This is a genomic window from Psychrobacter sp. TAE2020, from assembly GCF_018919485.1.
GTDB lineage: Bacteria > Pseudomonadota > Gammaproteobacteria > Pseudomonadales > Moraxellaceae > Psychrobacter.
Genome location: NZ_JAHLMU010000001.1, coordinates 1,496,893 through 1,554,563, shown reverse-complemented (window position 1 = coordinate 1,554,563; position 57,671 = coordinate 1,496,893). Strand labels below are relative to the sequence as shown.

The following is a 57,671-nucleotide window of genomic DNA, read 5'->3' as shown; positions in this document are numbered from 1 at the left end:
AGTAATAGCGGTTTGCAAATCCAACTGAATCGTTAAAATAATGAGGTTTTAAGGCTTATCATGATAGGAAAATAAAAATAAACACTCAGGAATTTGTCAATTATTGCACTTATTGCAATCTTTAAAATTTAATTTAGACAAGGAAGTCAATTATGGATGCATCGCCACAATCGAGTACCAACACTCCTAAGAGTCGCTATGCCCCAATCATTATCTCGGTCATTATTTTCTTGATTTTAAGTTCAGATATTTTGATTACTAGTATCTATAACTCACTCAAAATCCTTGATTTACGAGCTGCAGTATCACTGAGTACTAAGCTTTAAAGCGACATTCAAATCCTAACTCAAGATACATACCTACTCAACACTATGCGCAGCGGTCAACAGCCTGCTAGTGTTACTCAACCGCAAGCCGTAAAAGTTGCTAAATCAACCCAAGAAATTGATGAAAAAATTACCATTCTAAAGCAGTGCGTTGATGTCAAGATTGGTAGCGATCAAGTCGCTTATGAAACTTTAACGAAGTCTGAACAGATAAAATTCGTCGAAGAAACCTCAAATTTATGGGCGCCTTACTCCAAAGCACTCACCACCATTATTGGGACACCAAGCCTAGCAGGTGAGAATTTTACTAACGTCTTACGTGGCCGTATCTCTGATACAGACCTCAATACCACGCAGCAATTTATTGAGCAGCTTTATAACCCTCGGGTTAAAGAAAAGCTAGTTGATGCTCTAAATCCTCTACATAAAGTCATGTTGCATAATGCCTCGAATGAAAAAGGGGCCAATAGCCGATTTTTGGACTTTAAGTTTCCTCGGGTTTATGAAGATAAAAGCATTGCGCGTATTTTAGTTAACATCAACGATGTTTCAGATGCTGTTTACTTAGAGCAGCGTTTAGAGAAAGAACGTAGCCAAAACGATATGCAAATCGAGATGCTTACTACTATTCTTAATGTTGAACCGACCACTATTAATGAGTTCATTAGCAATACGAAATTGTACATCGAAAAAATGAATAGTATTTTGAAAAATACTGGCAGCTCACAATATTAGCTGGAGAATAAGCTGAAAGCGATTTATCGTGACATGCATAGCTTAAAAGGCGAGTCCTCTGCTCTCAAACTGCACGGCTTTACTAAAATCTCATCGGAAGCCGGAGATAAGTTGCAGGCGTTACAGAACCAAAGCGAGCTAGCAGGCAACGACTTCTTGGCTTTGGCTATCCACTTGGATGAATTATTCATGTTATCTGAGACTATCGAAACCTTAGGCCAATGTATAAATTGAGAATTACCTACTAGCGCTATCAGCAGTAAAAATAGCAGTTTAATTAGTAGCGATAATAGTAGGGCGGGAAATTTAGTAACACTTAATGCCACAAAACCAGCTGACGATACTGCTGAAATCATGCCGCTAGTGGCTGTCCCTAATAATCTAGATGAAGCAGACCTAGAATCAGGTATATATATCGACTTAGACGATGAGCCAAACCGTTATCTCCTCTCTTATTATCAAGACTTTGCTCAAGATATCGCTGTAAGACAGGATAAGCAAGTACAGCTCAATAGTGAAACCTTAGCGAAAACTATTATTCCTGAGCATCTCAGAACTTCAATCAAAGAGATCAGTGTGCAGTTATTACGTAATGCTGTGGTACATGGAATTGAAGCGCCTGCTGCTCGGCAGTTAGAGGGTAAACCTATTGTTGGCATTATCGATATAGAAATTAAAAATGAGGGTCAAGACTTCATTATCATTCCGCAAGATGATGGTCAAGGTATCGACTACGACAGTATTCGTCACAAACTAGTGGCAATGAATCGTTATAGCGTAGAGCAGGCTAGCAATTTGAATCGCACTGACCTGTTAAAACAGCTGTTTTCTTCTGGGTTCTCTACTAAAGATGACGCAGATGAAGATGGTGGTTGCGGTGTTGGCTTGGATATTATCAAAGCTTAAGTCAAAGAACATGCTGGTAAGCTCAATGTAAAAAGTGAGTTGGATAAGATGACGCGCTTTGTCATTACCTTACCAGCAGCTTAATAAAGGATAATAAGTGCTCCATGTATAAATTAATGATTGTTGATGATTCAAATATTATTCGAAATCGTATTCAGCGTGCTTATTATTGAGGACAGTTCATGCTAGTGGCGACTGCTAACAGCGGGGTACAGGCTGTTGAAAAATTCAATATCCACTGTCCTGATGTGGTCACTATGGATTTGACTATGCCGCAAATGGATGAGCTTGAATGTATTGAAAGAATAATTACTCTTGATCCTGAAGTACGTATTTTAGTGGTGTCTGCTTTATCGGATAAATCTACAGGAATTCATGCTTTGTCGTTAGGAGGTAGTGGCTTTTTATGCAAACCGTTTTCAGAAGACGAGCTTATCGAATCGTTGTATGAGTTAGTACAAGAGTAACGTGACGTGACCTATGAAATGGATGCGATTATAAAAGAGAAAAAGTTACAAGTTTTTTTACAGATCATCTCCAACTATTTTGCCCAGCTAAGTGGTGAAGCCCTTAAGGTCGAGAGCCCTTATCTATCAGCTGATAAGCAGCCTAAAGTCTATGACTATACTGGGATAATCAGGGTGTCAGGAGAGCAAAAAGGCGTAGTATATTTTTCAGCTACCCAAAGCTTGTTGTGCTGTATTTTACAGAGTTTAGGGGAGATCGATGCCAGCGAAGAGAACCTAGTAGATATTGCTAGAGAAGTGGCGAATACTATCGCTGGTAATGCTCGTACTGAATTCGGCATTGATTTTATCATTGCCCCACCAGAAATAGTAGTAGGAGCACCTAGTGCTGCCTATTTGCCAAAAGATCGTAATAGCTATATTACCCCGTTTAGCTGGGGTGGTTATCAGGTGGTGATAGGGATTTGTATTGCTTAGTTAGCCCTGCTAGATCAATAAATAAACTACTGGAGCTTGGGTAGCTATATATGGTAAGATACAGCGCAGCTATTTTTATAATCTGTTATATCTGATTATAGCTTAAGTCTAGACATTCGGTCTGTTCGTAAGTAATAGCGTACTCTATAAACCAACCAATGACACACACATCATGACAAAAAATTGCTGGGTGTTTGGCGACTTGATTAATTTGCATTAATAATAATTTTACATAAATCATGTATCGATTATTAGCAAATGCGTGTTGCTAGATAGGCAGTTTTTGTGATGTGGAGGCATAACCCAACCACTAGGATATTGAACATGGCTACAGAAAATAAAAACCCTACCAAAATGCCAATGCGCGACTTATTACAAGCCGGCGCTCATTTTGGTCACCAAACACGTTTTTGGAACCCAAAAATGGGTCCTTATATCTTTGGTGCGCGTAACAAAATTCATATCATTAACTTAGAGCACACCGTAAAAGCCTTCAATGAAGCGCTTAACTACGTTAACGGCTTAGCTGCTAAGAAAAACAAAGTATTGTTCGTAGGTACTAAACGCGCAGCTAGCGGTGTTATCCGTGAGCAAGCAGCCCGCGCTGGCATGCCTTATGTTGACCATCGCTGGTTAGGTGGTATGTTGACTAACTGGAAAACTCTACGTCAGTCAATCAATCGTCTAAAAGAGCTTGAAAAACAAGCAGAAGACGGTACTTTTGCTAAGCTTACCAAACGTGAAGCGCTAGAGCGTACTCGCGATATGGAAAAACTAGAGCGTTCATTAGGCGGCATCAAAGACATGGGCGGTTTACCTGACGCTATCTTTGTCGTTGACGTTGATCATGAAGCGATTGCTATTAAAGAAGCCAAAAATCTTGGTATTCCAGTAATCGGTATCGTTGATACTAACTCTAATCCTGATAATGTTGACTACGTTATCCCAGCTAACGATGATGCTATTCGTGCGGTAACTCTATACGTAACAGCTATTGCTGATGCAATCATCGCTGGTAAAGAGTATGCACAAACTCAAGCCAGTGGTAATGCTGATCAACAAGCTAATGACCAAACTGATGAGCAAGCGCCTACTACAGAAGAAGCTCCTGCTACTGCTAAAACTGAAGAAGCTCCAGTTGCTGCAGCAGAAGAAAAAGCTGAGTAAGAATTATAGCGTAACAGTTTAAGCAAACAACAGGCATGATGTAGTTTTACTCGTCATGCCTTGTTGTTGATACGTGCAATAGAATTTAAGTACCTGTAATACATCACACTACTGAGGTAACTCTTATGACAGAAGTAAAAGTATCTGCCAAAATGGTAAAAGAATTACGTGACCGTACTGGTCTTGGCATGATGGAATGCAAAAAAGCATTAGAAGAGTCGAACGGCGATGTCGAAACTGCCATCGATAATCTACGCAAATCTGGTCAAGCAAAAGCTGCTAAAAAAGCGGGTAACATTGCAGCTGATGGCGCGATCATTATTGCTCAAGGTGATAAAAAAGCATTTTTGGTAGAGATCAATTGCCAAACTGACTTTGTAGCTAAAGATGATAGCTTCACAGCTTTTGCTGAAAAAGTAGCTAACATTGCGTTAGAGAATGACACTACTGATGTAGCTGCTCTTTCTGAGTTGCCTTATGGCGATGGTCAAAGTGTTGAAGAAGCCCGTGTATCTTTAGTACAAAAAATTGGCGAAAACATTCAAATTCGTCGCATTGAAACCTTACAAGGTGACAATATTGCTGCATACCGTCATGGTTTACGCATCGGTGTTGTAGTCTCTCTTGAAGGCGGAAATGCAGATACTGGTAAAAACCTAGCTATGCACATTGCTGCGTTTAATCCAGTTGCAGTCGATGATGAAAATGTAGCTGCTGATGTATTAGCACGCGAAAAAGACATTATTGAAGCCAAAGCTAAAGAATCTGGCAAGCCTGATAACATCGTTGAAAAAATGATTGAAGGTGGCCTACGTAAGTATCTAGACGAAGTAACTTTACTACGTCAGCCATACGTTATGGACAATGACAAAAAAGTCGGCGACGTACTAAAAGCTGAAGGTGTCAAAGTTCTTGGCTTTAAACGTTTGGAAGTTGGCGAAGGCATTGAGAAAAAACAAGAAGATTTTGCAGCTGAAGTTGCGGCTACCCAAGCGCTAGCTAATAAGTAACTATTGATTTAGTTTATAAAACTTATAGTCTGATAATATACAAAAGGCCTGTTATTTAATTAACGGGCCTTTTTTGTACTATGATTTAATGATTTATAGACAGTGCTTATATTTAACTATTAAAAAGCTTAGTTTAAAGCATTAAAAGCTGAGTTAGCATAGCTGGCTTTATTATTAATAGTACCATAACTGATATTTTGTAAACTTGGATTGGAGCTAGGACTATTAAGAGTAGGGTCGTTGAAACTACTGCCATTAAAACTACCGTTATTAAAACTACTGTTATTAGCTGATAAGCTGGCATCGCCTTTATAAAGACTATTATAACGATCCATTACTCTTTTTACATAGTTACGGGTCTCTCTAAAGGGAGGAATACCGTTATATTTATCGACATTACCTTCACCGGCATTATAGCCAGCTACTGCAAACTCGACATTATTGTTAAAGCGGCGCATCAACCAAGCAATATATTTGGCTGAGCCTTCGATATTCTCTGCAGGATTCCAAGCATTACTGACTTTGAATCGACGGGCAGTGGCAGGCATCAATTGCATCAGACCTTGTGCCCCTACTGGAGAGCGTGCATTCGGGTTAAAGGCCGACTCAGTATGCATCATCGCTTTCATCAGTCCAGGATCGACACCATGACGCGCAGCTGAAGCTATAATATAGCCATCATAGGCATTACGACTACCACTATTGCTCGCGGCACTGCTACCATAATTGCTAGCGCCATTATTGTTAGAGTAGCTGCTGGCATCTTTATAATAAGTCACTTTAACTTTTTTAGTGAAGCTATCAAAATTACCGCTAGGGTTGACATTAGTGAGCAGTACTTGCCCGCCTTTGTCTTTAAAAATGTACATATTGCCAGCGTGTGCACTAGCAGTTACAGTAGCTAAAGTGACCGTAGCGGCCAACAGAGATAGTAACGAGCAGCTAAATAAGGGCTTAATTTTTGTCATAAAAAATCACTTCTAATTAAATTATAGCAAGTTGCTCTATGCATAAGACACATAAGCTTAGGGTCTAACTCAGTAAAGTCACTACTGAGTCTTGCTAATAAAAATTATCTAATTGGCTATAAGTCAGCAATAATAATGATATCTGACGACACCATTTGTAATAAACACAAAAGACAATAGTTGTTTACTATAGCACAAATTGACTTTTAGCCCTATGAGATTACTGATAAGAAACGACAGAAAAGCAGATAAATTTTTAAATAAATCATCAAGATAGCTTTACAGTTAGTAACGCTCGGGCCAAAAACACCTTACTTAGCTACTATTAAAAACTACCTATCATTTAAAGGTACGAGAAAACTATAGCGTCAAAGCAGCGATAAAAATAGGCACCCAAACGGCAGTGACCAGTCCATTGACCGCCAAACCAAAAGCGGCATAACGCCCAGCAGTATGGCTAATTTGCCAAGCTTCTACTGTGCCAAAAGCATGAGCGGCAAGCCCCAAAGCTAAGCCTTTGACTCGGTCATCGCTGATACCGCGAAAAAGAAACCGTGATAAAGTCGCTCCTATTAAGCCTGAAACGATGATGATCAAGTTGGCAAGGGCTAGTGGGGCTTTGATTAGGCTAGCAACACTTAAACCAATTGGTGTAGTCACTGAGCGGGTGGCAAAGGCCAATATAGTCTCTTGACTTAAGGAGAATAAATAAGCTAAGCCCATTGGTAGCAGCGCTCCAATAACACTGGCGAGCAATACTATAACCATTAGGCGTTTTACTGGTAAGCCCTTAAAGTTCATTGCGGCTAGTGGTATGGCTAACAGTACAGTCACATAACCCAACAAGTGATCGAATACTGGTTTGGCAACGAAGTAATAATCGTTATAATCCCATTGCACAATAAATAAAAGCACTAATACTAGTACTAAAGCGGTAATCACCATTGGTAGCCATGATAACCGCCGCGCTAGAACTCTTGCTGCCACATGCGCTACTAAGGTTAATAGTATCGCTGCTAGGGTCGCAACCAACATATTATTAGAGCTCATGAGTGTTTCTTACCTAAAGTTGATGACTCACTGCTAGCTGATGGTTGTTTATCGGTATCAACCGTATTTCCTAGCCAGCGGTTGGTTAATAAAGCCAATCCCCATAAAGGTATCAAAGTGCTAATTGCCATAGTTAGCATTATGCCCCACAGCTCATCGCCTAGCCCAAATAATAAAATGCCTGCCCCAGCTGATACGGGCAAAAACGCAAAGCCACTATCGACTAATAACACATTGCTGGCTTTGGTTAGCCACTTTGGTAAGCCTTTGAGCGTTCGCCATATGACTAAAATCAAAAACATAGCTACCATAGCGACGACGTTAGCGGCCTGCTCAATACCGAATGAGCGACAGATAACAACGGCTGATTCTCTAACGGTAACTACCATTATTAGGGTCAATAAAATAGCCATCCATAGGGGCAGCTTGGAGGAGTGAAACATAGACAGTCCTTGCTATAGCAAGAGTTATAAAACATAAATTAAGGGGGCAATAGCGCGCAATTGGCAAGCATTGTTTGACAACAATAATCGACTTGCTTTAGTGGTTCTAGCGCGTTTGATTATATACATAATAAGGTCGTTAATAAACAAGCCGTGCTTGAAATGACGACACACCCTAAGCCAAATAAAAAAATGAGTATATCAGTTTTATTAAACCAATATACTCAACGAGCTGTCAAAAACATCACTTGTTAATAAGTGATATTATTGACTTTCAACATCATCACCGCCTAAATCAGCATCACTATCGGACTCAAATATTTGCTCATAGGTCAGATCTTCGCTAATATCTAGCTTGACTTCATCCTTATCTTCTTGCTGTTCAAAAGGTTCCAGCACTGGCAATAATAAGGTTGCTTGAGCTAATGGCAATACATCTTTTGGTAACAGATTAGCCTGACCTAATAGCTGGGTTAAGCGCTCGCTTGGCAGGCGTATAGTCAAACACTCATGACCACTATCGTCATAGCTTTCCTCTAGAATAACCCCAAGCTCATATAAAGTGTTTTTGAAGTGTCCGGCATTATAAGGCAGGGTCAAATCAAAAGTGGTCAGCGTACCAGTCATTAGTTGCTGTACGGCTAGAGATAACTCTTCAATCCCTAAGTTGTTTCTTGAGGATACATAAACACGATTAGGGTCACCTTCGCTAGCGTAACCGATATGTGCAGGTTCGCCAGTTAGATCAATTTTATTATAGACATTGAGCACGGGTACATCATTCTCGATCTCAGCCAGTACTGCTTTTACTGCTTCGATTTGCTCATGCATATCTTCGCTAGAAGAGTCAATAACGTGTAATAATAAATCTGCCTCTAAGGTCTCTTCTAAAGTGGCATGAAACGACTCCACCAACTCATGGGGTAGATGGCGAACAAAACCAACCGTATCGACTAACACTACACGGCCAACGCCTTGCCAATCTAAGCGGCGTAAGGTCGGGTCTAAAGTGGCGAATAGTTTATCAGCCGCATATATGTTTTCATCGACTAAACGATTAAATAGCGTTGATTTACCAGCGTTGGTGTATCCTACCAAGGAGATAGTAGGGACGTCTGATTTTTGTCGTCTCGCGCGACCTTGAGCTCGTGTTTGTCGTACTTTTTCGAGCTTGACCTTAAGCTGGCCTACTCGGGTTTGTAGTAAACGACGATCGGTTTCAAGCTGAGTTTCACCAGGACCACGTAGACCAATACCGCCTTTTTGACGCTCTAAATGCGTCCAACCACGTACTAAGCGCGTAGACAAGTGATTGAGCTGTGCTAGTTCAACTTGCAACTTACCTTCATAAGTACGAGCACGTTGAGCAAAAATATCGAGAATCAAACCAGTACGATCGAGTACTCGGCACTTTACCAAAGCTTCAAGGTTCCGCTCTTGTGATGGCGATAAGCTGTGATTGAATATTACGATATCGGCGTCATGTTCACTGACTAGTTCAGCGATCTCTTGCGCTTTTCCCGAGCCAACGAAATACTTAGCGTCAGGTCTTTGGCGTGAGCCTGTTACTAGCTCTACACGCTGCGCACCAGCAGAGTCGACCAGTAGCTCAAACTCACCTAAGTCATCAGGATCTTGAATCTGACGAATGTCTAAATGTACTAAAATGGCACGCTCGCCACCTTCATATCTTCCAAAATATTCCAAAGAGTATCACCTATTAGTTATGTAACATTTCATTGAATAGTAAATTGAACGCTGTTATTAAAATAGTCGTTAGCTAATAAATTACGTTCAGATGGTCCCTTATATAAGGTCTTATCTGTTGATATTAAAGGTTATTAGCCTAATTATCGATAACTTTGTGTTACAGGTTTTAATTTAATTATTAATATCCGCTAAGGGTTTGTCAAAAGTATTGGTGTAAACCTTATAATCCGTTAGGTGTTGAGTGAACAAATCATCACTGACTAACAGAATTTTGCTATACTTATTTCGCTTTTTGCAACGCTGTTAACTGATAAAATCTAACTACCTATAATATCTAATTGCATATAAAGTCTAACTATCTATAAGCTTTGAGAATACCTAAACAGCCGTTATTTAATGATGAGGGGCACAGATGAGTCAATCTAAGTCAAGAATTTCACTGAGAAAGCAATTGGGTCGTGGCAAACAGATAGCCGGTATGACCACGACTATTGCTGGTGGCTTACGCACTGCACAGCGTATCGGTGCTTTTAGAGAACCACCACGCGAAAAGCTACCGCGTTATATTCAAACCTTTTGTCGTAAAATGGCAGGCTCTTTTGGGGTAAAGATAATACCCATCGAACCTGTACCTCAGCATCATGGACTATGGGTCTCTAACCATGTTTCTTGGATGGATATTCCAGTGGTGGGTAGTGTCAGTCCAGCGTTCTTTTTATCGAAAGCTGAAATCGGTGAATGGCCAGTATTCGGTAAGCTGGCTCAGGCGGCAGGCACGGTGTTTATCGAGCGTGGCTCCGGTGATACTGGATCAGTAGCAACCCAAATAGCCAGTTTTTTGAATGAGGGGTTTTCGGTTATTTTCTTCCCTGAAGCGACTACTACTGATGGTACTAACATCAAACGTATTCACGGTACTTTATTGCAAGCGGCTATAGATACTGGTGTACCTATTCAGCCTCTAGTATTGTGCTATGTCAATAAGGACGGAGAACTGAGTAAAGATTTACCGTATTATGGCAAGCTGACTATGAAAGATAGTCTGAAAAAGGTACTCGACAGCAGGCATGTAACTGCTTATGTATTACCGCTTGAGCCCTTGGATCCTAATGGCTACAATAAGAGTCAGTTAACCAACTTATTGCAACAACGAATGCGAGATGGTTTAAAAGAGCTGCATGCTCGGGTATTGACTGAGCCAAACAATAACTCTACTTCCGTGCTATAAAAACACAGTTTTATGATTCTAAAGTCTTTATTTATTATCATTTAACCGCTATAAAAAAGGCGCAAATCATAATGGTTTGCGCCTTTTTTAGTTAAAAGCAATTCATCATTATAAGACAATGAGTATTATGGTGAAGGATTTGGCTGACGGGCATGTACAGCTTCAATAGCTTCTAATACTTCTGGGCTTAAAGTGATATTGACACTATCAATATTAGATTTTAGCTGCTCAATACTAGTGGCACCAATGATATTACTAGTCACAAAAGAGCGAGTGTTAACAAACGCCAAAGCCATTTGTGCCATATCTAAACCAGCATCAGCGGCAATCTTAGCATACTGTACGGTTGCTGATACTGCTTGTTCATTGATATAGCGATCAAAGCGATCATACTCAGTTAGACGTGCGCCAGCTGGGCGCTTACCGTCAAGATATTTACCAGACAATACGCCAAAGCCAAGTGGCGAATAAGCCAGTAAGCCTACGTTTTCGCGATGTGATATCTCCGCCATAGCAACTTCATACAGTCGATTGAGTAAGCTATAAGGATTTTGTACAGTAATAGGAGCAATCAAGCCATTTTTATCAGCTTGCGATAGATAGCTCATCAGTCCCCAAGCCGTATCATTAGACAGTCCATAAGCACGAATACGGCCCTTTTTAATCTCATCATTCAAGGCTTGAATAGTCTCTAAAAAAGGCGTCAAATCGTCTAACGACTGTGCTGCCATATCTTCGCTATACCCACGTTGACCGAAAAAGTTAGACTGACGCTCAGGCCAGTGTAGCTGATAGATATCAATATAGTCAGTTTGTAGACGTTGAAGGTTACCATCAATAGCGCTGCTAATGTGTTCAGCATTGAAGCGAGTTTTACCGTCACGCAAAAAGCTCATTGGAGAGATTTTGCTAGCTAGTACTACTTTATTGCGTTGCTTAGTTTTAGCGAACCAAGTGCCCATAAAGCGCTCAGTATCACCTTGCTTGTCTTTATCTGGTGGTGAAGGATACATCTCCGCGGTATCCCAAAAATTCACCCCTTCGCTAAGTGCTACATTCATCTGCTCATGGGCTTGGCTTTCACTATTTTGTTGTCCCCATGTCATAGTACCTAGACAAATTTTGGAAACCTTTTCATCGATTTGTGGAAGTGTTTGATACTGCATAAGATGTCCTTTAACGATTTGTTTTGATAAGTGGTGTTAACTATTTGGATGGTTTTAATGTTTTATAACCTTCCGTACTTTGTTAGCACCTACTATCTTAGCTTGATACCGGTAACGCCAGGTGGGGTTACTTTGAAAATTTTGACTTTGAATAGTACGGCTTGCCCAGCTAACGGATGATTAAAATCGACCTCAATCTCATCATCTTCAATGGCATTAATAGTGCCCGCGAGCGTGTTTTTACCCTTGTCTTCAAACTCAATCATCATACCAATTTCAGGATTATCAGCGATAAGTGCGAACTGAGCGCGGCTAAACTGCTGAATATTATCGGGGTTCCAGTCGCCAAAAGCTTGCTCCGGATCTAAGTGGGCACTACGAGTATCTCCGGCTCGCAAATTCATCAGTACTTGCTCAAACCCTGGTAATAAGCTCTCGTCACCGATAGTCAAAGATACAGGGGTCTCTCGACTAAAGGTTGAGTCAATCATAGTGCCATTCTCTAAGGACACTTCAAAATGTAGCTTAACTAGACTGCCATAAGTGATACGAGTATCTTCATTGGGATTAATAAATTGCGATTCATTGATAGTTTCTTTGGTCATAATCAGGAGGCCATCTATTGGTGATGTGAATGAAGGCAGTGCATTAATAATAGTCATAGAAATGATAAGCTAAATACAAAACCCTGTAAGCGTAAATAGTGTAACGCAAATGGTGTAAGATATCTGATGAATCTAGAAGACGGTAGCATTATCAATGACAAGCGAACAACAAAGCACTTTTCAGCAAGGAAAAGTTAGGAAATGGCAAGAAGACAAAGGCTTTGGTTTTATCGAGACTGAAGCTGGCGAGTCAGTATTTTTTCATGTTAGTGAGTTTAAAGCACCACGCAGACCGGTCAATGGTGATGAGGTAGTGTTTACCATCGGACCAGACAGCCAAGGAAGGATGCAAGCAAAGCAAGTACAAGAGCTAGAGTTTGTACAACAGAAAATCGCTCATAAGAATAAACAAATCCGTAAGCGTAATTCACACAAGAGCCAGCAAGCTGATTTTGAAGAAGGTCAGAAGAAACGCTTGTTTCTTGGCGTGGGCTTTTATGGGATGTTGATATTATTAGCGGCCACTAATAAGCTGAGCTGGCTAGTAGTTACTTGGTATATAGCGCTAGGAGTAATTACTTATATCGTCTATGCCAAGGATAAAGCTGCGGCGCAGAATAATAACTGGCGTACTGCAGAGATGACCTTGCATATTTTAAGTGCACTTGGTGGTTGGGTGGGGGCGATGATTGCGCAGACCTACTTACGTCATAAGTCACAAAAGCCTGATTTTCGTGTCGCTTATTATTTGACGGTAGTGATTAACTTGGCAGGGTTGTTATTTGTATTGGCAGGTGGCGATATCAAAGGGCTGTTGTAGGTAGTTAATAACACACTGTTGATGAAATTTATGCTGTAAGGATATGATAATCTACAGCTAATACACCGCGTTTTTTATCAATACAACCTATAAATTTGATCTGTAAAAACTCTATGATTTTTAATCTATAAATTCTCTTTTTCGGTGCTATTAAGATATAACAGATATAGTCATTAAATATTTCTATTAAGCTAATAAAATACTTTCGGATGTTGATGGAATTATTAATACTAAGAAATACTGGAGATAAAAGTGACTAAAAAATTCACTAGTATTGAAGTGATTAGACGTGAGAACGTTAAACTACTTATGCAAGAAACTAAGATAACAAGAAGTGATTTATCAAAAAATGCACAAATTAACTATGCGTTATTAGGTCATTACATAGGCAAGAATCCTAGCAAGGCTATTGGTGATGAAATTGCGAATAAGATTGAAATCTTTTTTAATAAGTCGAATAACTGGTTAGATCATGAACATAGTCAAAATAAAATATTGAATGAACCAAGTAATCTTTCAACAGATAGTAAAGGGAGGTCTAATAATTTAATAAACATACCTGTTTACAATAGATTTTCTTATCAAGAAGATGAAGATGAATGTATTTTTGAAGAAGTTGATACTATTTGTGGCTTTACTTTTGAGTTCTTTGAGAAAAAAAGTATAGATCCTAAAGATTTTAGGTTGGTCTATGCCATAGATAATAGTATGGAGCCATACATAAATGAAAAAGACAAAGTTGGGATAATTATAAATCAGAGATATATAAAAGATGGCAGCATATATGCCATACTTTTAGAAGGTAAATATATGATGTTAAAACAAATATTTATAGAAACGGGCGGCTTGCTCCGACTACATAGCTTTAATTCAGATTATTCAGATAAGTTAGTAACATTAGATAATAGAGATAGTTTGATTGTAGTTGGAAGGCAAATATATAGAGCTGGATAGCGTGAAGGATATGAGTGTGAAAATGTTTATTTGTGCTGGGCTAAAAGCACCAGCCTACAACAGAAAAAAACCCGCCATAGCAAGTTATGACGGGGTTTGTTTCTGCTAAGCTAAACAAATTCAGATTAGCGACTACGTTTGCTTTCTAAAAATATCATATCGATGATAATCAACAGCACACCGATGCAGATAGCCATATCAGCGACGTTAAAGATAGGATAATGCCAAACGTTGGCATAATGCACATGGATAAAATCGATAACGTGACCATGTAACAATCGATCGATCAAGTTACCTACTGCACCGCCAAGTACTAAGGCTAAACCAAGAGATAGCAGTTTGGCTGGACGTGGGGCTTTGATTAGATAGATAGTCAAAAATATCGACATCACTAAAGCCAACCCTGAAAAAAACCACTTTTGCCAACCGCCAGCATCTGCCAAAAAGCTAAAAGCAGCCCCGTAGTTATAAGCCAAAGTCCAATTAAGGAACGGCTCAATCACTGATAATGGCTCATTAAAAGTTAAGTTAGTTTCAGCTAGCCATTTAGTCCACTGATCGATAGCTAATACTATTAGTGATAGCGCATACCAGACAAACGCACGACTACCATTAGCAATCATTTTTGGAGTTTTACCCAAGCGTCCTTTGGGAACTAATGAGCTGCCAGTGGTAACATGGGCCGGCGTATGATTCATAGCTTTAGCGTCAGTTGATTGCGGCAGGCTACTAGTCTCTACTACCGTCTCATCCATGATTTCAACGCTATCTAGTTGGGTGCTATCTAGCTTGACGGTATTTAAACCATCATTACTGCTATTGTGCTCAGTCGAGTTAGGCATAGTGGCGCACCTCGCCATTACCACTGACGTTAGTTACGCAACGCGCACAAAGTTCAGGATGAGAGGCATTGACACCGATGTCATCACGGATATGCCAGCAGCGCACGCACTTAGTGCCTTTAGCAGCAGTAATCACCACTTTTAAGTCAGCAGCGCTTTCGTTACTATTCTCAGCATTATCTCCAACAGTACCGGCAATATTAGCGTCAGCAGGTGCTTTGCTGATTGGCTGTAAAGTGGCACTACTAGTAATCAACACAAAACGCAGCTCTTCGCCTAATTTAGCTAAGCTGTCATACATACTACTATCAGCGTATAAAGTAGCATCAGCGGATAGGTTGGCATTAATAAGCTTGTTTTCACGTGCGGTTTCAATGTTCTTATTGACCATATCTTTGGCACGCATGATATGTTGCCAGTCCTCAATACTAATAACACTTAGCTCAAATTTAGGGAACTCATACCAGCCTTGGGTAAAGACGTAACGGTCTGCGTCATCCAAGCTTGCATCAGTACCCTGCATGATTTCCCACGCTTCTTGAGCAGTGAACGACAAGATAGGGGTAATCCAACGAATCAAGGCTTGAGCGATATGATAAATAGCAGTCTGTGCCGAGCGACGTGGCTCACCATCCGCTTGGGTAGTGTACTGACGATCTTTAATAATATCTAAATAGAACCCACCTAAGTCTTGCGAGCAAAACGCAGTAATGTGCTGAGTGACTTGATGAAAGTCCATAGCATCATAAGCTTCAATGATTTGCTGCTGTACCGTTTGCGCACGCTCAATAATAAACTTGTCTAGGCTCACCAACTGATTGACATCGATGCTGTTGATAGCAGGATCAAAGTCGTCAGTATTGGCCAATAAGAAACGTAAGGTATTACGGATACGGCGATACATATCGATAGCGCCTTTGAATACAGTTTTGCCCGCATTCATCTCATAGCGGTAGTCGCTAGAGGCAATCCATAAGCGCAACATATCCGCACCGGTCTTATTGATCTCTTCTTGTGGGGTAATGATATTGCCAAGTGACTTACTCATCTTACGGCCGTTTTCATCAACCACGAAGCCATGAGTCAATACTTGCTTGAATGGAGGGCGTTGATACATAGCCTCAGAAGTCAGTAGTGAGGTCTGGAACCAACCACGATGTTGATCTGAACCTTCTAGGTATAGATCAGCAGGATTAGTCAGCTCATCGCGTTGCTCAAGTACTGTAAAGTGGGTCGTTCCTGAGTCAAACCACACATCTAAGGTATCGGTAGCTTTATCATAATCGCTAGCTTCGCTACCCAAGAAGTCCTCACAGCTAGCATCAAACCAAGCTTCGACACCGCCGTCGTGGATCTTTTGGGCAGCAACTTCCATTAGCTCTAAAGTATTAGGATGCAGCTCGCCAGTTTCTTTATGAGTAAAAAAGGCAATCGGCACACCCCAAGTACGCTGGCGAGAGATACACCAATCTGGACGACCGTTCATCATCGACTCAATGCGGTTTTGACCCCAAGCTGGCGTCCAGTTCACTTTTGTAATATCAGCAAGGGCACGCTCACGTAGGCCTTTAACCTCCATACTGATGAACCACTGCGGCGTCGCTCGAAAGATAATCGGTGACTTATGACGCCAGCAATGCGGGTAGCTATGCTCGATTTTGGTATGATTAATTAAATGGCCGTTGTCATGCAAAGCAGCAATGATCTTGGGATTGGCCTTATAGATATGCTCACCGGCAAATACTGCAGCGCTCTCTAAATAGACCCCATTGCCACCGACCGGGTTTTCTACTGGCAGGTTATATTTTAGACCAACAATATAATCGTCAAGACCATGACCAGGAGCGGTATGTACTAGACCAGTACCACTATCGACAGTGACGTGATCGCCTAAAATTATTGGCACTTGACGCGCCTCAATAAGCGGATGCTGGGCACGTAGACCTTCAAGCTCAGTCCCTGATACAGTGACCAATACGCCTTGATTGCTCAGTTTAAGCTCAGCCAATGCGCTTTCAACCAGTTCAGTTGCTAACAGTAGATTGCCTTTTTCAGTGGCTACTACACTATAGTTATGTTCAGGATGTACTGAGATAGCTTGGTTAGCAGGCAAAGTCCAAGGCGTTGTGGTCCAAATAACTGCTGCAATAGTATCAGTGATATCAGCAAAATCGGCTAGCTTGTCAGTATCTAATACATCAAAGCTAACATAGATAGCATCGGAGACTTTGTCCTGATATTCCACTTCGGCTTCAGCCAATGCTGAGGTACAGTCTAAACACCAGTTAACCGGCTTCATGCCCCGAGTTACATGACCATTCTCATGGATCTTAGCCAAGGCACGAACGATATTGGCTTCTTGATGGAAGTTCATTGTTAAGTAGGGGTTATCCCAATCACCAAAGACGCCCAAACGTTTAAAGTCAGCTTTTTGCAGCTCAATTTGAGTACTAGCATACTCGCGGCAAAGACCACGAAACTCAGTAGCGGATACTTTTTGGCCGACTTTACCCACTTTTGCTTCGACCTTTTGCTCGATTGGCAGACCATGACAATCCCAACCCGGCACGTAAGGCGCATCGAATCCTGATAAAGTTTTTGACTTTACAATAATGTCTTTTAATACTTTATTGACGGCATGCCCTAAGTGAATCTGACCGTTGGCGTAAGGAGGACCATCGTGCAGAATATATTTAGGTGCGCCTATACGGGACTGACGAATCTTGCCATAGACATCGTCAGCCTCCCATGCGGTAAGCCAATCTGGCTCACGGTTGGCGAGATTGGCACGCATTGGAAATTCAGTATCAGCAAGGTTTAGAGTGTCTTTATAGTCGGTAGGTTCAGTCATATTGGGGTCTTGCCTTTATTCGTACGGTAAAAGGATTTGTGTCGTTCAAAGCTAGATTTATGTTGTTCAAAGCTAGTGGTTCAAAGCTAATAGTACAAAGCCAAAATTGCAATGAGGTATGTTAAACAATGATTTATGAGATGGCTAGCATAAGTAGTGAAATCAAGGCTACCTATTATAGGATAAATAAGGCATTAAAAACAGCGAGTAAGATATTGAAGGTAAAAGCTAGGATAATAAAAGCTTATTTATAAAACAGCTTTTCCTATTTGGCTATAATTTATGGCTTGTCAAGGACTCGCATTCAGTATTTGTTCTATATTTTGAGTAGTAGACGGTGCTAGCGTTTGACTAAATATACTAATAACTACTACAACAATAGCAGAACTAAAAAAACTTTAAAATTGTTAACAATTATTAAAATCTTTGTAAAAAAGATGCTATATTCGTGATAGTGAGAACTGAATATATTAGCAAAAGCCAGCAAGGATTGCTGTCATCAGTTGATCATATGGAACTATCACTCAATTCAACTGTGAGATTAGGTTATGGAAAACATTTATAGAATAAGCGCTTCAGCACTTATGGTCGCTATGCTGGCAACGGGTTGTTCAACAACTAACCCTACAACTCTCAATAACCAAAGCATGATCTCCAAAAATATGAAAGTAGTGCAAGTTCCTAAAAGCGAGCCTGTAGCACAACCCTATTTTCGCTTTAGTGATGCTAAGAACTTTGAGCTTACTAATAAAGACCGACTTGCCAACCGCAATTTTTATTCTCAACCTTCTATAGGTGCAGATTCTAAATGGTTCGATGCCGTAAAGCATGGTGATATGGCGACGGTTAAATATATGGTAGAGAATGGTCAAAATTTAGAAGCTATAGATACAGGTAGTCTTGATCAAACCGCTTTAGGGTGGGCGGCGTTTATTGGTTATGAAGATATGGTCGATTATTTAGTAGAACAAGGCGCAAACCTATATGCTACTGATAAAGGCGATGCCTACAACGTTTTAAAGTCTGCCACTTTAGGAACCAACGTTCGAATCACTAAAAAAATACATCAACTGTTAGATGCCAAGTCGCCTATAGACTTAGACGACCAATCTGCTGCGGTTGACCGTGAAGGGGAAACCTTGGTCATGATTGCTGCTAGTAATGATCGTAGAGAAAACGTCAAATACTTGATATCTCAAGGAGTGGATCTAAATCTAGTAGCGACCACTGATGACAAAACGCGCTATGCCTATGATCAAAGCGCCTATTCCTATGCCTGCACGCGCAATCTAGTAGATATGCAAAAGCTGCTCGCGGCGAATGGGGCAATAAACCATCGTACTGGTAATGCCAGCTGTCAATAACCGTTTTAATCTTATTATTGATTTAATAAATAGCTATTAAAAAGCCTCTAACATACAAATCCGTTAAGACTTGTGTGCTAGAGGCTTTTTAGTGGCTGAGTAAGCTATAAGTCAAGACGACTATTAGCTGAGCTGCTAGAGAGTCCCGTTAAACATCAGGTAGTAACAGCTCTAAAATCTAGTAAGTTCAATAAATATTAGCTGTGCAAAATGCTAAATAGGCGTAGCAGTTAGTTGCTCTGATAAACTATAAAAAGGTTGGGCTCTTCGCTGGAAATCAAGCCCAGACTCTAAATGATTTAGATGTTGATCGATCAAAAATATAAGCTGTGTTTCATCTCTTGCTTCTATGGCTTTTACAATACCTAAATGCTCATCTTCGGCACAGTTAGAAGAGCCTATTTTATTGTATAAGCCAATGATTAGGGTGGTGCGTAACGTTAACTCGCTCAAGAACTTCTCTAATACTTGGTTGTTAGCGATAGTCGCTAAGTGCATATGGAATTCTCGTGATAAACGCAGTTCTGCTGGCTTATCTCCTAAGGCCCGAGCTTCCGCTTCAGCAGTGATTGTAGCGCGCATATTAGCAATATCTTCAGCACCAGCGTTCTCAATAACACTACAAGCCAGCTTACGTTCGATAGTACGGCGAGCCTCAAACACATCTCCTGCTTCTTTAGGAGAAGGTGTGGAGATAAAAGCACCTCGATTGGGCTGCAATTGCACCACATGCATAGTGGCCAGCGTGGAGAGTGCTCGCCTGACATTGGCCCTATTACAATTAAATAAGTCGCTCAGCATTTGTTCACCAAGTTTGGTTCCTGCTGGTAGACGCTGTTCTGATACTGCAGCTGTGATAGAGCTGATGATTGCCTGTTCTGGTATTTCATCAATTTCTAAAGCTAGTTTTTTAAGTTTTGATTTAGTCATAGCCGCAATTATAGAGCGCTATATTCGTCTTAACAACAAATAATAAAAATATTGATTGTTTTGTTAACAATAATAGTTAACAATGATTGTTAACAAGTTTATTAAGTCTGCAATCAAATAATGATCAAAGGTGAAGCCCTATGAAAATCTTAGTTATGAACCCTAATTCAACCACCTCTATGACCGATAAGATTGTAGAGAGTGCGCGTAAAACAGCCAGTATAGGCACAGAAATCATTGGCGCATCAGGAACAGATTCGCCAGCATCCATCCAAGGCCATTATGACGAAGCTATGTCAGTACCAGGCCTTTTAGCTCGTCTAAGACAAGCTGAGGCAGATGGAGTTGATGGGGTAGTTGTCGCCTGTTTTGATGATCCCGGTATTGGTGCTTGTCGTGAAGTATTTTCAGGTCCGGTTCTAGGTATCTGTGAAGCGGCGGTGAAAGCGGCTAGCATGATTTCGACCTCTTTTAGCGTCGTTACCACCTTACCACGCTCTATTCCAGTAATTGAAGAGCTGATTCATGGCTACGGCTTATCTCATCGTTGCAGACGTGTGCGTTCTGCTGCTATTCCAGTACTGGCACTTGAAGAGCCTGGTTCGGGTGCGCGTGAAAAAGTTCGTGACGAAATATTACGTGCCATAGCTGAAGATAACTGTGAAGCTATAGTATTAGGTTGTGCAGGCATGGCTGATTTGACAGAATGGTTAACTGAAGAAACAGGCGTCCCCGTTATCGATGGCGTTACGGTTGCTACTCGCATGATTGAGGCTTTAGTTGGTTGCGGATTAAAAACCAGCAAAATTGGTGCCTATGCGAAACCTATTTAAAACTAGACAAGCTTAGATAAATCAATAAATTTTCTCAAGGAAGGAGAATATAATGGAAAATGTGAGAACTGCTAGCACATCTGGGGTAGAGACTCTTGACCATAAGGGGGTAGGGCAAGAAAGCCTTGCTCCACAGACTACACGTATTATGGGCCCTTGGTCCTATCTATTTGCTTGGTTAGGTGGTTGTGTATCGATTGGAACATTCACTGTTGGCTCTGGTCTAGTCGGTACATTGAACTTACTACAAGTCGTTGTGGCTATCACTATTGGTTGTACGGTCATTGGTGCAGCGCTAATGATAAACGGTCGGGCTGGTCACAAGTATGGTATTCCATTCATGGTGCAGTGCCGGTCCGCATTCGGCTTCTCAGGTAACCGTATTCCCGCAATAGTGCGCTCAGTGCCAGCTATTGTATGGTTTGGCTTTCAAAGCTGGATTGGTGCTGGTGCGTTAAACTTAGTATCGGATACTTTGTTTGGCTACAACAACCTAATAGTGTTCTTTATTGGTTTTCAGTTTCTACAAATTGGTTTATCGGTTCTTGGTTTTCACGGTATAAAGTGGCTGGAAAATATCGGTTCAGTCTTTATCATTGGCTCGCTCGTTTATATGTTTTTTAGTGTCATTAATAAATATGGTGACGCAATCTCAACCAATCTGATTAACGTCGAAGGTACTTGGGGTACACCTTTTTGGGGTGCAACTATGTTGTTCCTAGGGGTTTACAGTACTATGATGCTTAACGTCTCTGACTATTCGCGCGAATTGCATAAGAACGTTGGCCTATTTCGTCAAGTTGCCATCTATGCCAACTCAATCCTACCAGCAACCCTGTTCATGGGTTTGATTGGTCTAATGGTTACTAGTGCCACTGGAGAAGTTGACCCTATTAGCGTGTTTTCAAGCGCCGTTGATAACAAGCCTTTATTAGTTATCACTATGATTTTTATTGCTTTTGCGCAAGTCACTACTAACATCTTAAATAACGTAGTACCACCGGCTTATGCATTGATGGATATCTTTAATCTTAAGTTTAAAACAGCGGCAGTTGTTGTTGGCCTATTGGCATTCTGCACCTTTCCTTGGGAGTTAGTAAAAGACGAGTCTGCTGCCGGATTAAACTTATTCATTCAAACCTATTCAGCATTCTTAGGTCCATTGTTTGCCATCTTAGTGGTTGATTATTATTTCATCCGTAAGCAGAATCTTGATCTTGATAAACTGTATGATGAAAATGGTCCTTATAAAGGTGTCAATATGGCTGCTGTCATTGCGATGGTCGTTGGGGTTGCAGTTGCCTTGACGTTCTCAAGTGTTTCTTGGTACGCCGGTTTGATTCCAGCAGGTGGTCTCTATTGGTTACTAATGCTTAAACTACCTTCTGCACAGCGTTTTATGCCATAAATCTACACTAGTTAATCGCTGTCTAATGGTCCCTGCGGTGGTAATCCTGCCGCGGGGACTACTGCGTTAGCGGCGACTAAAATGCAGTAGTTATCTAATAGCATCAGTTATTTAATCGCATTCATTATCTAATCACAGTAATTGTCTATAGTTAATCCTAAACAAAAAAGCACAATCATTACGGCTTGCTACTGGTATAAATTTTCCTTACGTGCTGCGGTTAATCTAATATTTTATAGTGCATGTTTTTAGTCAAAGGCTCAGAGTAAAGCACGTTGCAGCCTACTGCTATAATTTTAGTTGCTTAATTTGGCAGCATTGTGTACAACAGTAGTTAATAACTATTATTCATCAACACCTTCTTAATCCCTCTACAATTGCCATCTCTTCAAAAAACTATTAAATTACTAAACCATAAAAATCTATTAGTCGGTCAAAAAATCATTAAATTATTTACCCGTCACAATAACTATTCAAACCGTTATTATCAGCAGATCCACGGTGTCATCTGCAATACTACCGCTCAACAATCCTATAACCCCCCTATCAATCGCCTAGTATGCTATCGGCGTTATAGCGCTTTTATTATCTTCAATTCCAGTTATTAATAGCTGAAGGCTAATGACTAAGACATTATTTATAATTTATCAAGTAACCAAGTTTTGTCCCCTCATAAAAAACATAACCACTAAGTAAGGAGTAGAAAATGAAAGTAGGTATCCCAAGAGAAGTAAAAAATAATGAGAATCGTGTTGGCTTACCCCCTAATGGTGTTAGTGCCTTAGTCGATAACGGTCATGAGGTTTATGTCGAGACTAGCGCTGGTATTGGCTCACGGTTTACTGATGAAGATTATAAAAATGTTGGTGCAACTATTGTCGATAGTGCTGAAAAAGCATGGGCTGTCGAGATGGTTATCAAAGTTAAAGAGCCGCAACCACAAGAATATAAGTATTTAACTCAAGGTTTGACGTTGTTCACTTATTTACATTTAGCCGCTGAGCCTGAGCTAGCCAAAGTATTAGTGGACAATAAAGTGACTGGTATTGCTTATGAAACTGTACAACTGGCAGATAACTCGTTGCCTTTACTGACCCCTATGAGTGAGATTGCGGGGCGTATGAGTCCGCAGATTGGTGCGCAGTTCTTACAGAGTTTTTATGGTGGTAAGGGTATCTTGCTCAGCGGTGTGCCAGGGGTTAGAAGAGGTAAAGTAACTATTATTGGTGGTGGGGTATCAGGTACCGAAGCCGCTAAAATTGCTATAGGCTTACGTGCTGATGTGACTATTCTAGACTTAGATCCCAAGCGCTTAAAGCAGCTGTCTGAGCTATTCGGTAATGATATACAGACACTCATGTCAACTAAGTCAAATATCGCTAAAAGCGTAAAGGAAAGTGATTTAGTCATTGGAGCTGTACTAATTCCGGGTGCAGCTACCCCTAAGCTAGTAGATGAAGAGATGATCAAATCAATGCAGCCGGGTGGAGTAGTAATAGATATTGCTATTGACCAAGGCGGTGTGTTTGCCACCACGGATCGCATCACTACTCATGATGAACCCACTTACGTGAAGCACGGTATCATCCATTATGCGGTTGCCAATATTCCTGGTGCAGTACCACGGACGTCGACTTTAGCCTTATCTAACGTGACTTTACCTTATGTGCTAGCCTTAGCTAAAAAAGGCTATAAACAAGCTTGTATAGATAATCCTGCATTAGCAAAAGGGGTCAACACTGCGCAAGGTTATGTCACTTATCAGGCTATAGCTGAAGCGCTAGACTATGAGTATAAAGAGTTAAACTCATTAATTAGCTAACAGTAGGCGCTAATGCTAAGTTATATATAAGCCATAAATAAAACTTGCTGATCGATATGATTGGTAGGTTTTTTACTTTAACGGGCTAGTGAGACACAATGCAGTACAACGAATACAGTAATAGGCACTTAGTAATACGGATTCAGTAACAGCTATCTATTAATAAGGACTAAGTCTTTGGTCTTTTATTCATAGCTCTATCAAAACATCGATGACAGCCATAAACGTAACTTGAGCGACCACAATGGTTGAATACCCGTTAGCCCTTGTGTCATCTCGCCATCTTTTAAGATCACATACGAGGGAGTGACTTGGCCTTGCCAATCATCGAATATCTGCCCTTGTTGATCATTAATAGTAGTGAAATTATAATTATGCTCATTTAGGTACTCTGTTAGCTGCTGATTGCTACCTGATTGAACAGCGACAGTGACTACTGGATAGTCTCCTGCTGTCGCCAAGCGGTTTACTGACGGTGATGTGGTAGTGCATATCGGACACCAAGTTCCCCAAAAGTATATTAACGTTGGCTTGTCTTGACTCAGAGCTGCTAAATTAACGGTATGTCCTTGATAATCTGTCAGTTGTAATTGTGGATTGGCTGGCATGATGGGCTGTCGCCACCAATTGACGGCGGTATAAATGACTAAGAATACAACGCTGTATAGCACTAAGGTCTTAAGCCATGACCATGCTTTTTGTTTACTAGTCTTTTTGAGCTTCAGTTTAGGATTCATATTATTGGTTTTTATAGGCATAGCGGTTACTTTTTTATACTCAATTTAAACTTGATTTTAGATAAAAATAAACGGCTGAATAGTCAGCCGTATTATTAAAATCTATTATTTAACGGTTAGTAGAGCGTCAACCTTTAAGGCTTTTGGGCACGATCTTGTAGTGGGTCACTTTGCAATACACTACCTGAATTCTCGCGAAGTTCAGTTCCGCTTAATTTGCTAGCGGATATTTTAGATTTTTTCTTCCATTTAAGGCTGAATAAATCATCACGGCGATCCAGCAAGTTATGAACTGAGCCTTCATTACGCACATGAATAAGCTTATCCAAATTGACGTCGGAGAAGAAGACCATTTCAGTATTAGCTGTGGTTTCAGCCATAATGGCATCATGTGGAAAAGCAAAGTCTGAGGGTGAGAAAACCGACGACTGCGCATACTGAATATCGAGACTCTCTACTTGTGGTAAGTTGCCAACTGAGCCGCAAATCATCACATAACATTCGTTCTCAATAGCTCGTGCTTGAGCACAAATACGTACGCGCAGATAGCCATTCTTAGTATCAGTCCAGAACGGCACGAATAAAATGTCCATATCATCCAGCGCCATTAATCGTGCTAGCTCCGGAAATTCAACATCATAACAAACCAAAATACCAATACGACCGGCATCAGTATCGAATACTTGTACTTTGTCACCGCCTTCAATCACCCAAGCACTACGTTCATGCGGAGTGATATGGATTTTGCGTTGTTCTTCTACAGTGCCATCACGACGGCATAGATAGCTGACGTTATATAATATATCTTCTTCATCTAGTAGAGGCATAGAGCCAGTAATCACATTGACGTTATAACTGACCGCTAAATGTGAGATCTGAATTTTGAACCATTCGGTATAACCGGCTAAGAAACGGATGGCAATGTTCTGATCGGTAGACTCACAAAGACCCATAAGCGGCGCGTTAAAGAACTCAGGTAAGCAAGCAAAATCAGAGTTGTAATCAGCCATAACATCTACGAAGAACTCAACTTGTTGCAGCAGCTCTTCAGGCGACTCGACTTCACGCATCTGCCATTGAATACCGCCAATACGTACCTCGGATTTGCGAGTACTGGGCTTGTAGTCTTGGGGCTCATAATAAATATTAGACCACTCAAGCAAAGTAGCAAAGCCTTTTGACTGCGCGTCATCAGGCAAATAACCAGTTAAAATACGCTTGACGATAAAGCCGTTTGATAGCTGAAAGGAGAGCGCTGAGTCATGAATCTCACGACACTCAACGGCATCGATATACTCACCAGGAGTCAAATCCTGATGGTTATAATAATTGGGAATACGCCCACCAGCCAAGATAGCACGTAGGTTTAACTGGCGACATAGCTCTTTACGCGCATCATATAGTCTGCGCCCTAAACGATAGCCGCGATAGTCAGGATCAATCAGTGCGTCAAGGCCATAGATGGCATCACCTAATGGATTATCTTTGATGATTTCTTTGAGTCCAATCAAGTCATCATAAGTATGCGGGTTCGAGAACCTAGCGTAATCCACTCGTACTGACAGCACGATACCTATCAATTGCTCATGGTCGAATAAAGCAATTTGGCCTTCTGGAAAAGCATCAATTAAAGTATTAATAGTAGTCTTCGACCAAGATCCTCCTAAATTGGCATAAACTCGATCCATTAATGCCTTTAGTTGGGGATAGTCTTTTTTCTTTATTTCGGCAATGGTTAGATGAAGGTCATCTAGCTTTTCTATTTTACTCATAATGTTTAACGTTCCTAGATTTTATGGCTCTATAAGTTATTGAATATGTTTAATTTAACCACAATACTAAATAAAATAATTATGTAACAACTGCTATAAATAAATACTAATGTAAGAATATAAACGCTACACTAACGACTGGTGACAAAAAACCAACACAGTTATATCTTATAGCTGGAATCATCCATTCTCAATACTCATATTTCAATGAATATTTTAAATCAGCTGATAATAGTTTGCTGTTAGCGTTATCTTTGGTAATACTTTTAGCTCTAGCGCTGCTGTCCAATATCATAGCAAGCAAGATAATTAATAAAAGCCTAACGTAGTAACACTATGCTACAGTTTTGTGAGCTTAAAGGATAAGTGCATGGTGAGCTGGGCCTTTTTTTATTTCTTATGTGTTTGAACCTGAAAATTTCTAGGGTCATATAATATGATTGCATTCCATGTCGATACCGTTAATTCTTTAATAGAGGTAAATGAGTCAGCATTGATTCAACTGGTATATACCAGCAATCTGACTGTTAAAGGACGCTTTAACACTTCTGTATTCAATGAGGTAGAAGGCCATGCTCGTACTTATAATAAGCAGCAAGGTATAACTGGTATTTTATGCTACGGCAATGGTCAATTCTTACAATGTATTGAAGGTAGAAAAGCTGAGATACTACGACTACAACAACGCATTTTCAGTGATAAACGTCATAAAAACACCAAAGTTCTATTAGTAAAAGCCATTGATAAGCGCAACTTTAGTGACTGGCGTATGCGCCTACTGTTCTTAGAGCGCTGGCTTTGGTCTCCTGCTACCAAACAGCAGGCAACGCAACTATCACCATTTTTACCTTTTTCACCACGTAGCTGGACTCCTGAGCAAACTCAACATTTTTTACAGACTATGCAAGCTTTTGAGAATACACCGCATATAAAAGCTACTGGTATGACTTATAATGCGTTAGGCAATATGTTTCGCCACATGGCTGCTCCGCATCAAGCATTCTTAGTAGTTCAAGGTATTTTAGCGGTGTTATTATTAATCGCCTTACTACTATTGTTTTATTAACAAGGCGTTTTTTGGTAGTAGTAAGTCGACCGGTATCTAGGCTAGAAAATGACGCAAGTATGGTTACTTAGCGTCATTTTTTTATCTAAAAAAAGTAGAGTGCTTGTCAGCCTATAGCATTAAGCATAATAAGTGTTGAAGAGTTTTTAAAGCTTGCGAGAGATTTTATAATAATGAAACTGAAGTTGTAGACAAGGTTTTGTAACAATTGATATAAAAACCTATCATTAAAAGAACATAGACACTACAATAAATATTCACTTCAATAAATATTATAATTGACTGATCCTTATAATAGCTCATTGATTTATAAAAAGCTGTCAGAAGTAAGGTTTTACCTGCTTATACTGCTGTTGATATTAGCAATGTCGATCATCTATAAAATTATACATTAACAGTGATACGCTACAGCTCATAAGTCATATGCTTTGCCTATTTTTCCCAATGAAGGTAGTTTTTATACCTATAGTGCCTTATATGGATATACCCATTCATTACTCATTGTCCATAGTAAGCTATCTTTTAGGAAAAATTATTATGCCATTAGGTTATATTGATATAGAAAGACGGTTAGAACAAGTACCCGATACTGCTTTGATTCAACTGGTCTATGTCAGTAACGCAACATTAAAAACTCGCTTGAATAGCACAATAACTACTCATATAGAAAAACAGGCTAATGGCTATAATAAGCAACATGGCATTACTGGTATTCTCTGTTACAGTAATGGACAATTTTTACAGTGTATTGAAGGCAATAAGTTAGAGATAGTAGCGCTTGTGCATAAGATATTTACTGATAAACGCCATAATGATTTTAAAATACCCTTAGTGCAGCGTATTGATAAGCGCATGTTTAGCGACTGGCGCATGCGCTTATTATTTTTGGAACGTTGGTTATGGTCGCTAGCTACCAAGGAGCAAGCTACAAGCCTATCAAGCTACTTGCCATTTACACCACATAACTGGTCAGCTGAACGTACCGGAAATTTTTTACAGAGTATTGAGGTTTTTGCCACTCAACCCTACGTCAATACTGCTGGTGTTAGTGACAATACTTTTGGCAATATGTGTCGCCATTTCATTGGGCCGCATCAAGCATTTTTGGTTATTCAAAGTGTTTTGTTATTGTTAACAATAAGCGCTTGCATATTCTTCTGGCTATGAGATTTTGCTTATGAGCAACGTCAATGTAGGGTCTTACTCATATCCACGCTAAGCCAAGGTAAGCTTTAGTAACTTCTAACGACCTCTAATAATCTCTATTACATATCGAAGATCTTACCTCTATTCATAATATTATTAGGATCAAAAACTGTTTTGACTGCCTTTAGATAATCGATCTCTAGCGCACTACGACTATATTGCAAATATGGCTTCTTGGTCATACCCACGCCGTGCTCGGCTGATACTGAGCCACCGTATTTTTGCACAGTCTCAAAAACGTATTTATTGACTACCTGACATTCTGCAAAGAATTCATCTTTGCTCATGTTCTGAGGTTTAAGAATGTTCAAATGCAGATTACCATCACCGATATGACCGAACCAACAGACCTCAAAATCGGGGTAGTTACTACTAACGATATGATCAATGTCGTTAATGAAGTCAGGAACATGAGTAATAAGTACTGAGACATCATTCTTGTAAGGAGTAAACACCGATATGGTCTCAGAAATATACTCGCGTAGCTTCCACAGTTCCGTTGCTTGCGCAATACTTTGACTCATGACCCCATCAACGACCCAGCTTTGCTCCATACAATGCTCAAATATCGCCATTGCTTTATCCATAATCGGTTCATAAGGCGCTTCAAACTCAATTAAGGTATAAAACTTAGTGCGTGATTCAAACGGCTCTTGCACTTGCCCATGGGCCATTAGTTTATCAATAGCAACATCGTCAAAGAACTCAAATGCGGTCAGATCGATCTTAGCCTGAAAAGCTGAGAGCACGTTCATGACGTCAGTGAAGTTGTCCATACCTAACACCATCACCGTCAACGCCTGTGGTAAACGCTCAAGCTTAATCTGAGCATGAGTGACTAAGCCTAAAGTTCCTTCACTACCGATAAATAGCTGGCGCAGATCATAACCAGTAGCGTTTTTGACCATACCCCGATTCAGTTGTAAGATATCGCCTTTGCCAGTAACTACCGTTAGACCCATAATCCATTGACGAGTCATGCCGTAGCGAATCACTTTAATACCGCCAGCATTAGTGCCAATATTGCCACCCATTTGGCTAGAGCCTGCCGAAGCAAAATCAACAGGGTAGTACAAGTCTTTGGATTCGGCGAACTGCTGTAATTGCTGAGTGACTACTCCGGCTTCTATCTCTACTAACCTATCGGCAGGATAAAAATGTCCAATATGATTCATCTTATCCATACTGACTACAATCTCACCATTGGCAGCAACCGCACCAGCTGATAGACCCGTGCGACCACCACTAGGGGTTAGCACTACTTTGTGCTGATTAGCTAGTAGCACGATAGCTTGGACTTGCTCAGTACTCTTGGGAAAAACAATAGCCGCTGCCGCAGGTGCAAAATGCTTAGTCCAATCTTTACCCCAATGTTCTAGACTCTCTTCATCGGTTTTGATTTGACTATCATCGAAATAATGGCTGCTGACAAGCGCCTCTAAGATAGCTTGGACAGCGGCAGTGTTGGCAGCTCTAACAGAGTCGAGGGTCTCAAGCATATTGTCCGGAATAGATGATTTGGACGATCTAGACATAGCTTCATTGGTATCCGCTTGGTCTGCGGTATGAGTGCGCTTGTGAGCAGGACGGTGGTGCTGGTTCTGTGCTACAGTCATGGCGGTCTCGAATAGGGTAGGTGGCTATAAAAGGATAAGACTAAAAGCTAAAAACCGGCTGTTGAGTGGCCGAAGTAAGCATTAACTAATAGTAATATTATCATAATACTAGCCTAGAGCTATGCAAGCTTGATAGGGATAGATAATATCATTGAAGAAAATGGTAACTATTTATTTAGTCCTATCCTCTAACATCGTGGCTTGAATTTGTGTAAGATGATTAAACCGTTTTTCGTTGCAGGCATGCAACCTATCTATCCGTCAATTATAGGACAGCTTTCACATGGCGCTATCACTACAAAAAGATAAAATCCGCTTCTTATTATTAGAAGGCGTGCACGAGAATGCCTTAAAAATACTAACAAACGCTGGCTATCAAAACATTGAGTCTCTTAGTCATGCACTCGATCAAGATGAGTTGATAGAGAAGATCAAAGATGCACATTTTGTAGGTATTCGTTCACGTACTCAGCTAACTCGTGAAGTGCTTGAGCATGCTGAAAAACTCATTGGTATTGGTTGCTTCTGTATTGGTACTAACCAAGTTGATTTAGAAGCCGCTCGCCAGATGGGTATTCCAGTCTTCAATGCTCCTTACTCTAATACTCGTTCAGTAGCTGAATTAGTATTGGCTGAAGCTATTATGCTGTATCGTGGTATTCCTGAAAAGAGCACTACGGTTCATCGCGGTGGTTGGGGTAAGTCTGCCAAAAACTCTCATGAAGTACGCGGTAAAACTATCGGTATTGTAGGTTACGGCTCTATCGGCTCGCAGTTATCAGTATTGGCAGAGAGCTTCGGTATGAAGGTTATCTATCAAGATGTAGTGACTAAATTGCCCCTTGGTAATGCGGAACAAGTCGGAAGCTTGGAAGAGCTGTTGGGTAAAGCCGATATCGTCACTCTGCATGTTCCGGATGTGGCAAGCACTCGCTATATGATGAAAGCTAAGCAATTTGCGCAAATGAAAGATGGTAGTTACTTTATCAATGCTGCACGCGGTACTTGTGTTGAAATTGATGATTTAGCTGCGGCACTCGAGTCAGGCAAGATCCTAGGTGCGGCTATTGATGTATTCCCTAAAGAGCCAAAATCTGCTGATGAAGAGTTTGAGTCACCACTGCGTAAGTTCGATAATGTGATTTTGACTCCGCATATCGGTGGCTCAACTCAAGAAGCACAAGCTAATATTGGTTTAGAAGTGGCTGAGAAATTCGTTCGCTATTCCGACCAAGGCGATACCGTAACGGCGGTCAACTTCCCAGAAGTATCAATCCCGTACAAAGAAGGCACACACCGTCTGCTACATATTCATAAAAACGTACCAGGCGTACTGTCACAGATTAACCGCTTGTTCGCTGAAGCGCATATTAACATCTTAGCGCAAAGCTTGATGACTGATGGTGATGTGGGTTATTTGATGATGGATGTGGATTATCAGGATTCTGATGCCGCTCTGGATCAACTCAAAGACGTGGAAGAGACCATTCGACTACGTATTTTGTTCTAACAGCCGAAACGCTAACAACAGTTATAGCTACTCATTAATAGCAGCTAATCAATGCTGTAGGTGGTTTTAGTTAGTCTAATAAAAAATAGCGGACAGTTTTCAAAATTGTCCGCTATTTTTTCGTTGTTTAAGTAGTGCTAATGTTGCCAACGCTACATGCTGTGTACATTTAATCGTATAAGTTAACATAATCTTTATAATAAAGCACGCATGACAACTTATACTACACAGCTGGGTCTATCAATGAACTTACAGCTTAGTTTGAGGTAGGGATCATCTATTAAATTCAGATTAATCCACTTTTTATTTAATTACTAATTTGATCGACGTTATAGAACATCATTGCGATTTTTCTATGGGCAAAATATCGGTTTCATTAGTACTGGTTTTATAACATAACAATATAAGAACCGAGCAATAGTAAAAGTCTTATAGAGTTATTTTCTTAACTTTACTATCAACAATTTTAATAACCTAATCAATGATTAAAGGAAGCTTTATGAAAATGAACATAATGAAAGCAGCCGCACTCGGTGGCGTATTAGCCATGACTGCAACGGCTAGCTATGCTGCGGATCAAGATGCTTATCAGTTATCAAGCCATATCTTAGATATCAGTACTGGTAAACCTGCGCCAAATGTTAATGTAAAATTGATGATGCAACAAGCTAACGGTAGCTGGAAATTAATAAATACTGAAAAGACTGGTGAGAACGGCCGTATCAGTAATTTCTTACCGAACGAAGGCGAAATCGATAACGATGGTATTTACAAATTGATTTTTGAGACTACTCCATACTTTTATAACCAAGGTCTAGAAACTTTCTATCCTTATATCGAAGTTAACTTCAATATCAAAGGTAATAATCACTACCATGTGCCAATTACTTTATCTCCATACGGCTACAGCACCTATCGTGGTAGCTAAATCGTAACCTGATTAGCATAGTTAGTGCATAAAAAAAGAGATGGCCTATTAAGGATCATCTCTTTTTTTATATTTTTACGTTAGCTATTAAGCTTATTTTGCCTTAGCTTTATTGGCCGCATCAGCTTGACGACGCAACTCAGTTTTAGCCGCTTTACGCTTCTCTATAACCTCAATCACATCGCTGCCGATATGTGCTTCGCCACGCTTTTGCGCCAATTGCATCTGATGCTCACGCTCACGAAAGCGCGCTTTTTGTTCCTCAGTAGCTTTGCCAATACAATGAGGGCAAGACTCGCCTTTGATATAAGCGCTGCTCTGCATCTCTATTTGGGTAATAGGCATACGACAAGCAAAGCACTGCTCATAGTCACCCTTTTCTAAGTTATGATTGACTGATACTCGGTTATCAAAAACAAAGCAGTCGCCTTGCCACATTGACTCTTGTTGTGGTACTTCTTCTAAGTATTTTAGGATACCACCTTCTAAGTGATAAACCTCATCAAAGCCTTGTTGACGCATGTAGGCAGTAGATTTTTCACATCGGATACCACCAGTACAGAACATCGCTACTTTTTTGTGTTTGCTAGGATCTAGCTCCTTGGCGACGTAGTCGGGGAACTCGCGGAAAGTCTCAGTATTAGGGTTGACGGCATTCTTAAAAGTGCCGATTTGTACTTCATAATCATTACGAGTATCGATTAAGATAACGTCGGGATCAGATATTAGCGCATTCCAGTCGCTTGGCTTTACATAGCGGCCTACTGACTGTAGCGGATCAATATCCTCAACACCCATAGTGACGATTTCTTTTTTGAGCTTCACTTTAGTACGATAAAAAGGCTGCTCGCTCGCATAAGACTCTTTAAAGGTAAAGCTACCGATGGCTTCGATAGTACGCAAGTAAGCAAGCACCTTATCTATACCTTGACGTGTACCGGAAATCGTACCGTTAATGCCTTCAGCGGCAATCAGCAAAGTACCTTTGACTTCATTATCGAGCATGGTGTTTAAGATAAGCTCACGGCATTGCTCAAAGTTGGCAAAGCGAGTGAACTTGTAAAGGGCTGCAACGACGATGTTGTTGATTTTACTATCGTAAACGCTGGCATGGTTTGATGCTTTAGGATCAGTTTGCTCCGTAATACTGCTTAGTTCGGTGCTGCTCATTTATTTCTCCTGCTAGCTAAGTCGTAAACTTAGTGCAATGATTTATTTAAAAGTTTTGATTGGCAAAGTGAATAACATCTACCAGATTGTGGAATTAGTAAATGCGAGCGTATTGTAGCAAGTTTTACTTATTTTTGCAGAGGGTTGTGCTTATAGTTTTAAATAGCGAATGGCCTTTTCTATTAGCAAGTATATCAACAGTGTAAAGGCTTTAGCTCATAAACTATTAGCTCTAGCCATTAAACATCACTCGCTAATACGGAATTTAAGTTGCTGATATAATTAAAATTAACTAATGAGTTATAAAATATAACTACATAGATTTTTGGCGTAAGCCTTGGTATATAGGCAGTTTTATATTTACAAACTATAAACAGGCGGCTATAACAACAAGTGTATATTGAATAGCATCTTGATAACTCCTAATCCCTTAGCTAGCTCATTCTACTGTAATTTCTTTATATCTTCTGCAAGGCTTTTTAGCTATTGAATACAGACAGAGATTGGTCATTTGTGTAAGGCTGAGTTTATCCTCAAAAGAGAAAAACTATGACCTATAACCAAGCTGTAACGAAAAGCGTCTCCAAGCCTAAGTTTTCGTTTATTAAAAAGGCTTTTTTCGCAGGCGCACTCGCCACAGTAGCCTTTGATTTTTTTGGTCTATCGATAGCACCTATTCTTGGTTTTGCCCAGCTCTCGCCAGTCAAGCTCCCCACCTCTATGATTGAGACTTTGTTTGGTTCAGCTCCGACAGGTATCCCAGAACTGCTGCATTACATCACCGGCTTGATGCTTTATCCAATAGGGTGGATGATTGTGGTGCGGCCCATTTGGAAAGCGATCCTGCCCTCGCTGCATTGGTCAGTTGCAGCTGTGCTCTACGGTATTGTGCTCTGGGTGTTTGCATTGTACGTTGTAGCCCATCTACTTACTGGATTGCCATCATTTCTCGGTTTTGCAGAAGTTGCTTGGGTGGCCTTGGTTGCTCACGTTATTTATGCAGTAGTTGTGGCATGGGGTTTAGAGACGCAGCTACTCGGGTAGGGACATAAACAGTGATTACTTTTACTAGTAATTACTGTCTAATAAATGCTTGAGTAACAACAAAAAATGGTTGGTTTATTAGCTAATGGCAGCTGAAACTGGCTTTTGTTACAGCCCATTAAACTACTAAAATAACTAACTTACAAGCACAAAAAACCCAGCAAGTAAGCTGAGTTTTTTTATGGCTAAAATTACTAATTATTTATTTGCTTTGAAACCAACGATCGGCTTTGCTACGAGCACTAGCGATATCTGAAGACGATAAGTTCAATGCTAATTGGCCAATTTTGCCACGAGCTTTATTACGTACTTTTTCGTCTAACATACCATCACGAGCCGCTAAGTCATACCATTTATAGGCATCAACTAAGTTCTTTTGCTTTTCGTCTAACAAGGCAAGAGTATAGCTAGCACGGTTGTCGCCGCTCATAGCTGCTTTTTCTAACCAAGTTTTAGCTTGTTGTAAGTTAGGTTTTACCCCTTCACCACGTAAATACATAATCGCTAGATTAAGCTGAGCAGGCGCAACGCCTTGTTGAGCTGCACGGGTATACCATTGGATGGCTTGCTGAGTATTCTGTGCAATGCCTTCGCCTTTTTGTAAACGCTTGGCTAAATAAAACTGAGCATGGTCGCTACCTTGAGCAGCACGAGCTGACAGATCAGAAACACTCATTAACTCAAAGCGTGAAGTATCAAGAGGTACGTTTGAGACTAAGTCAGCATTAGCGAAACCAGCACAAGAGAAAAGGGCAGTAAATAAGGCAGCTTTCAATAGTTTCATAGCGGCTCCAAAAGTAGGTAATTAATAGGCAAAAAATAAAGCTATATCGTAAAAGTAATACGATGATAACTAGTTATAGTTTGCAATATAAACTTGCCTATTTATGATTCGACTAGTCTTAGCAGCTCTAAAAACTTACTAAAAATTGCTAGCCATAAAAGAGATAAGTAATAGCAAAAAAGGTGCTATTGACAAGATTTAACTAGCTTAACACCCAACGTTACGAAACTCAAATACTAATTACGTGGTTCAACTGTAGTTTTTATTAAATAGTTATCAATAAAATCATGAAGTTATTAAGTTATAAAATAAGGACTGATATTTTTAAAAGTTACAAAATAATTATACAGCAGTTAGAAAGTACTTACAGTCTGGTTATAAATGCTTGCCAAGAGAGTTGAGTTAGATACGCTATCAATTATGACGTTTAGTAACTCGATAGATAGCAACGTCAGCGAGCAAGTTAGGCGCTTGGCGGATTAATGTGGTCATCAAAGGCGAATGACCTCTATCTGAATCGCTAACCGCAAAGCGGTTAATGATATCAATACCCTGTTGCGCACAAAGTTTCTCAAAGTCTTTAAAGGTGCATAGATGTATATTGGGGGTGTCGTACCACTCATAAGGTAGCGCCTCCGATACAGGCATCATGCCTTTGAGACCAAGATGGAGACGGTTTTGCCAGTGAGCAAAATTAGGAAAGGTGATGATGGCTTCGCGCCCCACTCGTAACATATCGAGCAGTAATTCATCTGGGGCTTTGACCGCTTGTAGCGCTCGTGCCATCACTACAGTGTCGAAGCTGTTATCAGCAAAACGTCCCAAACCATCGTTAAGGTCTTGCTCGACGATTGACAGTCCATTAGCAATTGCTTCATTGATCTTATCTTCGTCGATCTCTAATCCGTAACCACTAACGCCCAGCTTGTGTTGCAAATGTGCTAGCAGCTCACCATTACCGCAACCTAAATCCAGCACATGCGACTGAGGAGCAATCCAGCGCTCAGCTAACTGATGATCCATTCTCATGAGCGTGCTCCTGTCAGGGCGGTGTTTGGTGCGGCACTATTAGCTGCGATAAAGGGGGCAGTCAAAAAGCCTCTAACGGCGCCCATATAGCGTGGAATATCGAACAAGAACGAATCATGCCCATGGGGAGCATCTATATTGATATAGCTTACTGGTTTGCCAGTAGCCATTAACGCATTAACGATCTCTTGTGAGCGTTCAGGGGCAAAGCGCCAGTCGGTAGTAAATGACACTACTAGATACTGACATTTAGTATGAGCAAACGCCGCTTTTAGATCGTTGTGTTCATGATGAATATCAGGGTTCTGCAAGCTCGCTTCATTTGCTCGCGTTATCTCATTGCCACTATTACTAGCAGCTGCTAAAGAGTCTTCGGCTGGCGCTGATGATTTGGTGACTAGTCCGCGAGTCGGGTCGAAGTAATCTAAAGCTTTAGTCATCAGCAGATAAGTATTGGCATCGAAGTTTTCACTAAAGCGCTCGCCTTGATAACGCAAGTAGCTCTCAACCTGAAACTCGACATCATAGCCATACATGAATTTGCCGGACTTGAGGTCACGACCGAATTTGGCTTTCATCGCATCATCAGTCAGATAAGTAATGTGGCCAACCATCCTTGCTAGAATAAGGCCACGACGAGGATAAGTACCAGCTTGCAAGTAGCGTCCTTGTTTAAAGTCAGGATCTGATAGGATTGATTGACGAGCGACTTCATTAAAGCCAATATTCTGTGCCGATAGTTTCGGGGTGCAAGCAATCACTACGCAGCGTTTTAGGCGCTCGGGATAATCAACTGACCATTGCAGCGCTTGCATACCGCCCATAGAGCCACCGACGATCGCGTGCCAAACTTCAATACCTAGACGGTCTGAGAGCATAGCTTGGGTTTTGACCCAGTCCTTGATAGTAATTAAAGGAAAGTCAGGCCCATATACTTGTGGCTCGCTATTTATTGAATCAATGCTGTCAGGGTTGATAGTGATAGGACCAGTAGAGCCAAAGCAACTGCCGATGTTATTGACGCTGACTACATAGAATTTATTAGTGTCTATTGCTTTGTTAGGGCCAATCATATTGTCCCACCAGCCAGCCTTAGTGTCAGCTTCACTATGGAAGCCTGCAGCATGATGATTGCCTGATAACGCATGACAGATCAAGATCGCATTTGACTGGTCATTATTTAGGGTGCCATAAGTTTCGAACACTAAATCGAACGCCGGTAAGGTGCGATTGCACTCTAAGGTCAGTGGTTCAGCGAAATGTAGATTCTGAGGTGTGACAATGCCAACTGAGCCAGCCGATTCAAGCGGATCATTTAAATCAGCTGATTGTGCCGAATTTGATAAACCAGTGGCATTATTAGGGGTAGAGCGTTCAGTGGCTGTAAACTCACTAGAAGGATCGGGACGTGCTCTCAAAGCTACCTCGCAGACGACAGTTATCAATAAAAGAAAAGTAAAGCACTAAAAAAAGATGGTTCGCCTATTGTATGGCGATGCGCTAATGAGTACAACCTCTGCGTTAACTGTTTATTTATCAGGATATTTTAATAGTTAATTATTGGCTTTTACCCTGCGGCTGCCAGCGATAAAATGCTACACTAATTACCATTATCTTAGACTGTTTTCTACTATAATTTATCAAGATAGTTTTTTTATTGTTAATCCTTTACCTCTAATAAAATGTGCCTTTATGAAACCTCAATTGCCTCCACGTATTGCCGTCTTATTGATCAATCTTGGTACCCCTGATGAGCCCACTGCGCCAGCTGTAAGGCGTTATTTGCGTCAGTTTTTGTCAGATACTCGCGTGATTGAATTACCAAAGTTTTTATGGGCGATTATCCTAAATCTGTTTGTATTGCCTAGCCGTCCCAAGCGCGTAGCCGCTGCTTATGCCAGTATTTGGGATGGTGATTCGCCAATGCGTAAAATATTAAATGAGCAAGTGGCACTGTTAGAGCCGCGGTTGGTTAAAGATGCCGCTCCGTTTCGAGTGTCTGTACATTCGGCGATGAGCTATGGTAACCCTGGTCTACCTGAAGTCATGGATAAATTGCGTAGCGAAGGTGTGGATCACTTTGTGATGCTACCAATGTTTCCACAGTATTCAGCAACTTCAACAGGTGCAGTCTATGATGCAATAACTAAGTGGACACTTAAGCAGCGTAATTTGCCTAATATCACTATCGTTAAAGACTATTTTGCCCATCCTCTTTATATCAAGGCTTTAGCAGATAGTATTCGTCGCTTCCAAGCTAAACATGGCAAGCCTGAAAAGTTGATGTTTAGTTTTCATGGTATTCCGCAGCCTTATATGGATAAAGGTGATCCGTATCCTAGACGCTGTAAATGTACGGCTGCTCAAGTAGCACATGAGCTAGGCTTAAACGAAGATGAGTGGATTATCAGCTTCCAATCACGCTTCGGTAAGCAAGAGTGGGTCAAACCTTATACTGATGTGATATTGGATGAGTGGGCGAAGTCTGGAGTGAAGTCCGTGCAAATTCTCAGTCCAGCGTTCTCAGCGGATTGTCTAGAGACTTTAGAGGAATTAGCGATTGAAAACCGTGAGAACTTCATTGAAGCGGGCGGCGAGGAATATCACTATATTCCTGCACTCAACTTCGATGAGGCGCACATAGACTTATTAGAAGCGATGTCGGCACCGTTAGTCAAAGGCTGGGCAGGCACCTTAGAGGGCTGGGCTTAGATAAAATTAACCAAGCTAGCTAAAATACCGGACACTATGTTCGGTATTTTTTTATCTATGCTTTGGCAAGTGTCTTTATTAGAATGGTTTTGATCGATGAAATGATCAACAGCAGCGCAACCACAATATAACGAGCGCAATGCAAAAAGCTTAGATTTGATCATTTTTTCTGCTCTTTTAACAGTTATCTTCCCTCTTAATAAATATAATCCTACTTTATTTACCGCAGTGATGGATACCGAAGAAAAAGGCTGCTTTGTAAAATGCCATGACAATGTAAACATTCAAGCCTTTTATCTTGATAACTATAGCAATGAGACTTAAGTTAAACATATCAAGCGGAAGAAGATAATGACGCTATAATTTACTCATTATTAGACCAAATCATTTGATTGGTCTAAGCCATTTAAGCTATAAATGCGCTACGGCATAAAAAAGCACGCTCAATCATATGGGGCGTGCTTTATTTTTAATAACAATAACAGTAGCTATTTTAATAATAGCAATAGCAGCAAAATTAAGTTAGTGTCATTTTAGCAATTACAAATCACTATCATCGTTGCTACGTTGTGCGGCCTCTCTATCAGCGATATCGATAATATCAGGATAGTCACTGTCGTCCAAACTATCTTGTACTAATAAGTTATCAATAGTGGATTCGTCAATATTCTGTCGATGCATTGGAGTCAGGCCTTGAGTAGCACCACTACCAGCTTGCGTGTTATCAAAACCAGTACTGTCATCAATCATTTCGTCATTATCAATAGTATGCAGCATGTTATCGTCTAAATCGACTAGTTGATCATCACGATCCATATCGCTACTTTTGTGACTGGCGATTTCACTCATCTCATCAGGAAGAGGTTGCTTTGAGTTATCCATAAGTAATTCCTTATTAGTCAGCTGATTTTTTATAGCCTATTGTTAGCAGTTTTTTCATAGTGGTAATAACTTGTTTGCTAGTGTGCAACGTAAAAACAGTCACTGCTAGTAGTAAGCTGTGAAAAGATGTGCAAAAAATGTAAGGTAGCTATTATTTTTAATCATAATTTTAAAAAGAAAAACGGCTACCAATGTTTGATAGCCGCCTGTTTAATATAAATTTATTGTAAGCTAAAGACTTACTTAGTACCGATTCTACTGTTAACAAAGCGCATGATTGGGTCTGGTGCCACTTGTGAGGCCTTTTGTAATAGCTTAGCTGGCAAGCCGATAGGGTAATGGGTAGCTTTCAGTTTGCGATTCGCACAAGTACTCAGTTTAGCCAGCTTTTTTGCCACATCTTCTACAGTTAAGTTAATGCCTAGACGATCGATACTAGTCACGCTAATGTCTTTAGTCATATCAGACTTAACCCATAAAGGCATCACATCGATCACCTTGATACCCAGCTCAGCATATTCAATATTTAGCCCTTCAGTGAGACCGCGCACAAAGAACTTACTGGCGGCATAAGGGGCAACTTCAGACTGACCATAGATAGCAGAAGCCGAAGATAGATTGATGATCTTACCTTGTTTGCTATCGGCTAAATGTGGCGCTAGTTTATGACAGCCGATCAATACTCCTTTACAGTTAATATCGATTAATGACAGCTGTTTATCCAAATTAGTGCTTGGCAAGGTACCGCTAACTAGCACGCCAGCGTTATTAATCAGCGTATCTATACCGCCAAGATTATCAACCATATGCTCGATAGCCGTATCCCAAGACTCGGGATCAGTCACATCGAGATGACCCTGTACAATGCGCTTAGCTTTTAGGGCTTTTTTAAAGGCTTTATCGGTAACTGCACGCTCAAGCTCAGCGGTATCAATATCGAATAAGCCAACGCTATGGCCTTTGGCAGCTAGACGTTTAGCGGTCGCTAACCCGATACCACGTGATGCACCTGTTATTAGTATATTCATAATTCTCTACTTATTATTGAAGATTGAATAGTATTAGGGGGTTGCCTTCAGCATAGCAAATTATCATACCTATATAGCTACGTATTAGGGGATATAAGTAAGCAAATATTGCTTACTATTAACGCAGTTACAGTAGTAGCAATAATAGTAGCTGGCTAATACACCTACAGTTAACTAGCTGTTTTGTTCTGACACTCTATAAATAACAAAGCTATAAATAACACAGCTATAATGCTATTTTCAATAAAAACCGTTAGCTTTTGATGTCTAACCAATAAAAATAACTAATAAAAAAGTGAATCCGAAGACTCACTTTAATGGCTAAATAATATTGCTAATAAAAAAACTTAAAGACGATATATTATAACGATGGCTTTTACTTATAGTCAGTATAACCACTTATAGAATGAGCAGTTTTTATGCTGACAGGTCTATTTTAGCTATGGCTATCTTTAATGCGCCTCATCCCAATTAGCGCCAATATCAGTCTCAACCAATAGAGGCACGGCAAAATCAACATCCCAGCCCTTATCCTTCGCCGTTACTGCCAGCACTTCTTGCATCGCATCTTTGACTAGCTGGCTGATCTCATCAGCTTTATCAGCATCGACTTCGAACACTAGCTCATCGTGTACTTGTAATAACATCTTAGCATTGGCTTTAGGTAATACTTTATCTACCGCAATCATCGCCAGCTTGATTAGATCAGCCGCTGAGCCTTGTAACGGGGCATTGATAGCGGCACGTTCGGCACCTTGCTTAACCATACGGTTACTATGATGGATATCAGGGGTGTATAGTTTGCGGCCTAATATAGTTTCGATATAGCCTAGCTCATGAGCGCTAGCCCGGGTATCTATCATATATTTTTTGATACTAGGATAACGGTTGAAATACATATCGATATAGTCTTGCGCCTCACCGCGGCTCATTTGTAATTGCTTGGCGAGGCCAAAGGCACTCATACCATACAGTAGGCCAAAGTTAATGGCCTTAGCATTGCGGCGTTCAGTAGCAGTGACCTCATCAATCGCTTTGCCTAATACTTCAGCGGCAGTAGCTGTATGAATATCCAAACCTTCATTAAAGGCACGAGTTAAATTCTCATCGCCGGAGAAATGAGCCATCAGGCGCAGCTCAATTTGTGAGTAATCCGCTGCCAATATGACGCGGCCTTCGGGTGCAATAAAGGCTTGGCGAATAAGGCGGCCAGTTGCGGTACGAATAGGAATATTCTGTAGATTGGGATCAGTAGATGACAGTCTACCCGTACTAGTCAATGCTTGATGATAGCTAGTATGTACGCGATCAGTCTCGCTATCGGCAACCGCATCGAGGGCATCGGTATAAGTGCTTTTTAGCTTCGATAGACTGCGATACTCCAACACAATATCGACTAGGGGGTGGTCAATTTTAGATAATACGGCTTCGCCAGTAGAGTACTGACCTGACTTAGTCTTCTTACCACCACTAACGCCAAGCTTATCAAACAACATCTCGCCGAGCTGCTTAGGTGAGCCTAAGTTAAACTCTGCATCAGCCACTTGGTAAGCTTGCGCCTCTAAAGCGATAATTTGTTCATCAAAGCGCTTTGAGAGCTCATTTAAGAAAGGACGCTTAATCAATATACCTTCAGCTTCCATTTGGCAAAGGATCTCAGCAGTTGGAATTTCTAACTCATGCAGTAGTTTAGTATTGTTAGCGTCATCGGCTAACTTGTTACTAAACACCTCAAATAGCTGGTAAGTAATATCAGCATCTTCACAAGCATAATCACTAGCTATATCGATAGCGACTTGATCAAAGGTTACTTGCTTAGCACCTTTGCCGGCTACATCTTCATAACTGATAGTCTGAGTCTGTAGGTAGTAGCGGGCTAAGTCATCCATACCATGACGAGTAATCGCCGCATTGATGACGTAGCTGGCGAGCATAGTGTCCATTGCCCAGTTGTTTTTATCACTACCTTTATGACTGCTTTGATGAATCTCGCCAACTAAGTCTATATCGTAATGACTTAAAATATGGGCGTCATACTTGAGATGCTGACCAATTTTGCCAATGTTAGCGTTTTCTAAGATAGGTTTTAGGCGGGCTAATACTGTATCACGATCAAGCTGTTTTGCTATTAATTCATCACCCTCTAAGCTATGCGTGAGCGGGATATAGTAGGCTTCATGCGCTCGCATGGCAAAAGATAAGCCAACGATTTGCGCTTTACGCCAATAGACACTGGTAGTCTCAGTATCGATAACGAAGTGCGGTGCAGCTTCTAATTGTGCTACTAAGCTGTCAAAAGCTGGCATGTCTAAAATAGTATGCCAAGCTTTATCTTGGCTACCACTGTTTTTAACATTATCAATCTGTATCGATTGCATTGCTTTGGCAACTTGCGCTTGTGATTCAGCGTTGGCTTGACTGTCTGCTACACTTTGCGAGCCATGCTCATTAGCGTTGGCGGGATGGTTTGGATGATCGAGAGAGGCTAGCTCGTTTCTAAACTCAAGCTCATGGTAGAGCTCACGTAATTCATCGATATGAGCTGAAGGGTCAGTATTTATCTTTAAATCGTTCCAGTCTTGACCAATATCTAAGTCAGTGACGATAGTAGCCAGTTTTGCATTGAAAGGAATATCATCGGCGTTCTCAATCAAACCTTTTGCACCGCGACCTTTGATAAAACCAATATGCTTTAACATATTGTCAATATTACCATATTCAACTAGTAAATCTTTGGCAGTCTTTTTACCGATGCCAGGGACGCCTTTAATACCATCAGAGGCATCACCCATTAAGGTTAAAAAATCAATCATTTGACTAGGCTTGATACCGAATTTTTCGATGACCGCTTGGGTGTCGGTCACTTTACCTGTAAAGCTGTCTTCCAATATGACGCAGTCATTGACCAATTGCATCATATCTTTGTCGCCAGTAGAGATCACCACATGATGACCTTGTTGCACCGCACGATGAGCAAGAGTACCGATGATATCGTCAGCTTCTGCGCCTTCAATGCGTAACAGCGGCAAGCCTAATGCCGTCACTAAACGATGGATATAAGGAATCTGTTCTACTAACTCTATATCGATGGGGGGACGAGCAGCCTTGTAATCAGCAGACATATGATGGCGAAAAGTCGGCGACTTAGTATCGAAGCAGACCGCCATATGGGTCGGGTGATAACGGCGCATCAGCTTTAGCAGGGCATTAAGGGTGCCACGGATCGCATTAGTGATCAGTCCTTGCGAGGTTTGCATAGTTTTTGGCAAGGCATGATAAGTACGAAACAGATAATAAGAGCCATCTACTAAGATAAAAGGCGGTTGATTTTTATCCACGTGACTAGTAGACATAGTCGCTACATTGGGCATACTATCAAAGTTTGGCAAGGCTTTAGGATCGAGCGCTTGATGTGAGTTGTGGTTGCGGTCGTCCATTTTGTCAGTCGTGTGCTCAGTCATAAAGGTCACTTATTATTAGGTATCAGATAGATTAAGTATCAGATAAAAAGATGTCTCTATTATAACCATAAAATCAGTAGTTGCCGAACTTCTCAATAGTTACGATGTGTCTATTAAGCAGCTGCAACTATAAAAGATATGCCCATAAAAAAAGAACCCAGTGCTGACTGGATTCTTTTATTAAATATAACAGTTATGTTAATACTTTTATAGTTCTATGATGCTATTAACGGGTTATAAATGAGGACGATTACTTCACTTCAGAAGTGACTTCGCTATCGATATTACCATGGGTAGCTTTAGAATATGGGCAGACCTCATTGGCTTTTTCGACTAGTTTTTGGAACTCTTCCGCTGATAGCTCTGTGTTTTCAGCGCTAACATGAATTTTTACCGCCAATTGATAGTCGTGGCCTTCACCTTGTAGTAAATCTACTGAAACTTCAGTGGTAGAATCAAATTTAGCTTTTTCCATGCCTTTAACAGCTGCAAGCGCTCCATCAAAACAAGCGGCATAACCCATTGCAAATAGTTGCTCTGGATTATTGCCCTCTTTACCAGATCCTGGTGCGACCATATTGATAGTCAGATCACTGTCTTGCAGACTAGCTTTACCTGTACGACCACCAGTAACCGTTCCTTTGGTAGAATATAATGTTTTCATGATATGTCCTTTTATATGAGTTTATTGTTGTAAATAGGCTTTAGTTAAAACTTAATATATTATCTGCGTTTAATGAATAACAGTAGAATACATTGCTAAGAATAGCAAACCCTGGTCATCACACTATGTAGGCGTGGTAACTCTAAGCTACTAATTTGTAAGTGTGCTGTAGAATAAATCTTTGATAATCGCAAAAAAATAATCAGCCAAGCTTTATATGCAAGTGCTACCACTATTAGGATAAGCTCAAAAATCCCCATGTAAAGGTATCAAATACTAACTTTATAGAGCCTTGAAGGTAAGGTTTTTTGGTCTTATATTGATAAGGTTGTGTGGCTACTAGAACCATTAAGATAGTTGGCAAAAATAGCATGTTAAGCATAAATCCGCTACAATACGCCCACTAAAATCTATCCTATTTATTATTAAACCCTTTATTAAATATTGCTATTTCCTTCCGAAATTTAACCATAAGTTACCGATTATGAGCGCAGACAATAACATCTCTCCAGCTAAGCTTGCCCGCGAGGTTGCTAAACGCCGTACTTTTGCGATTATCTCGCATCCTGATGCTGGTAAGACCACGATGACCGAAAAGCTCCTATTATGGGGTCAAGCTATTCAGGTGGCAGGCGAAGTCAAAGGTCGTAAGACTGACCGTCATGCGACTTCTGACTGGATGAGTATGGAGCAAGAGCGTGGTATCTCTATCACTACCTCAGTGATGCAGTTCCCTTATCAAGATAGTATGGTTAACCTGCTAGATACGCCCGGTCACGCCGATTTCAGTGAAGATACTTATCGTACTCTAACTGCCGTCGATAGTGCATTGATGATGGTCGATGGGGCAAAAGGTGTTGAAGAACGAACGATTAAATTGATGGAAGTGTGTCGGATGCGTGATACGCCTATCATCTCCTTCGTCAATAAGCTGGATCGACAGATTCGTGAGCCCCTTGAGCTATTAAGTGAGATTGAATCAGTATTGAAGATTAAATGTATTCCACTTACTTGGCCTATAGGTATGGGACAAGACTTCATTGGGGTTTATCATTTAACGGAAAACAAAACCTACCTTTATGAAAAAGGCCATGGCGGTGATCTCACCGTAGCGCAGACTCGTGATGGTTATGACTATCCTGACATTCGCGAGCGCTTAGGGGCATTGATGTTTGCCTCGTTTGAAGAGTCGTTAGAGCTAGTACAAATGGCGCTAGAAGATTTCAGTGTCGAGGCGTTCTTAGCGGGTGAGATGACGCCAGTGTTGTTCGGTACGGCCTTAGGTAACTTCGGGGTCAATATGGTACTTGATACCTTAGTTAAATATGCGCCGCCACCAAAAGCGCATCCCACTGAGGAGCGTGAAGTTAAGGCTACTGAAACGGCATTTACCGGCTTTGTGTTTAAGATTCAGGCCAATATGGACCCTCGTCATCGTGACCGTATAGCGTTTTTACGTGTTTGCTCAGGTAAATACGAAAAAGGTATGAAACTACAGCATGTGCGTCTAAATAAAAGCGTACGTATTGCCGATGCTCTAACTTTTTTGGCTGGTGATCGTGAGGCTTTAGAAGAGGCTTATCCTGGTGATATTATTGGTCTGCATAATCACGGTACTATCTCTATCGGTGACAGCTTTACTGAAGGGGAAGAGCTGAACTTTACCGGTATTCCACATTTTGCTCCTGAGCTTTTTCGTCGAGTGGTCTTACGTGATCCACTGAAGTCAAAAGCCCTACAAAAAGGCTTGCAGCAGTTGAGCGAGGAGGGCGCTACCCAAGTATTTATGCCACAGATCAATAACGATTTAGTCTTAGGTGCAGTTGGGGTACTACAGTTCGAAGTAGTAGCTCACCGACTAAAAGAAGAGTACAAAGTACAATGTACTTTTGAGTCAGTGTCTATTGCTACGGTACGTTGGATTCATTGTGATGATGAAGTGGCATTAGCGAAATTCAAACGCAAAGCTCATGATCAATTGTCTATCGATGGCGGTGGGTATTTGACTTACTTAGCGCCTTCAAGAGTGAACCTACAGCTGATGCAAGAGCGCTATCCAGAAGTGACTTTTAGTAATACTCGTGAGCACTAATATTTAGTAATGATCAGTATAAAAAAAGACACGTTTATCGTGTCTTTTTTACGGGTTTAAATCATTGCTTTAGGACGTTAATAGTTTTAACTTTTATAAAAGAAGTTATCAATCAATCAGAGTTAGTTTTTAGGGTGCTCCTGTCGTGCTGCTTCCTGCCATGCTTGGATATGCGGGTTACGTAACATAGTTTGGCAGTATTGCTTTGTGATTAATTTTAGCTCTATTTCTGATGCTTGCGCATAGGTTTGTAGTCTGAGGACAATAGGAGCAAAGAACGCATCAGCAACTGTAAAACCCCCGAATAAATAGCTGTCTACGGGTCTGTTTGCTAGACACTCTGCAAAAATACATTCAATGCGTGCAATGTCGTTTAAACAGGCAGCAGTCGGTTCAATACACAATTTTTCTATGACATTCATAGGCATATCACTACGAATGCCCATAAAGCCGGAATGCATTTCTGCTACGATACTTTGGCAGTATGCTCTATCTGTTTTGAGATTTGGATATGGCTGCTTTGTCTCATTATCAGTTTCGTTATCAGTTTCAAAACTATTATGACCTGACCAAATATCCGTTTTAGTTAGATAATCATTGGTATAAATGGCAATGGCTAAGCTGTCCCAAACTTTGATGGTGTCGCTGTCACCGTTATCTTGTAGCAAAACGGGCACTTTACTTGTTGGTGAATTCGCTTGAAGCACAGACGCTGCTAATGGATCAAGCAAATCAATAAACTGCTCTTCAAAATCAACGTCAAAGGCTTTTAATAGCAACCAAGCACGTAGCGACCATGATGAGTAGTTTTTATTTCCGATGATAAGAACAGGTTTTTTCATAACAATGTCTTATAAGGTTTGGAGAGTAAGTCTCTATTGTATCTGTAAAAGTAATTTTTATTTTTCAAAAAGTATACCTAAATGGGGCTAAGGTAAACTGACTTCTTTTATTCAAGGTTATTTATCATAATCTAATTTATGTTGAACATGTTCCGTTTGCCATATAGGTAGCGAAGCATTGGCTATATAATTAGCACTCTTTCGTCTATCATCCTAAATTGTACGAAATTAATTGACTAGAGACTTTGATCATAGGAAAGAAAATGTCGTTCTTTTATCCTAAAGATGTAGATTTTATGGAGATGTTTGGATGCGAGAGTCATATAGATAATGATGGTTTGCTACAATCCACATTAATTGATACACAAAATAAAAAAATGGTTTTTTCTATCAGTGATATTCAGAACTCAATATCTGCTTATATATATCAAGATGAAGCATTAATATTTAAGATATATGAAGAAGGAGCGATGAGGGTTATGATATATGAGAATCAGATCATTATAGAATATCTAAATTATCAGGATTTATACGCTAAAAGACTGACTATTATTGATGTGTATCCAATATTTAAAATTGACCACTCTACTCTGATAGACAAGGATATGAACCAGCTAAACTAGATCCCTTAAAGATCTTATCATATTAGGGTATAGCTACACCTACACCGAACCAATCAGGTGCTTTCGCTGGTTCGGTACCCTAGTGAGGACTTGAACCTTTCGCTGTAGGCTATTGGTATCAATATTTTTATTTTTTAGATAATTGTAGTGTACTTCACGGTGTACTTTCTGAGCAGCTGATGTTGTCAAAATCAAGGCAAGGCGGAGTATCTAAATAGTGACAAGTGTAAAGACTTTAAAAGTGCTGTCTATAATAATTATCCTAATATTCTTAGCAACCTTGCTGCCAAAATGTGAAACAAGTAGTAATTATTTTCTAAAAATTCATAAAGAAAAAGTTGATGATATTGTTGGATATGAAGAAGATAGAGCATTGTATATAGAAGGGGATAAATACTATTTCATTACCCATGATATCTATCAAGAGTATTATTCTATTATTGAGAGTGCCCCTCGAGATTTGCTGAGTTCTGAGCATTATATATTGAATGCTAATACCAACGAGAAGATGTATCCTCATAAAAACATGTATGTGTTGACTAAAGAAGGATTAAAAAGGACAGATAAAATCCCAGAATTTAATTTAGCAAGTAACGCTGTTAGGTATAATAATACTATTTATTATTTACTTGAAATGCCTGTAGAGAATTTATTAACAGATTGTATAGTTTATAACATAGATAATGATGTTGCCGAAAAAGGATCATCAGGTATCGATACTACTTATACTTATCTAGCGCGTTTCGACAAACCTAACAACCGATTTATCATTGATTCGTCAGCGGCTTATTTATTGAGTGACTTTAATAAAAACTATCAAACTATTCTCAAAGAACAGTCAAATAGTTTAGGATCCAAACGTAGAGATTATAGGCACTATATTATAGACCATACGAAAAATTTTGACTGTGAATTTCAGTTCCCTTGAGGTATACTCCAAGGGAACCAGCTATTGCACCCTTCAAACCTATTAATAGACCACTCAAAACAGACTGGTATAATGGAACTACTCAAATTAGACTATTAGAGGTAGTATCAGCTTGACGCTAATCAGAGAGTGAGGATTCAGTCTCGACTCTCATTATTAACACTTTTAGGGTTATCACCGTATCACCGTATCACCGTATCACCGGTTAGCATCACTCACAAGGTAGGAGCATAATAGCTATTGACCGCATAAACCCAAAAATCGCCTCAACTTAGACATCAGTCAAAAGGCATGCTAACGGTATCTTCTTCATCAGTTATTTTCTATAATTAGCCGCTAATCTGCGACCGTGTCTCAACTTAAACACTGCTATAGAGCGCTGAGCGCACTACCAGCTATCAACACATTTCAAACAAAGATTTATTTATAGATAAGCTATGATTATGAGAACTAAGCAAGCTATTTATTAATCAATTAACTAGTAGAGTTTACAATGTCATTTAATCTATTGCTTAATAATCATAAGACAAACGCTGGCTTTTTCAAAAGCTCTTTATTAGCGTCTGTTATGGGATGCTTTTCATTACTTAGCCTCTCTGCCAACGCTAGCACTCTTATTAGCAGCACAGAATATATTGATTATGAGCTGCCTAAGACTGTGCAAGATCAATGCTACAAAAAAAGTAATTGCCCAGAGATTGAGGTTAAATATCTTAAGACTAATCATGATTGGATCAATAACATAGTTAACGCTCGTATTAATAATTTGGTCATCAATAGTAAGCCTAGTGAGTCGCCAGTCAATAAATCGACTACTATAAAAGCGGCAAAGTTGGCTATCGATGACTTTGCCCGGTCGCAGTTTAAAGATATGCCAGCTGATAGCTCAGGGTCTTATAGCTTACTGGTTAAGCCTGAGTACTTAGGTCATGTACAGAAGGGTCATGTACAGAAGGGTCATGTACAGCAGGGTCGTGTACAGCAGGGTCGTGTACAGCAGGGCCATTTACAGCAAGGTAGTACAAAGTCGACCCAAACTGAAGATTTTGAGCTGTTTGAGATCAACTCTTATGTTTTCACTGGTGGTGCTCATGGCATGCCGCTTAGCGAGTACTTAATATTTGATGTTAATAGTAAAAAGCAAGTAACACTGGCAGATATGCTGCAACTAGGTAAGCAATCACGCTTTAAAGCGCTGGCTTATCAGGCCTATAAAGAATGGGTTAAGACAGTTGATGAAGATGTCAGTAACTATGAGAAAAACTGGCCTTTTACTCTGAGTGATAATGTGACTCTAACAGATAAAGGCATTAATATTCGCTATCAGCATTATGATATCGGCCCTTATGCTTATGGTATGCCAGTATTGAGCATTCCTTATGCTAAGCTTAGCGGCATCATTAAACCTAGTTTTTTAGCAAAATAATAAGGCGCCACAAAAGCTATCGATAAACCGTTACAGGGTAGTTAAAAACATTTAAAAGTTAAATCAAAATCAAGGAGCAAGACAATGAGTGATCAATTGGGTCAACAGGATTCATCGAATAGCGATAAACAAGGGTTAAACTGGCAGCTAAATGCGCTGACCGAAGCGCTTGGTAACTTAACATTAACCGTTACTGATAGCTTGTCAATTGGCCGTGGCACTGATAATGATGTGGTGTTGGGCAGTAAAGAAGTATCGCGTAACCATGCCCTACTCAGTGTGTTAAATGGCGAGTTATATGTTAAAGATTTAGCCTCATCTAACGGCACTTTCATCAATGATGAACGTATCGAAAGCAATCAGTCCACATCAGTGCAAGTCAACGATACTCTTGGCTTTGCTAGCTTTAGTTTTAAAGTGACAACCCCAGCAGCTGGTATGGTTAGCGAGTCTAATTTGCTCACTGGGTCAGATGGGGTTAATGAAGCTGATCTAGTTACTGAGTCTAATGTAGTTACTGAAGCTGATGCGGTTAGTGAAGACGATTTATTTAATGAAGTCGATGTAGTTAGTGAAGCTTATATAGATGCTGATGCTAGTATTAGCAGAGACATAGTTACTGAAAACGATTTTGATGCTGGTATTAATACTGTCACTGATGTTAATACTGTCACTGATGTTAATAGCGTTGAGACAGTTAGCAGCAACGACACTTATAACGATATAGAAAAGTTATCGGCTGGAACGGCGAGCACTGCAATAACGGACACTATCACTACTCCAGTAATAGAGCCAGCCACAGTAGAGCCAAGTGTAGTTGAAGAGACGGTATTAGAAAACTATGCGTTAGCCAATCAGACTGCTGAACCAGTAGCAAATTTAGAGCAAAACCCCGATGCGCTACCAATCACTGAACCAGTTAGCGCTGAGGAAGTTAGTGAGCACTCATTAGTTCAGCAACCGATAGTTGAACTACCTTTAGTCACTCCATCGACAGAGCCAGTAGTCAAATCGACTATGATAGCCGAGGTATTGGCCTCAGCAGCTATGCCGAGCGTGGTTACTGAACAAGAAAAAGTGCTTGCCGATGAGATACCTAAACAGCCCTTAGCAGCAGCGTTGCCAGTCAAAGAGCCTGTCGTTAGCGAACCTATTATCAGTGAGCCTATGACTAGCGAGTCGATAAACAGTGCAGCAGTGAGCGATGAACCGCTTATCCATGAGCAAGACGCTTATCAACAGCCTGTAGTTAGTCCTGAGCATGACAAGACTACCACCACCGCGCTGCAAGAAGAAGCCGATCCAGATGTATTGCGAGCGAAACAAGCGGCAACTGGGCAGTTCTCAGGGACCGCTAATTTAGGCCAAGGTCGCGACTTAGGTACTCAAGGCAACAATGCTATGGATCAAGCTCTGGATAACTCAGCCAATGGCGCGCATTCAGACAAAAAGCCTAGTGGCACTTGGTTTATTTGGGTATTTATTGCGATTATCATTGTGGGATTAGCCTTATGGCTGTTCAATATGGGCGGTGCGTAACTTTCTTATCCTATAATTTTGTTCAATGAATAACCGCTAGTAAGGAGTGCTGCAGTAGCGACTCAATACCTGCTATTGCGGCCTTAGCCTAGCTAGTATATAAAAGGGTCTCTAGAGTGCAGTAAAGGCGTTTATTCGACTATTTCTGAGCTCTTAAGACACCGTTAATAGCTCGGCAAACGCTGGCCTACTTTAAATACCGTCTAGTAACCCTCATTACTTATAAAGCTCGCTAGTTTTGCTATACTGGCGGGCTTAACTATGTCACATACTTTATGGCCTAATAGCCTATTTTAATTTGTATTCAAGCCTTCGTTATAGCGTGTCACGCTTATATCTTATAAATGTAGTGTCAAGAGACTGTCGATTATGATGACCTTTGAAGAATATCAAGCCTTTAAACATGGAGGCTATAGCCATGTTCCCTTAGTGAAGAAGCGATTAATGGATGCTCAAACACCCGTTTCTGTGTTCTCTAAAGTGCGAGACTTGAGCGGCTCAGCTTATCTGTTTGAGTCAGTAGTAGGCGGGGAGCGTTGGGCACGATATTCGATGATTGGCTTAGGTAGTGATCTAATCTTGCAGTACGCTGATGGCATTATGACTATCAAAAAAGATGACCAAATCGATAGGGATGCAGTAGCAGATCCTTTTGATTACATTCGTCAGCTTATGAAGCAGTATAAGATGCCGACAGAAGATGAAGTGGCCGCTCTACCTAGTTTTAGTGGCGGCTTAGTCGGCTATTTTGGTTACGACATGGTCAGAGTGATTGAGCCTAGTGTGGGCCTATCTAATGCCCCGAATACTATGTCATTACCCGACATGTGGTTGATGTTATCGATGAGTGTGATTGTCTTCGACAACTTAGAAAACACTCTATCTATTATCGTTTATGCTGATTGTAATACCGAAGATGGCTACGGCACCGCTATCCGTGAGTTGGAAAAAATAGAAGATAAATTAGCAGAAATGCCAGATTTAAAGGCGCCAATCATGCCTACGCCAAAGTTTGTCTCGCAAACTGGTAAAGAAAAATACTGCAATGATGTTAATAAAATAAAAGAGTATATCTTTGCCGGAGATGTAATGCAGGTAGTGCCTGCACAGCGTTTGACAGCTGATTACAAGGGTGATTCATTAGCCGTTTATCGTGCATTGAGATTCTTAAACCCATCGCCTTATCTGTTTTTGGTGCACGGCTACACTTTAGATGATCATAAGCGCTTCGATATTATTGGCGCTTCGCCTGAGATTTTATCCCGCATCGAAAATGGTAAAGTGACGGTAAGACCGCTCGCTGGAACCCGTAAACGTGGGATAGATGAGGCTGAAGATTTGGCATTAGAAAAAGAGCTGCTGTCAGATACCAAAGAAATTGCCGAACATTTGATGTTAATTGATTTAGGGCGTAATGATATAGGTCGTGTCTGTGAATATGGCAGCGTCAAAGTCACTGAGAAGATGTTTATTGAGCGTTACTCGCAAGTGATGCACATCGCCTCTAATGTCGAAGGTACAGTACTACCTGGTAAAGATGCATTAGATGTTTTCTGTGCTACTTTCCCCGCAGGTACCCTATCAGGAGCACCTAAAATTCGTGCAATGCAAATCATCGATGAGGTTGAACCGGTACGTCGCACAGTGTTTGGTGGCTCAGTCGGCTATCTAGGTTGGAATGGCAATATGGATACCGCTATAGCGATTCGTACCGCAGTAATGCGTCGTGGCAAAATACATATCCAAGCAGGGGCAGGAGTAGTCGCTGACTCAATCCCAGAATCGGAATGGGATGAAACTAACAAAAAAGCCTTAGCATTGGTTAAAGCGGTAAAAATGGCTTGTGACGGTTTACGCATTCGTTAATATTTAAGCAGTGCTACCCTAATTTACTGATGTTAGTGATTATTAGGGTGGCTAAGTCAAAAGCAAACTGCTAATCACGATGTTTTTTTACAAAAAAAATGCAGTGTAATCAAAAGCTTAAAAATTAATTTCAATAAAATGATAAAAAAATAGAAATAAGGGTTGTGTTTTATAATATATTTGATAGAATACACCCCACTTTGAAAGAACAAGCCGACTTAGCTCAGTTGGTAGAGCAACGCACTTGTAATGCGTAGGTCGCCAGTTCGAACCCGGCAGTCGGCACCATTTCTTTCAAAGTAACCTAAGGTGGGATTGGGGAGCGGTCAAACCCAACAGACTGTAAATCTGTCGCGAAAGCTTCGAAGGTTCGAATCCTTCTCCCACCACCATATTGTTTTAAAGTTTATCCTAGCGCCAAGCAGGCTCTTAAGTAGTCTAATATAGAGCCATTGCGGGTGTGGTATAATGGTAACACCTTAGCCTTCCAAGCTAATGACGCGGGTTCGATTCCCGCCACCCGCTCCATATATGTGCTATAAGTAAACTAGATAGATACTGCCAAAATAACCACCCAATAATTAATCACGACAATCAGCTTTTATGAATTGTTTCGTGATATTTTTTTATAAGCTGTCGGCTAATTTGTCAGTCATTTAAAAATATGCTCATATAGCTCAGCGGTAGAGCACTCCCTTGGTAAGGGAGAGGTCTTGAGTTCAATTCTCAATATGAGCTCCATTTATTATTAAAGCTTATGATGTTTACTTTATTAAGCTGCTATAATCTATTTTCGATATAGTGATCGACATTGTTTTCGAAATACAAATATCGGTTAGGATGAATCGCTTTATAAAGTTTATGACATCATCAAAAATCATAAAATCAATTCGGTAGTGATAAATTAAAGGTGACACCGAGGTGTTGCCTTTTAGTGCTGTCAGTAGCATATATTTTGCTTTTTGACCCTAAGCATTAACGAGAGTAAACTGCTTCTAGCAACCTTGATTGTTAATAATATTGATTAACTAGTCGATTGCTAAAAAATGATGGTGATTTAGAGTTTTTGCTAATAATATTTTACTGAACAAAAAGTTGATACTGAGATTGAAAAAATCAGTCTCGTACCCATATATTAGCTAAGTTTATAGACCCTATTTATTAGATAAGCCATAGCGTCAACGGTTTGATGGTTATAAATCTATCATGAGCCGTCAAACAGCTATTCATTAATCTTACTGTTTATTGTTTTTTAAGCATAAAGATTCACCAATAAAAGAGGAAATACCCATGGCAAAGGCCAAGTTTGAACGCAAAAAGCCACACGTCAACGTCGGTACTATTGGACACGTTGATCACGGCAAAACTACATTAACTGCTGCTATTGCAACGGTTGCGGCTATCACTTCAGGTGGCCATGGCAAAGGCCAAGTTTGAACGCAAAAAGCCACACGTCAACGTCGGTACTATTGGACACGTTGATCACGGCAAAACTACATTAACTGCTGCTATTGCAACGGTTGCGGCTATCACTTCAGGTGGCGAAGCCAAAGACTACGCGTCTATTGACTCAGCTCCAGAAGAAAAAGCACGTGGTATTACGATTAACACCAGTCACGTAGAGTATGACACTGAAGCTCGTCATTACGCTCACGTTGATTGCCCAGGTCACGCCGATTATGTTAAAAACATGATCACTGGTGCGGCACAAATGGATGGTGCTATTCTTGTAGTATCAGCTACTGATGGTCCTATGCCACAGACTCGTGAGCACATCTTGCTTTCACGTCAGGTTGGTGTACCATACATCGTCGTATTCATGAACAAATGTGATGTTGTTGATGACGAAGAATTGTTAGAACTAGTAGAAATGGAAGTTCGTGAATTACTTAGCGACTATGATTTCCCAGGTGATGACACTCCAGTTATTAAAGGTTCAGCAACTGAAGCGCTAAAAGGCTCGCAAGAAAAATATGGTCAGCCTGCTATCGTAGAATTGCTAGGTATCCTAGACACTTACATTCCTGAGCCTGAGCGTGAAATCGATAAGCCTTTCCTAATGCCTATCGAAGACGTTTTCTCAATCTCTGGTCGTGGTACGGTTGTAACTGGCCGTGTTGAGTCTGGTATTGTTAAAGTCGGCGACGAGATCGAAATCGTTGGTATCCGTGACACTCAAAAAACCACTTGTACTGGTGTTGAGATGTTCCGTAAACTGCTTGACGAAGGTCGTGCTGGCGAAAACTGTGGTGTCCTACTACGTGGTACTAAACGTGAAGATGTGCAACGTGGCCAAGTACTAGCTAAGCCAGGTTCTATCACTCCACATACTAAGTTTGACGCTGAAGTGTATGTATTGTCGAAAGAAGAAGGTGGTCGTCATACGCCATTCCTAAACGGCTATCGTCCACAGTTCTACTTCCGTACTACTGACGTAACTGGCGCAATCCAATTACAAGACGGTACTGAAATGGTAATGCCTGGTGATAACGTTGAGATGGGCGTAGAGCTTATCCACCCAATCGCTATGGACAAAGGTCTTCGCTTCGCTATTCGTGAAGGCGGCCGTACTGTAGGCGCTGGTGTTGTTGCTAACGTAAACGTTTAAGACTTAACCTCTGGGTTAACGCTTAATCAGTTAGTCAAAAGCCACTCTCTTTATTG

At 40.6% G+C, this 57,671-nt stretch carries 50 protein-coding genes, 4 tRNA genes and 1 pseudogene; 33 read left to right on the top strand and 22 right to left on the bottom strand.

All coding sequences use genetic code 11. The features are described from left to right. The first annotated feature begins 152 nt into the window (after window positions 1–152). The 8 genes from KPY62_RS06300 to tsf all read left to right on the top strand — a co-directional run bounded on the left by KPY62_RS06300 (window position 153) and on the right by tsf (window position 5,088). Complete coding sequence (locus tag KPY62_RS06300; RefSeq protein WP_216581260.1) at window positions 153–326, top strand: hypothetical protein; 174 nt, start codon at window positions 153–155, stop codon at window positions 324–326. 45 nt (window positions 327–371) lie between these two features. Then, window positions 372–1,061, top strand: a complete 690-nt coding sequence (locus tag KPY62_RS13730) for a hypothetical protein (protein WP_228730593.1) — start codon at window positions 372–374, stop codon at window positions 1,059–1,061. 33 nt (window positions 1,062–1,094) lie between these two features. Beyond that, on the top strand, window positions 1,095–1,295 hold the full coding sequence (locus KPY62_RS13725; RefSeq protein WP_228730592.1) for a hypothetical protein: 201 nt from the start codon (window positions 1,095–1,097) through the stop codon (window positions 1,293–1,295). A gap of 120 nt (window positions 1,296–1,415) precedes the next feature. Further along, entirely contained in the window at window positions 1,416–1,967 is a 552-nt protein-coding gene (locus tag KPY62_RS13720; protein WP_228730591.1) for an ATP-binding protein, read from the top strand. A 182-nt stretch (window positions 1,968–2,149) separates the two neighbouring features. Then, window positions 2,150–2,434: a response regulator gene (locus tag KPY62_RS06290; protein ID WP_228730590.1), complete on the top strand. Its 285-nt coding sequence runs from the start codon at window positions 2,150–2,152 to the stop codon at window positions 2,432–2,434. A 6-nt stretch (window positions 2,435–2,440) separates the two neighbouring features. After that, window positions 2,441–2,911, top strand: coding sequence for a chemotaxis protein CheX (locus tag KPY62_RS06285; RefSeq protein ID WP_324033873.1), 471 nt, complete (start codon window positions 2,441–2,443; stop codon window positions 2,909–2,911). 324 nt (window positions 2,912–3,235) lie between these two features. Continuing rightward, entirely contained in the window at window positions 3,236–4,078 is an 843-nt protein-coding gene (gene rpsB, locus KPY62_RS06280) for a 30S ribosomal protein S2 (RefSeq protein WP_216581259.1), read from the top strand. A 125-nt stretch (window positions 4,079–4,203) separates the two neighbouring features. Then, window positions 4,204–5,088 carry a translation elongation factor Ts gene (gene tsf, locus KPY62_RS06275; RefSeq protein ID WP_216581258.1) on the top strand — a complete coding sequence of 295 codons (885 nt, stop codon included), beginning with the start codon at window positions 4,204–4,206 and terminating at the stop codon, window positions 5,086–5,088. 128 nt (window positions 5,089–5,216) lie between these two features. On the opposite strand, the gene KPY62_RS06270 is transcribed toward tsf, so the two are convergent. From KPY62_RS06270 to hflX, 4 genes are all read right to left on the bottom strand, one after another. Then, complete coding sequence (locus KPY62_RS06270) at window positions 5,217–6,056, bottom strand: lytic transglycosylase domain-containing protein (RefSeq protein WP_216581257.1); 840 nt, start codon at window positions 6,054–6,056, stop codon at window positions 5,217–5,219. A 360-nt stretch (window positions 6,057–6,416) separates the two neighbouring features. Continuing rightward, window positions 6,417–7,106 (bottom strand): LrgB family protein, encoded by a 690-nt coding sequence (locus KPY62_RS06265; protein WP_216581256.1) that lies wholly within the window; start codon window positions 7,104–7,106, stop codon window positions 6,417–6,419. After that, window positions 7,103–7,549, bottom strand: a complete 447-nt coding sequence (locus KPY62_RS06260; RefSeq protein ID WP_228730589.1) for a CidA/LrgA family protein — start codon at window positions 7,547–7,549, stop codon at window positions 7,103–7,105. The genes KPY62_RS06265 and KPY62_RS06260 overlap by 4 nt, the downstream gene beginning before the upstream one ends. 264 nt (window positions 7,550–7,813) lie before the next feature. Continuing rightward, window positions 7,814–9,256 carry a ribosome rescue GTPase HflX gene (hflX, locus tag KPY62_RS06255; protein WP_216581255.1) on the bottom strand — a complete coding sequence of 481 codons (1,443 nt, stop codon included), beginning with the start codon at window positions 9,254–9,256 and terminating at the stop codon, window positions 7,814–7,816. A gap of 415 nt (window positions 9,257–9,671) precedes the next feature. Here hflX and KPY62_RS06250 point away from each other — a divergent pair, with 415 nt between their 5' ends. Then, on the top strand, window positions 9,672–10,487 hold the full coding sequence (locus KPY62_RS06250; RefSeq protein WP_216581254.1) for a lysophospholipid acyltransferase family protein: 816 nt from the start codon (window positions 9,672–9,674) through the stop codon (window positions 10,485–10,487). Window positions 10,488–10,612: 125 nt separating this feature from the next. On the opposite strand, the gene KPY62_RS06245 is transcribed toward KPY62_RS06250, so the two are convergent. Then, window positions 10,613–11,653: an aldo/keto reductase gene (locus KPY62_RS06245; protein WP_216581253.1), complete on the bottom strand. Its 1,041-nt coding sequence runs from the start codon at window positions 11,651–11,653 to the stop codon at window positions 10,613–10,615. A gap of 92 nt (window positions 11,654–11,745) precedes the next feature. Next, window positions 11,746–12,258 (bottom strand): FKBP-type peptidyl-prolyl cis-trans isomerase, encoded by a 513-nt coding sequence (locus KPY62_RS06240; protein WP_216581252.1) that lies wholly within the window; start codon window positions 12,256–12,258, stop codon window positions 11,746–11,748. Window positions 12,259–12,412: 154 nt separating this feature from the next. On the opposite strand from KPY62_RS06240, the gene KPY62_RS06235 reads away from it, so the two are divergent. Further along, window positions 12,413–13,078, top strand: a complete 666-nt coding sequence (locus tag KPY62_RS06235; RefSeq protein WP_216581251.1) for a DUF1294 domain-containing protein — start codon at window positions 12,413–12,415, stop codon at window positions 13,076–13,078. A gap of 252 nt (window positions 13,079–13,330) precedes the next feature. Next, window positions 13,331–14,032 (top strand): S24 family peptidase, encoded by a 702-nt coding sequence (locus KPY62_RS06230; protein ID WP_216581250.1) that lies wholly within the window; start codon window positions 13,331–13,333, stop codon window positions 14,030–14,032. A 125-nt stretch (window positions 14,033–14,157) separates the two neighbouring features. On the opposite strand, the gene lspA is transcribed toward KPY62_RS06230, so the two are convergent. Together lspA and ileS are read right to left on the bottom strand one after the other, a co-directional pair. Next, complete coding sequence (gene lspA / locus KPY62_RS06225) at window positions 14,158–14,787, bottom strand: signal peptidase II (protein WP_216583180.1); 630 nt, start codon at window positions 14,785–14,787, stop codon at window positions 14,158–14,160. A gap of 79 nt (window positions 14,788–14,866) precedes the next feature. Then, window positions 14,867–17,725 carry an isoleucine--tRNA ligase gene (ileS, locus tag KPY62_RS06220; RefSeq protein ID WP_216581249.1) on the bottom strand — a complete coding sequence of 953 codons (2,859 nt, stop codon included), beginning with the start codon at window positions 17,723–17,725 and terminating at the stop codon, window positions 14,867–14,869. A 548-nt stretch (window positions 17,726–18,273) separates the two neighbouring features. Here ileS and KPY62_RS06215 point away from each other — a divergent pair. Next, window positions 18,274–19,089, top strand: coding sequence for an ankyrin repeat domain-containing protein (locus KPY62_RS06215; protein WP_216581248.1), 816 nt, complete (start codon window positions 18,274–18,276; stop codon window positions 19,087–19,089). A gap of 213 nt (window positions 19,090–19,302) precedes the next feature. Here KPY62_RS06215 and KPY62_RS06210 read toward each other — a convergent pair whose 3' ends face one another. Next, window positions 19,303–20,019 carry a GntR family transcriptional regulator gene (locus KPY62_RS06210; RefSeq protein WP_216581247.1) on the bottom strand — a complete coding sequence of 239 codons (717 nt, stop codon included), beginning with the start codon at window positions 20,017–20,019 and terminating at the stop codon, window positions 19,303–19,305. 140 nt (window positions 20,020–20,159) lie between these two features. On the opposite strand from KPY62_RS06210, the gene KPY62_RS06205 reads away from it, so the two are divergent. From KPY62_RS06205 to ald, 3 genes are all read left to right on the top strand, one after another. Then, a complete protein-coding gene (locus tag KPY62_RS06205) occupies window positions 20,160–20,852 on the top strand; it encodes an aspartate/glutamate racemase family protein (RefSeq protein ID WP_216581246.1) in 693 nt (230 codons plus the stop codon). 52 nt (window positions 20,853–20,904) lie between these two features. Further along, a complete protein-coding gene (locus KPY62_RS06200; protein WP_216581245.1) occupies window positions 20,905–22,260 on the top strand; it encodes an NCS1 family transporter in 1,356 nt (451 codons plus the stop codon). 706 nt (window positions 22,261–22,966) lie between these two features. Continuing rightward, complete coding sequence (ald, locus tag KPY62_RS06195; protein ID WP_216581244.1) at window positions 22,967–24,082, top strand: alanine dehydrogenase; 1,116 nt, start codon at window positions 22,967–22,969, stop codon at window positions 24,080–24,082. Between the two features lie 200 nt (window positions 24,083–24,282). Here the strand turns inward: ald and KPY62_RS06190 are convergent, their stop codons facing one another. Continuing rightward, entirely contained in the window at window positions 24,283–24,840 is a 558-nt protein-coding gene (locus tag KPY62_RS06190; RefSeq protein WP_228730588.1) for a protein disulfide oxidoreductase, read from the bottom strand. A gap of 113 nt (window positions 24,841–24,953) precedes the next feature. Further along, on the bottom strand, window positions 24,954–26,591 hold the full coding sequence (locus tag KPY62_RS06185; protein WP_216581243.1) for a carbon-nitrogen hydrolase family protein: 1,638 nt from the start codon (window positions 26,589–26,591) through the stop codon (window positions 24,954–24,956). A gap of 436 nt (window positions 26,592–27,027) precedes the next feature. Here KPY62_RS06185 and KPY62_RS06180 point away from each other — a divergent pair, with 436 nt between their 5' ends. Beyond that, the gene (locus tag KPY62_RS06180; protein ID WP_216581242.1) at window positions 27,028–27,657 is read left to right on the top strand and encodes a BLUF domain-containing protein; all 630 of its coding nucleotides are present in this window, start codon (window positions 27,028–27,030) and stop codon (window positions 27,655–27,657) included. A gap of 537 nt (window positions 27,658–28,194) precedes the next feature. Beyond that, entirely contained in the window at window positions 28,195–28,824 is a 630-nt protein-coding gene (locus KPY62_RS06175; protein ID WP_216581241.1) for a BLUF domain-containing protein, read from the top strand. Between the two features lie 98 nt (window positions 28,825–28,922). Here KPY62_RS06175 and KPY62_RS06170 read toward each other — a convergent pair whose 3' ends face one another. Next, window positions 28,923–30,362 (bottom strand): FAD-binding oxidoreductase, encoded by a 1,440-nt coding sequence (locus tag KPY62_RS06170; protein ID WP_216583176.1) that lies wholly within the window; start codon window positions 30,360–30,362, stop codon window positions 28,923–28,925. Window positions 30,363–30,762: 400 nt separating this feature from the next. On the opposite strand from KPY62_RS06170, the gene serA reads away from it, so the two are divergent. Then, window positions 30,763–31,989 carry a phosphoglycerate dehydrogenase gene (gene serA, locus KPY62_RS06165; RefSeq protein WP_216581240.1) on the top strand — a complete coding sequence of 409 codons (1,227 nt, stop codon included), beginning with the start codon at window positions 30,763–30,765 and terminating at the stop codon, window positions 31,987–31,989. Window positions 31,990–32,488: 499 nt separating this feature from the next. Then, the gene (gene uraH / locus KPY62_RS06160; protein WP_216581239.1) at window positions 32,489–32,917 is read left to right on the top strand and encodes a hydroxyisourate hydrolase; all 429 of its coding nucleotides are present in this window, start codon (window positions 32,489–32,491) and stop codon (window positions 32,915–32,917) included. Window positions 32,918–33,010: 93 nt separating this feature from the next. On the opposite strand, the gene KPY62_RS06155 is transcribed toward uraH, so the two are convergent. Then, window positions 33,011–34,087 carry a rhodanese-related sulfurtransferase gene (locus KPY62_RS06155; protein ID WP_216581238.1) on the bottom strand — a complete coding sequence of 359 codons (1,077 nt, stop codon included), beginning with the start codon at window positions 34,085–34,087 and terminating at the stop codon, window positions 33,011–33,013. Window positions 34,088–34,636: 549 nt separating this feature from the next. Between KPY62_RS06155 and KPY62_RS06150 the strand changes: the two genes are divergently transcribed. Further along, window positions 34,637–35,131 (top strand): hypothetical protein, encoded by a 495-nt coding sequence (locus KPY62_RS06150; RefSeq protein WP_216581237.1) that lies wholly within the window; start codon window positions 34,637–34,639, stop codon window positions 35,129–35,131. Window positions 35,132–35,333: 202 nt separating this feature from the next. Here the strand turns inward: KPY62_RS06150 and KPY62_RS06145 are convergent, their stop codons facing one another. The 3 genes from KPY62_RS06145 to metX form a co-directional block, all read right to left on the bottom strand. After that, entirely contained in the window at window positions 35,334–35,915 is a 582-nt protein-coding gene (locus tag KPY62_RS06145) for a tetratricopeptide repeat protein (RefSeq protein ID WP_216581236.1), read from the bottom strand. Window positions 35,916–36,329: 414 nt separating this feature from the next. Beyond that, window positions 36,330–36,944: a methionine biosynthesis protein MetW gene (gene metW, locus KPY62_RS06140; protein ID WP_216581235.1), complete on the bottom strand. Its 615-nt coding sequence runs from the start codon at window positions 36,942–36,944 to the stop codon at window positions 36,330–36,332. After that, window positions 36,941–38,227, bottom strand: coding sequence for a homoserine O-acetyltransferase MetX (gene metX / locus KPY62_RS06135; RefSeq protein WP_216583175.1), 1,287 nt, complete (start codon window positions 38,225–38,227; stop codon window positions 36,941–36,943). Before metX ends, metW begins: the two co-directional genes overlap by 4 nt. Window positions 38,228–38,636: 409 nt before the next feature. Between metX and hemH the strand changes: the two genes are divergently transcribed. Continuing rightward, on the top strand, window positions 38,637–39,656 hold the full coding sequence (gene hemH / locus KPY62_RS06130; RefSeq protein ID WP_216581234.1) for a ferrochelatase: 1,020 nt from the start codon (window positions 38,637–38,639) through the stop codon (window positions 39,654–39,656). On the opposite strand, the gene KPY62_RS06125 is transcribed toward hemH, so the two are convergent. The 5 genes from KPY62_RS06125 to KPY62_RS06105 form a co-directional block, all read right to left on the bottom strand. Continuing rightward, window positions 39,653–39,940 carry a hypothetical protein gene (locus KPY62_RS06125; protein ID WP_216581233.1) on the bottom strand — a complete coding sequence of 96 codons (288 nt, stop codon included), beginning with the start codon at window positions 39,938–39,940 and terminating at the stop codon, window positions 39,653–39,655. The genes hemH and KPY62_RS06125 overlap by 4 nt on opposite strands. A gap of 256 nt (window positions 39,941–40,196) precedes the next feature. Next, window positions 40,197–40,538, bottom strand: coding sequence for a hypothetical protein (locus tag KPY62_RS06120; protein ID WP_216581232.1), 342 nt, complete (start codon window positions 40,536–40,538; stop codon window positions 40,197–40,199). Window positions 40,539–40,777: 239 nt separating this feature from the next. Then, a complete protein-coding gene (locus KPY62_RS06115) occupies window positions 40,778–41,566 on the bottom strand; it encodes an SDR family NAD(P)-dependent oxidoreductase (RefSeq protein ID WP_216581231.1) in 789 nt (262 codons plus the stop codon). Between the two features lie 452 nt (window positions 41,567–42,018). Beyond that, window positions 42,019–45,003 (bottom strand): DNA polymerase I, encoded by a 2,985-nt coding sequence (gene polA, locus KPY62_RS06110; protein ID WP_216583173.1) that lies wholly within the window; start codon window positions 45,001–45,003, stop codon window positions 42,019–42,021. 274 nt (window positions 45,004–45,277) lie between these two features. Beyond that, window positions 45,278–45,691: an Ohr family peroxiredoxin gene (locus KPY62_RS06105; protein ID WP_201621885.1), complete on the bottom strand. Its 414-nt coding sequence runs from the start codon at window positions 45,689–45,691 to the stop codon at window positions 45,278–45,280. 484 nt (window positions 45,692–46,175) lie between these two features. Here KPY62_RS06105 and KPY62_RS06100 point away from each other — a divergent pair, with 484 nt between their 5' ends. Next, a complete protein-coding gene (locus KPY62_RS06100; RefSeq protein ID WP_216581230.1) occupies window positions 46,176–47,783 on the top strand; it encodes a peptide chain release factor 3 in 1,608 nt (535 codons plus the stop codon). A gap of 122 nt (window positions 47,784–47,905) precedes the next feature. Here the strand turns inward: KPY62_RS06100 and KPY62_RS06095 are convergent, their stop codons facing one another. Then, a complete protein-coding gene (locus KPY62_RS06095) occupies window positions 47,906–48,625 on the bottom strand; it encodes a glutathione S-transferase family protein (protein WP_216581229.1) in 720 nt (239 codons plus the stop codon). Between the two features lie 263 nt (window positions 48,626–48,888). Here KPY62_RS06095 and KPY62_RS06090 point away from each other — a divergent pair, with 263 nt between their 5' ends. The 11 genes and pseudogenes from KPY62_RS06090 (at window position 48,889) to tuf (ending at window position 57,615) form a co-directional block, all read left to right on the top strand. After that, window positions 48,889–49,248: a hypothetical protein gene (locus tag KPY62_RS06090; protein ID WP_216581228.1), complete on the top strand. Its 360-nt coding sequence runs from the start codon at window positions 48,889–48,891 to the stop codon at window positions 49,246–49,248. Window positions 49,249–49,465: 217 nt separating this feature from the next. Further along, complete coding sequence (locus tag KPY62_RS06085) at window positions 49,466–50,176, top strand: hypothetical protein (RefSeq protein ID WP_216581227.1); 711 nt, start codon at window positions 49,466–49,468, stop codon at window positions 50,174–50,176. A gap of 568 nt (window positions 50,177–50,744) precedes the next feature. Continuing rightward, on the top strand, window positions 50,745–51,602 hold the full coding sequence (locus tag KPY62_RS13715) for an RsiV family protein (protein ID WP_228730586.1): 858 nt from the start codon (window positions 50,745–50,747) through the stop codon (window positions 51,600–51,602). Window positions 51,603–51,686: 84 nt separating this feature from the next. After that, on the top strand, window positions 51,687–53,141 hold the full coding sequence (locus KPY62_RS06075; protein WP_216581226.1) for an FHA domain-containing protein: 1,455 nt from the start codon (window positions 51,687–51,689) through the stop codon (window positions 53,139–53,141). Between the two features lie 369 nt (window positions 53,142–53,510). Next, on the top strand, window positions 53,511–55,007 hold the full coding sequence (gene trpE, locus KPY62_RS06070; protein WP_216581225.1) for an anthranilate synthase component I: 1,497 nt from the start codon (window positions 53,511–53,513) through the stop codon (window positions 55,005–55,007). Window positions 55,008–55,219: 212 nt separating this feature from the next. Beyond that, window positions 55,220–55,295: transfer RNA gene (locus tag KPY62_RS06065), tRNA-Thr, on the top strand. Between the two features lie 20 nt (window positions 55,296–55,315). Further along, window positions 55,316–55,399, top strand: a tRNA-Tyr gene (locus KPY62_RS06060). A gap of 62 nt (window positions 55,400–55,461) precedes the next feature. Next, window positions 55,462–55,535, top strand: a tRNA-Gly gene (locus tag KPY62_RS06055). A 138-nt stretch (window positions 55,536–55,673) separates the two neighbouring features. Continuing rightward, window positions 55,674–55,748 (top strand) — tRNA-Thr (locus KPY62_RS06050). Window positions 55,749–56,297: 549 nt separating this feature from the next. Continuing rightward, window positions 56,298–56,412 (top strand): annotated as a pseudogene (locus tag KPY62_RS13885) (GTP-binding protein); the annotation flags it as partial. A 12-nt stretch (window positions 56,413–56,424) separates the two neighbouring features. Further along, window positions 56,425–57,615 (top strand): elongation factor Tu, encoded by a 1,191-nt coding sequence (gene tuf / locus KPY62_RS06040; protein ID WP_216581223.1) that lies wholly within the window; start codon window positions 56,425–56,427, stop codon window positions 57,613–57,615. The last annotated feature ends 56 nt before the right edge of the window (window positions 57,616–57,671 follow it).

Bases quoted from the DNA above. Each gene is read 5' to 3' on its own strand.
- KPY62_RS06300 (WP_216581260.1), top strand. From the start codon at position 153: ATGGATGCATCGCCACAATCGAGTACCAACACTCCTAAGAGTCGCTAT.
- KPY62_RS13730 (WP_228730593.1), top strand. From the start codon at position 372: ATGCGCAGCGGTCAACAGCCTGCTAGTGTTACTCAACCGCAAGCCGTA.
- KPY62_RS13725 (WP_228730592.1), top strand. From the start codon at position 1,095: ATGCATAGCTTAAAAGGCGAGTCCTCTGCTCTCAAACTGCACGGCTTT.
- KPY62_RS13720 (WP_228730591.1), top strand. From the start codon at position 1,416: ATGCCGCTAGTGGCTGTCCCTAATAATCTAGATGAAGCAGACCTAGAA.
- KPY62_RS06290 (WP_228730590.1), top strand. From the start codon at position 2,150: ATGCTAGTGGCGACTGCTAACAGCGGGGTACAGGCTGTTGAAAAATTC.
- rpsB (WP_216581259.1), top strand. From the start codon at position 3,236: ATGGCTACAGAAAATAAAAACCCTACCAAAATGCCAATGCGCGACTTA.
- tsf (WP_216581258.1), top strand. From the start codon at position 4,204: ATGACAGAAGTAAAAGTATCTGCCAAAATGGTAAAAGAATTACGTGAC.
- KPY62_RS06270 (WP_216581257.1), bottom strand. From the start codon at position 6,056: ATGACAAAAATTAAGCCCTTATTTAGCTGCTCGTTACTATCTCTGTTG.
- KPY62_RS06265 (WP_216581256.1), bottom strand. From the start codon at position 7,106: ATGAGCTCTAATAATATGTTGGTTGCGACCCTAGCAGCGATACTATTA.
- KPY62_RS06260 (WP_228730589.1), bottom strand. From the start codon at position 7,549: ATGTTTCACTCCTCCAAGCTGCCCCTATGGATGGCTATTTTATTGACC.
- KPY62_RS06250 (WP_216581254.1), top strand. From the start codon at position 9,672: ATGAGTCAATCTAAGTCAAGAATTTCACTGAGAAAGCAATTGGGTCGT.
- KPY62_RS06245 (WP_216581253.1), bottom strand. From the start codon at position 11,653: ATGCAGTATCAAACACTTCCACAAATCGATGAAAAGGTTTCCAAAATT.
- KPY62_RS06240 (WP_216581252.1), bottom strand. From the start codon at position 12,258: ATGACCAAAGAAACTATCAATGAATCGCAATTTATTAATCCCAATGAA.
- KPY62_RS06235 (WP_216581251.1), top strand. From the start codon at position 12,413: ATGACAAGCGAACAACAAAGCACTTTTCAGCAAGGAAAAGTTAGGAAA.
- lspA (WP_216583180.1), bottom strand. From the start codon at position 14,787: ATGGATGAGACGGTAGTAGAGACTAGTAGCCTGCCGCAATCAACTGAC.
- ileS (WP_216581249.1), bottom strand. From the start codon at position 17,725: ATGACTGAACCTACCGACTATAAAGACACTCTAAACCTTGCTGATACT.
- KPY62_RS06215 (WP_216581248.1), top strand. From the start codon at position 18,274: ATGGAAAACATTTATAGAATAAGCGCTTCAGCACTTATGGTCGCTATG.
- KPY62_RS06210 (WP_216581247.1), bottom strand. From the start codon at position 20,019: ATGACTAAATCAAAACTTAAAAAACTAGCTTTAGAAATTGATGAAATA.
- KPY62_RS06205 (WP_216581246.1), top strand. From the start codon at position 20,160: ATGAAAATCTTAGTTATGAACCCTAATTCAACCACCTCTATGACCGAT.
- KPY62_RS06200 (WP_216581245.1), top strand. From the start codon at position 20,905: ATGGAAAATGTGAGAACTGCTAGCACATCTGGGGTAGAGACTCTTGAC.
- ald (WP_216581244.1), top strand. From the start codon at position 22,967: ATGAAAGTAGGTATCCCAAGAGAAGTAAAAAATAATGAGAATCGTGTT.
- KPY62_RS06190 (WP_228730588.1), bottom strand. From the start codon at position 24,840: ATGCCTATAAAAACCAATAATATGAATCCTAAACTGAAGCTCAAAAAG.
- KPY62_RS06185 (WP_216581243.1), bottom strand. From the start codon at position 26,591: ATGAGTAAAATAGAAAAGCTAGATGACCTTCATCTAACCATTGCCGAA.
- KPY62_RS06180 (WP_216581242.1), top strand. From the start codon at position 27,028: ATGATTGCATTCCATGTCGATACCGTTAATTCTTTAATAGAGGTAAAT.
- KPY62_RS06175 (WP_216581241.1), top strand. From the start codon at position 28,195: ATGCCATTAGGTTATATTGATATAGAAAGACGGTTAGAACAAGTACCC.
- KPY62_RS06170 (WP_216583176.1), bottom strand. From the start codon at position 30,362: ATGCTTGAGACCCTCGACTCTGTTAGAGCTGCCAACACTGCCGCTGTC.
- serA (WP_216581240.1), top strand. From the start codon at position 30,763: ATGGCGCTATCACTACAAAAAGATAAAATCCGCTTCTTATTATTAGAA.
- uraH (WP_216581239.1), top strand. From the start codon at position 32,489: ATGAAAATGAACATAATGAAAGCAGCCGCACTCGGTGGCGTATTAGCC.
- KPY62_RS06155 (WP_216581238.1), bottom strand. From the start codon at position 34,087: ATGAGCAGCACCGAACTAAGCAGTATTACGGAGCAAACTGATCCTAAA.
- KPY62_RS06150 (WP_216581237.1), top strand. From the start codon at position 34,637: ATGACCTATAACCAAGCTGTAACGAAAAGCGTCTCCAAGCCTAAGTTT.
- KPY62_RS06145 (WP_216581236.1), bottom strand. From the start codon at position 35,915: ATGAAACTATTGAAAGCTGCCTTATTTACTGCCCTTTTCTCTTGTGCT.
- metW (WP_216581235.1), bottom strand. From the start codon at position 36,944: ATGAGAATGGATCATCAGTTAGCTGAGCGCTGGATTGCTCCTCAGTCG.
- hemH (WP_216581234.1), top strand. From the start codon at position 38,637: ATGAAACCTCAATTGCCTCCACGTATTGCCGTCTTATTGATCAATCTT.
- KPY62_RS06125 (WP_216581233.1), bottom strand. From the start codon at position 39,940: ATGTTTACATTGTCATGGCATTTTACAAAGCAGCCTTTTTCTTCGGTA.
- KPY62_RS06120 (WP_216581232.1), bottom strand. From the start codon at position 40,538: ATGGATAACTCAAAGCAACCTCTTCCTGATGAGATGAGTGAAATCGCC.
- KPY62_RS06115 (WP_216581231.1), bottom strand. From the start codon at position 41,566: ATGAATATACTAATAACAGGTGCATCACGTGGTATCGGGTTAGCGACC.
- polA (WP_216583173.1), bottom strand. From the start codon at position 45,003: ATGGACGACCGCAACCACAACTCACATCAAGCGCTCGATCCTAAAGCC.
- KPY62_RS06105 (WP_201621885.1), bottom strand. From the start codon at position 45,691: ATGAAAACATTATATTCTACCAAAGGAACGGTTACTGGTGGTCGTACA.
- KPY62_RS06100 (WP_216581230.1), top strand. From the start codon at position 46,176: ATGAGCGCAGACAATAACATCTCTCCAGCTAAGCTTGCCCGCGAGGTT.
- KPY62_RS06095 (WP_216581229.1), bottom strand. From the start codon at position 48,625: ATGAAAAAACCTGTTCTTATCATCGGAAATAAAAACTACTCATCATGG.
- KPY62_RS06090 (WP_216581228.1), top strand. From the start codon at position 48,889: ATGTCGTTCTTTTATCCTAAAGATGTAGATTTTATGGAGATGTTTGGA.
- KPY62_RS13715 (WP_228730586.1), top strand. From the start codon at position 50,745: ATGGGATGCTTTTCATTACTTAGCCTCTCTGCCAACGCTAGCACTCTT.
- KPY62_RS06075 (WP_216581226.1), top strand. From the start codon at position 51,687: ATGAGTGATCAATTGGGTCAACAGGATTCATCGAATAGCGATAAACAA.
- trpE (WP_216581225.1), top strand. From the start codon at position 53,511: ATGATGACCTTTGAAGAATATCAAGCCTTTAAACATGGAGGCTATAGC.
- tuf (WP_216581223.1), top strand. From the start codon at position 56,425: ATGGCAAAGGCCAAGTTTGAACGCAAAAAGCCACACGTCAACGTCGGT.